At 42.1% G+C, this 57,671-nt stretch carries 51 protein-coding genes, 1 other RNA gene and 1 pseudogene (1 of these 53 running past the window's edge); 29 read left to right on the top strand and 24 right to left on the bottom strand.

Features of this window, described 5'->3' with window-relative positions:
• Positions 1-77 carry the 5' end (the start) of an alanine dehydrogenase gene (gene ald / locus BUB99_RS04415; RefSeq protein WP_073119737.1) on the bottom strand. It extends 1,033 nt beyond the left edge of the window, so 77 of the gene's 1,110 nt are visible here — the first part of the coding sequence; its start codon is at positions 75-77; its stop codon lies beyond the left edge, outside the window.
• Positions 78-403: 326 nt separating this feature from the next.
• Here ald and BUB99_RS04410 point away from each other — a divergent pair, with 326 nt between their 5' ends.
• Complete coding sequence (locus BUB99_RS04410; protein WP_073120598.1) at positions 404-2,779, top strand: alpha-ketoacid dehydrogenase subunit alpha/beta; 2,376 nt, start codon at positions 404-406, stop codon at positions 2,777-2,779.
• On the opposite strand, the gene BUB99_RS04405 is transcribed toward BUB99_RS04410, so the two are convergent.
• A complete protein-coding gene (locus tag BUB99_RS04405; protein ID WP_073119735.1) occupies positions 2,776-3,615 on the bottom strand; it encodes a hypothetical protein in 840 nt (279 codons plus the stop codon). The genes BUB99_RS04410 and BUB99_RS04405 overlap by 4 nt on opposite strands.
• A gap of 74 nt (positions 3,616-3,689) precedes the next feature.
• Here BUB99_RS04405 and BUB99_RS04400 point away from each other — a divergent pair, with 74 nt between their 5' ends.
• Positions 3,690-4,679 carry a long-chain-fatty-acid--protein ligase gene (locus BUB99_RS04400; protein ID WP_073119733.1) on the top strand — a complete coding sequence of 330 codons (990 nt, stop codon included), beginning with the start codon at positions 3,690-3,692 and terminating at the stop codon, positions 4,677-4,679.
• Positions 4,680-4,944: 265 nt separating this feature from the next.
• On the opposite strand, the gene BUB99_RS04395 is transcribed toward BUB99_RS04400, so the two are convergent.
• The 3 genes from BUB99_RS04395 to BUB99_RS04385 form a co-directional block, all read right to left on the bottom strand.
• The gene (locus BUB99_RS04395; protein ID WP_073119732.1) at positions 4,945-6,108 is read right to left on the bottom strand and encodes a sigma-54-dependent transcriptional regulator; all 1,164 of its coding nucleotides are present in this window, start codon (positions 6,106-6,108) and stop codon (positions 4,945-4,947) included.
• A 10-nt stretch (positions 6,109-6,118) separates the two neighbouring features.
• An RNA gene (rnpB, locus tag BUB99_RS04390) (RNase P RNA component class A) lies at positions 6,119-6,521 on the bottom strand.
• 96 nt (positions 6,522-6,617) lie between these two features.
• On the bottom strand, positions 6,618-11,222 hold the full coding sequence (locus BUB99_RS04385; RefSeq protein ID WP_073119730.1) for a translocation/assembly module TamB domain-containing protein: 4,605 nt from the start codon (positions 11,220-11,222) through the stop codon (positions 6,618-6,620).
• Positions 11,223-11,377: 155 nt separating this feature from the next.
• Between BUB99_RS04385 and tsaD the strand changes: the two genes are divergently transcribed.
• The 4 genes from tsaD to BUB99_RS04365 all read left to right on the top strand — a co-directional run bounded on the left by tsaD (position 11,378) and on the right by BUB99_RS04365 (position 14,279).
• Positions 11,378-12,382: a tRNA (adenosine(37)-N6)-threonylcarbamoyltransferase complex transferase subunit TsaD gene (gene tsaD / locus BUB99_RS04380; RefSeq protein ID WP_073119728.1), complete on the top strand. Its 1,005-nt coding sequence runs from the start codon at positions 11,378-11,380 to the stop codon at positions 12,380-12,382.
• Positions 12,383-12,456: 74 nt separating this feature from the next.
• On the top strand, positions 12,457-12,918 hold the full coding sequence (gene smpB / locus BUB99_RS04375; protein ID WP_073119726.1) for an SsrA-binding protein SmpB: 462 nt from the start codon (positions 12,457-12,459) through the stop codon (positions 12,916-12,918).
• A gap of 2 nt (positions 12,919-12,920) precedes the next feature.
• The gene (locus tag BUB99_RS04370; protein WP_073119721.1) at positions 12,921-13,670 is read left to right on the top strand and encodes a C40 family peptidase; all 750 of its coding nucleotides are present in this window, start codon (positions 12,921-12,923) and stop codon (positions 13,668-13,670) included.
• Between the two features lie 99 nt (positions 13,671-13,769).
• Entirely contained in the window at positions 13,770-14,279 is a 510-nt protein-coding gene (locus tag BUB99_RS04365) for an HNH endonuclease (protein ID WP_073119719.1), read from the top strand.
• Here BUB99_RS04365 and BUB99_RS04360 read toward each other — a convergent pair.
• The 9 genes from BUB99_RS04360 to BUB99_RS04320 form a co-directional block, all read right to left on the bottom strand.
• Positions 14,276-14,767 (bottom strand): pathogenesis-related family 1 protein, encoded by a 492-nt coding sequence (locus BUB99_RS04360; protein ID WP_073119717.1) that lies wholly within the window; start codon positions 14,765-14,767, stop codon positions 14,276-14,278. The two genes, BUB99_RS04365 and BUB99_RS04360, sit on opposite strands and share 4 nt — an antisense overlap.
• A 63-nt stretch (positions 14,768-14,830) precedes the next feature.
• The gene (locus BUB99_RS04355; protein ID WP_084190340.1) at positions 14,831-15,586 is read right to left on the bottom strand and encodes an enoyl-CoA hydratase/isomerase family protein; all 756 of its coding nucleotides are present in this window, start codon (positions 15,584-15,586) and stop codon (positions 14,831-14,833) included.
• The gene (locus BUB99_RS04350; RefSeq protein ID WP_255416079.1) at positions 15,570-16,133 is read right to left on the bottom strand and encodes a TetR/AcrR family transcriptional regulator; all 564 of its coding nucleotides are present in this window, start codon (positions 16,131-16,133) and stop codon (positions 15,570-15,572) included. Before BUB99_RS04350 ends, BUB99_RS04355 begins: the two co-directional genes overlap by 17 nt.
• Positions 16,134-16,301: 168 nt before the next feature.
• The gene (locus BUB99_RS04345) at positions 16,302-16,598 is read right to left on the bottom strand and encodes an SCP2 sterol-binding domain-containing protein (protein WP_073119715.1); all 297 of its coding nucleotides are present in this window, start codon (positions 16,596-16,598) and stop codon (positions 16,302-16,304) included.
• Positions 16,595-17,689: a glutaminyl-peptide cyclotransferase gene (locus tag BUB99_RS04340; RefSeq protein ID WP_073119713.1), complete on the bottom strand. Its 1,095-nt coding sequence runs from the start codon at positions 17,687-17,689 to the stop codon at positions 16,595-16,597. The genes BUB99_RS04345 and BUB99_RS04340 overlap by 4 nt, the downstream gene beginning before the upstream one ends.
• 130 nt (positions 17,690-17,819) lie before the next feature.
• Complete coding sequence (locus BUB99_RS04335; RefSeq protein ID WP_073119712.1) at positions 17,820-19,076, bottom strand: cation:proton antiporter; 1,257 nt, start codon at positions 19,074-19,076, stop codon at positions 17,820-17,822.
• Between the two features lie 445 nt (positions 19,077-19,521).
• On the bottom strand, positions 19,522-19,947 hold the full coding sequence (locus tag BUB99_RS04330; protein WP_073119709.1) for a c-type cytochrome: 426 nt from the start codon (positions 19,945-19,947) through the stop codon (positions 19,522-19,524).
• Positions 19,925-20,584, bottom strand: a complete 660-nt coding sequence (locus BUB99_RS04325; RefSeq protein ID WP_073119707.1) for an SCO family protein — start codon at positions 20,582-20,584, stop codon at positions 19,925-19,927. Before BUB99_RS04325 ends, BUB99_RS04330 begins: the two co-directional genes overlap by 23 nt.
• Positions 20,577-21,110: a CopD family protein gene (locus tag BUB99_RS04320; protein ID WP_073119706.1), complete on the bottom strand. Its 534-nt coding sequence runs from the start codon at positions 21,108-21,110 to the stop codon at positions 20,577-20,579. The genes BUB99_RS04325 and BUB99_RS04320 overlap by 8 nt, the downstream gene beginning before the upstream one ends.
• A gap of 128 nt (positions 21,111-21,238) precedes the next feature.
• On the opposite strand from BUB99_RS04320, the gene BUB99_RS04315 reads away from it, so the two are divergent.
• Entirely contained in the window at positions 21,239-21,928 is a 690-nt protein-coding gene (locus BUB99_RS04315; protein ID WP_084190338.1) for a Crp/Fnr family transcriptional regulator, read from the top strand.
• 8 nt (positions 21,929-21,936) lie between these two features.
• On the opposite strand, the gene topA is transcribed toward BUB99_RS04315, so the two are convergent.
• Entirely contained in the window at positions 21,937-24,261 is a 2,325-nt protein-coding gene (gene topA / locus BUB99_RS04310) for a type I DNA topoisomerase (RefSeq protein WP_073119704.1), read from the bottom strand.
• 118 nt (positions 24,262-24,379) lie between these two features.
• On the opposite strand from topA, the gene BUB99_RS04305 reads away from it, so the two are divergent.
• From BUB99_RS04305 to BUB99_RS04295, 3 genes are read left to right on the top strand one after another with little or no spacing between them, the layout of a single operon-like run.
• Positions 24,380-24,874 carry a SixA phosphatase family protein gene (locus BUB99_RS04305; RefSeq protein WP_170863729.1) on the top strand — a complete coding sequence of 165 codons (495 nt, stop codon included), beginning with the start codon at positions 24,380-24,382 and terminating at the stop codon, positions 24,872-24,874.
• Positions 24,875-25,900: an agmatinase family protein gene (locus BUB99_RS04300; RefSeq protein ID WP_073119700.1), complete on the top strand. Its 1,026-nt coding sequence runs from the start codon at positions 24,875-24,877 to the stop codon at positions 25,898-25,900.
• Positions 25,901-25,904: 4 nt separating this feature from the next.
• On the top strand, positions 25,905-29,123 hold the full coding sequence (locus BUB99_RS04295; RefSeq protein ID WP_084190337.1) for a caspase family protein: 3,219 nt from the start codon (positions 25,905-25,907) through the stop codon (positions 29,121-29,123).
• Between the two features lie 26 nt (positions 29,124-29,149).
• Here BUB99_RS04295 and BUB99_RS04290 read toward each other — a convergent pair whose 3' ends face one another.
• Entirely contained in the window at positions 29,150-29,947 is a 798-nt protein-coding gene (locus BUB99_RS04290; protein ID WP_084190336.1) for an MBL fold metallo-hydrolase, read from the bottom strand.
• A 96-nt stretch (positions 29,948-30,043) separates the two neighbouring features.
• Here BUB99_RS04290 and BUB99_RS04285 point away from each other — a divergent pair, with 96 nt between their 5' ends.
• From BUB99_RS04285 to BUB99_RS04245, 10 genes and pseudogenes are all read left to right on the top strand, one after another.
• Positions 30,044-30,379, top strand: coding sequence for a hypothetical protein (locus tag BUB99_RS04285; RefSeq protein ID WP_073119695.1), 336 nt, complete (start codon positions 30,044-30,046; stop codon positions 30,377-30,379).
• Positions 30,380-30,534: 155 nt separating this feature from the next.
• On the top strand, positions 30,535-31,125 hold the full coding sequence (locus tag BUB99_RS04280; protein ID WP_073119693.1) for a TlpA family protein disulfide reductase: 591 nt from the start codon (positions 30,535-30,537) through the stop codon (positions 31,123-31,125).
• A gap of 36 nt (positions 31,126-31,161) precedes the next feature.
• A complete protein-coding gene (locus BUB99_RS04275; protein WP_073119691.1) occupies positions 31,162-33,084 on the top strand; it encodes a methyl-accepting chemotaxis protein in 1,923 nt (640 codons plus the stop codon).
• 130 nt (positions 33,085-33,214) lie between these two features.
• Positions 33,215-33,739 (top strand): ferritin, encoded by a 525-nt coding sequence (locus BUB99_RS04270; RefSeq protein WP_073119689.1) that lies wholly within the window; start codon positions 33,215-33,217, stop codon positions 33,737-33,739.
• Between the two features lie 855 nt (positions 33,740-34,594).
• Positions 34,595-34,768, top strand: a pseudogene (locus BUB99_RS20735) (type II toxin-antitoxin system RelE/ParE family toxin); the annotation flags it as partial.
• Between the two features lie 109 nt (positions 34,769-34,877).
• Entirely contained in the window at positions 34,878-35,057 is a 180-nt protein-coding gene (locus BUB99_RS20200) for a hypothetical protein (protein WP_139280891.1), read from the top strand.
• A 248-nt stretch (positions 35,058-35,305) separates the two neighbouring features.
• The gene (locus BUB99_RS04260; RefSeq protein ID WP_073119687.1) at positions 35,306-36,730 is read left to right on the top strand and encodes an SIR2 family protein; all 1,425 of its coding nucleotides are present in this window, start codon (positions 35,306-35,308) and stop codon (positions 36,728-36,730) included.
• Positions 36,727-38,853 (top strand): ATP-binding protein, encoded by a 2,127-nt coding sequence (locus BUB99_RS04255; RefSeq protein WP_073119686.1) that lies wholly within the window; start codon positions 36,727-36,729, stop codon positions 38,851-38,853. The genes BUB99_RS04260 and BUB99_RS04255 overlap by 4 nt, the downstream gene beginning before the upstream one ends.
• 510 nt (positions 38,854-39,363) lie before the next feature.
• On the top strand, positions 39,364-39,930 hold the full coding sequence (locus BUB99_RS04250) for a Crp/Fnr family transcriptional regulator (RefSeq protein WP_073119684.1): 567 nt from the start codon (positions 39,364-39,366) through the stop codon (positions 39,928-39,930).
• 77 nt (positions 39,931-40,007) lie between these two features.
• Positions 40,008-40,748: an SDR family oxidoreductase gene (locus tag BUB99_RS04245; RefSeq protein WP_073119682.1), complete on the top strand. Its 741-nt coding sequence runs from the start codon at positions 40,008-40,010 to the stop codon at positions 40,746-40,748.
• Between the two features lie 795 nt (positions 40,749-41,543).
• On the opposite strand, the gene BUB99_RS04240 is transcribed toward BUB99_RS04245, so the two are convergent.
• The 3 genes from BUB99_RS04240 to BUB99_RS04230 form a co-directional block, all read right to left on the bottom strand.
• Complete coding sequence (locus BUB99_RS04240) at positions 41,544-42,326, bottom strand: hypothetical protein (protein ID WP_073119680.1); 783 nt, start codon at positions 42,324-42,326, stop codon at positions 41,544-41,546.
• 119 nt (positions 42,327-42,445) lie between these two features.
• Complete coding sequence (locus tag BUB99_RS04235; RefSeq protein WP_073119678.1) at positions 42,446-43,408, bottom strand: helix-turn-helix transcriptional regulator; 963 nt, start codon at positions 43,406-43,408, stop codon at positions 42,446-42,448.
• A gap of 105 nt (positions 43,409-43,513) precedes the next feature.
• Positions 43,514-45,100 (bottom strand): SDR family NAD(P)-dependent oxidoreductase, encoded by a 1,587-nt coding sequence (locus tag BUB99_RS04230; RefSeq protein WP_073119677.1) that lies wholly within the window; start codon positions 45,098-45,100, stop codon positions 43,514-43,516.
• 284 nt (positions 45,101-45,384) lie between these two features.
• Here BUB99_RS04230 and BUB99_RS04225 point away from each other — a divergent pair, with 284 nt between their 5' ends.
• Both BUB99_RS04225 and BUB99_RS04220 read left to right on the top strand, forming a co-directional pair.
• Positions 45,385-46,407, top strand: coding sequence for an alkaline phosphatase D family protein (locus BUB99_RS04225; protein ID WP_073119675.1), 1,023 nt, complete (start codon positions 45,385-45,387; stop codon positions 46,405-46,407).
• Positions 46,408-46,520: 113 nt separating this feature from the next.
• Positions 46,521-47,096, top strand: a complete 576-nt coding sequence (locus tag BUB99_RS04220; RefSeq protein WP_073119673.1) for a DJ-1/PfpI family protein — start codon at positions 46,521-46,523, stop codon at positions 47,094-47,096.
• A gap of 187 nt (positions 47,097-47,283) precedes the next feature.
• Here the strand turns inward: BUB99_RS04220 and BUB99_RS04215 are convergent, their stop codons facing one another.
• Positions 47,284-49,281 (bottom strand): tetratricopeptide repeat-containing sensor histidine kinase, encoded by a 1,998-nt coding sequence (locus tag BUB99_RS04215; protein WP_170863728.1) that lies wholly within the window; start codon positions 49,279-49,281, stop codon positions 47,284-47,286.
• A 162-nt stretch (positions 49,282-49,443) separates the two neighbouring features.
• Here BUB99_RS04215 and BUB99_RS04210 point away from each other — a divergent pair, with 162 nt between their 5' ends.
• Together BUB99_RS04210 and BUB99_RS04205 are read left to right on the top strand one after the other, a co-directional pair.
• Positions 49,444-50,055: an FKBP-type peptidyl-prolyl cis-trans isomerase gene (locus BUB99_RS04210; protein WP_245816791.1), complete on the top strand. Its 612-nt coding sequence runs from the start codon at positions 49,444-49,446 to the stop codon at positions 50,053-50,055.
• A gap of 175 nt (positions 50,056-50,230) precedes the next feature.
• Positions 50,231-51,064 (top strand): energy transducer TonB, encoded by an 834-nt coding sequence (locus BUB99_RS04205; protein ID WP_245816790.1) that lies wholly within the window; start codon positions 50,231-50,233, stop codon positions 51,062-51,064.
• A gap of 6 nt (positions 51,065-51,070) precedes the next feature.
• Here BUB99_RS04205 and BUB99_RS04200 read toward each other — a convergent pair whose 3' ends face one another.
• Positions 51,071-51,505 carry a hypothetical protein gene (locus tag BUB99_RS04200; RefSeq protein ID WP_073119667.1) on the bottom strand — a complete coding sequence of 145 codons (435 nt, stop codon included), beginning with the start codon at positions 51,503-51,505 and terminating at the stop codon, positions 51,071-51,073.
• 227 nt (positions 51,506-51,732) lie between these two features.
• Between BUB99_RS04200 and BUB99_RS04195 the strand changes: the two genes are divergently transcribed.
• On the top strand, positions 51,733-52,191 hold the full coding sequence (locus BUB99_RS04195) for a sll1863 family stress response protein (RefSeq protein ID WP_139280890.1): 459 nt from the start codon (positions 51,733-51,735) through the stop codon (positions 52,189-52,191).
• A 117-nt stretch (positions 52,192-52,308) separates the two neighbouring features.
• A complete protein-coding gene (locus BUB99_RS04190) occupies positions 52,309-53,196 on the top strand; it encodes a 3-keto-disaccharide hydrolase (RefSeq protein ID WP_073120589.1) in 888 nt (295 codons plus the stop codon).
• 68 nt (positions 53,197-53,264) lie between these two features.
• On the opposite strand, the gene BUB99_RS04185 is transcribed toward BUB99_RS04190, so the two are convergent.
• Complete coding sequence (locus BUB99_RS04185; protein ID WP_073119663.1) at positions 53,265-53,951, bottom strand: SET domain-containing protein; 687 nt, start codon at positions 53,949-53,951, stop codon at positions 53,265-53,267.
• Between the two features lie 207 nt (positions 53,952-54,158).
• On the opposite strand from BUB99_RS04185, the gene gloA2 reads away from it, so the two are divergent.
• Positions 54,159-54,539 (top strand): SMU1112c/YaeR family gloxylase I-like metalloprotein, encoded by a 381-nt coding sequence (gene gloA2 / locus BUB99_RS04180; RefSeq protein WP_073119661.1) that lies wholly within the window; start codon positions 54,159-54,161, stop codon positions 54,537-54,539.
• Positions 54,540-54,568: 29 nt separating this feature from the next.
• Complete coding sequence (locus BUB99_RS04175; protein ID WP_073119659.1) at positions 54,569-54,940, top strand: hypothetical protein; 372 nt, start codon at positions 54,569-54,571, stop codon at positions 54,938-54,940.
• 89 nt (positions 54,941-55,029) lie between these two features.
• Here the strand turns inward: BUB99_RS04175 and BUB99_RS04170 are convergent, their stop codons facing one another.
• Entirely contained in the window at positions 55,030-55,950 is a 921-nt protein-coding gene (locus tag BUB99_RS04170) for an acyl-CoA desaturase (protein ID WP_073119658.1), read from the bottom strand.
• A gap of 104 nt (positions 55,951-56,054) precedes the next feature.
• On the opposite strand from BUB99_RS04170, the gene BUB99_RS04165 reads away from it, so the two are divergent.
• Positions 56,055-56,525, top strand: coding sequence for a hypothetical protein (locus BUB99_RS04165; protein ID WP_073119656.1), 471 nt, complete (start codon positions 56,055-56,057; stop codon positions 56,523-56,525).
• Here the strand turns inward: BUB99_RS04165 and BUB99_RS04160 are convergent.
• Positions 56,522-57,538, bottom strand: a complete 1,017-nt coding sequence (locus tag BUB99_RS04160) for a potassium channel family protein (RefSeq protein ID WP_073119655.1) — start codon at positions 57,536-57,538, stop codon at positions 56,522-56,524. The two genes, BUB99_RS04165 and BUB99_RS04160, sit on opposite strands and share 4 nt — an antisense overlap.
• Positions 57,539-57,671: the final 133 nt, after the last annotated feature.

The raw sequence follows: 57,671 nt of genomic DNA, 5'->3' as shown, positions 1-57,671 counted from the left end.
AGTTCTTTGGCTCCAGCAGGAGTCAGTGCAATGCGATTTTCGTTGTTCTTAATCTCTTTGGGTACTCCGATTATCATTTTCGTAGTTTTATGAGTTGTTGCTTAATTTTTGGTCTTTTTATTGCTTCAGTTAATCAGAATTTTATTCTAGAATTATTTTTTTAAACCAGTATTATTTGATCTAATCTTTCAATAAGGTATTATATTATTAATAAATAATTTATAAAGCGAAATAATATTCTGTTATGTTGATTTTGTTGTTGATAAATATAATATTATTTTGTTTCAAAGTAAAAGGAATTTGAAAGCTGACCCTGTTTATTTATTTTTGCCAGTTCCAGTGCTAAACGAATATTTGGACCAAAAGTGTTAAAGTGAAAGTAGCCGTCAAAACATCATACCGAATGCCCACTAAAAAAGAGATATTAGAAGATTATCGCCTAGCGATGGAGAGTAGGGAGATAAGTTATATCGGACGAAAGGAAGTGTTCATGGGTAAGGCGAAATTTGGGATTTTCGGTGATGGTAAAGAACTAGCACAGATCGCATTGGCCAAGGTGTTTAGAAATGGAGATTTTAGATCTGGCTATTACAGAGATCAGACTTTCATGATGGCGATAGGCCAACTGACCTCTCAGCAATTCTTTGCTCAGCTATACGCCCATACTGATGTAGATGCAGAGCCTGCTTCGGCAGGACGTATGATGAATGGCCATTTTGGAACACGAATTATTCGCGAAGACGGGGAGTGGAACGACTTGACGAAGATGAAGAATTCTGCGTCGGATGTTTCTTGTACTGCTGCTCAAGTACCTCGACTGCTAGGTTTTGCTTATGCTTCTAAGTTGTATAGAGAAAACCCTGCTTTGCATACTGCGACCAAATTTTCTGTGAAGGGTAATGAAGTGGCTTATGGTACCATAGGTAATGCTTCTACTGCAGAGGGGCATTTTTTTGAAACTATGAATGCGGCGGGAGTACTTCAGGTGCCGTTAGTCATGGCTGTATGGGATGATGAATATGGTATCTCAGTACCTAATAAATATCAAACGACTAAAAGCAGTATTTCTAAAGCCATGGCAGGCTTTCAGCGTGATGCTGAAAACAAGGGGATAGAAATACTAACTGTTAACGGGTGGGATTATGTGTCACTGGTAGAAACTTTTGAGAAGGCTGAAAAAATAGCAAGAGAGGATCATGTGCCAGTATTGGTGCATGTGTTGGAGATGACCCAGCCACAAGGGCATTCGACATCAGGATCACACGAAAGATACAAATCTAAAGAAAGGCTGGACTGGGAAAACCAATATGACTGTAACAAGCAGTTTCGTCAGTGGATATTAGATCAAAATATAGCAACGGATCAAGAGTTAGATGTTATAGAGGATGAGTGTCGTGAATTAGCTAAGAATGCTAGAAACGCGGCATGGAACGAATACAGAGATTCTTTGCAAAAGGATATTGATACGGCAGTGAGTGTGATAGATTCGATGGCTGACCGTAGTAGATCAAGAAACAAACTACTCTCCATAGCCAAAAGCCTCAGAGAGGGACTCAATATCAATAAACTCGACGTTACACGTGCTAGCAAAAAAGCACTGAGACTAGTGCGTGAAGAGCCCTCAAAAAGTCGTGACATGTTGATTTTTTGGCTCAAAGAATTAGAGCAAAAAAGACACGACGAGTATAGTTCAGTACTTTATAGTGAAACCAAATACTCAGCGCTCAAAGTGCCAACGGTAGCGCCAGAATATAGCGAGCAATCCAAAATGGTAGACGGTCGTGAGGTGATGCAAGCATGTTTTGATGCAGCATTAGAGAATGATCCTCGTGTGTTTGCTATCGGTGAAGATGTAGGAAAGATAGGGGATGTCAACCAAGGTTTTGCAGGGTTGCAGGAGAAGCATGGTGAAATCCGTGTAACGGATACTGGTATTCGAGAAACGTCTATTATTGGGCAAGGAATCGGTGCAGCACTAAGAGGTTTGCGCCCTATTGTCGAGATACAATACCTTGATTATTTGTTGTACACGATACAGACACTTTCTGATGATTTAGCGTCACTAAGCTACCGAACTAAAGGCGGACAGCGTGCACCATTGATTATTAGAACTCGTGGGCATAGATTAGAGGGTATTTGGCACTCTGGTTCGCCGATGGGGATGATTATCAATGCTATTCGTGGGGTCTATGTATTGGTACCGCGTAATATGACGCAGGCTGCGGGTATGTATAACACGATGTTGAAATCAGACGATGCGGCGTTAATTGTCGAGAGCCTCAATGGTTACCGTTTGAAGGAGCGACTTCCTGATAATGTCGGTGAATACTGTGTGTCAATCGGACAGCCTGACGTGCTACGAGAAGGTAGAGATATCACCGTGGTGACCTATGGATCGATGTGTCGAATCGTAATGGAGGCCGCCAGTCAGCTTGCAGAGTATGGTGTGGAGTTAGAGGTAATAGATGCACAGACGCTTTTGCCTTTTGATGTTAATCACTCAATAGTAGAGTCAGTCAAGAAAACCAATCGTCTCATAGTGGCAGATGAAGATGTGCCAGGTGGAGCTTCTGCGTATATTTTGCAACAAGTACTTGAAGAGCAAAAGGCATATCAGTATATCGATAATCTTCCGCTTACCATCACGGCTAAAGACCATAGACCAGCCTATGGTTCAGACGGAGATTATTTCTCTAAACCCAATGCAGAGTCAATCTTTGATAAGGCGTATTCAGTGATGAATGAGTTTGATCCAGTTAACTATCCTTCGATATATTAATCTGAAGATCTGGAAATTAGTTCAGGAATCGTAAAAACGGGAGATTCTACCACATTGCTTTTGTTTAGCTTTCTGTCTAGTACGTAAAATTTCAATTTGAAAGGATAGTTTCTTAAAGATATAATGAAGCCATTTGATATCATGGCGTATTTGATTGTACCCTGTAGGGATGTGCCAATGTTGTCTTCGTCTAAGACAGGAAACCTACCATTGAAACTTTCTCCACAGCCAAATTCGTTAACAATATAAGCCCAGTCCAGCAGTTCGAAACCATTGCCACGATCCCAGTAGTAGCTGACATGCATGTTGTATCGGTTTTCGTTCTTGACTATAAAAAGTGTATCCAAATGGTAATCATCACTACCTGGAAAATTAGAGGGAGCTCCTTGTTCTATATAGGTATCTCGATCCATGTTGATCCTGAGTGTATCGTAATCATCACAGCTATAGCTAGGCCTGCTGTCATCTTCACTGTAGAGAGTGGTATTGGATGAACCAGGGACTTGCTGGTAGAATGGGGGGTTGACATCTGTTGCATTCAGTGTAACAGCTCTACCACTGTCATCTACAATAAAATCGAAATCATGAAAAGGGGCATTGGTCTCAAAATCTCTGATACCTAAATCACCATCACCATCTTCAAAATTGAATGAAAGAATAAGAGAATCTGGAAACCCTTCACGTTCTACCTCGACAAATTGAAGCCCCTCGAACGAAATATGAGGTGTGGTTGGGAAAGGATCGGGTTTTTCACAGGCTACCATCAGCCCTATAATGATGACTATTATTAGACCAAAAGTCCCTTTTATCTTCCCTATAACTTCCACTCTGATCATTTAATCTTTTACTTTGGATAAAAATAGCAATGCATCACTAATTCTAGCTGCATAATCCATACTTTTTTAAACCTATGAGACTGATAAATAGTTTCAAACAAGAATTTTTAAAACGAATAGCAGGTGATTTCGAAGAGTTTTCTTTGGCATTGTTTCGTGCACAAGGCGCAGAGAACGCTGTGTATGCTCAGTATCTAAAAGGTATTGGTCGAACAGTTGATTCTGTAACGAAAGTTGAAGAAATACCCTTTATGCCCATAGAGTTTTTTAAGTACCATGAAGTGAAAATGGGGCAGTGGAATGCCGAAAAGTACTTTCATAGTAGTGGTACTACTGGGATGAGAAAAAGTAGGCATTTGATTGAAAACCTATCGTTTTATGAGCAGAATGCCCGGCGCATATTTACAGCCTTTTATGGTGATCCTAGTGAGTACACAGTATTTGCACTACTGCCTTCGTATCAAGAGCAGGGGCATTCTTCGTTGATTGCTATGGTGGATTATTTGATGAAGGAGTCTGGGTCTTCTGCTGGAGGGTATTATTTGAATAACTATGATCAGTTAGTTCAAGATATAGTTAACGCCATGAATTCTTCACGTAAAGTGATTTTGTTTGGGGTTGGATATGCCTTGTTGGATTTGTGCGAGGCGTGTAAAGAGCCTTTAGATGGACTAACGATCATAGAGACAGGTGGTATGAAAGGACGGAGAGAAGAATTGACTAAGGAGGAGTTTTATAGCATCATGAAAGATCAGCTGGGTGAAATTTGTATCGATTCTGAATATGGAATGACAGAGTTGTTATCACAAGCTTATTCCAGAGGAGGGAGTCGGTATTATCCAGCGGATAGTATGCGCGTCATGGTGAGAGATATCAATGACCCATTTTCAATTGTTAGAACTGGTGGTACAGGAGGGTTGAATATTATAGATTTAGCCAATATTCATAGTTGTGCATTCATAGAGACGAAGGATTTAGGTAGATGTTATGCCGATGGTAGTTTTGAAGTTTTGGGGCGTATTGACAATTCAGAAATACGTGGGTGCAATTTGCTAGTGGTCTAGCCGTTTATTATCAAAAGAAGTGTCGAATAGCAATTTGGCTTTTGACTAAAATGTATTTTTTTATATATATTTAAGCTTTAAAATGTCGCAGGTAATTGATAAAGAATAAAATATGAAAATCAAAGCACTAATACTGGCCTTAGCAATTTTTGCAATGAGTGCATGCACGCAAAGAACATGTCCTACATATGCAAAAGTAGATACGGAAAATTCGGAATTGTCTAAATAATATTATCAGACCTTGAAGATATATATGCGGATATACTTATTGTATATCCGCATATTTTTTTACGTGCATTGCTGTGATTTCTTGATCACTCATAATGACTAGGCGCTCTACTACATTTCTTAATTCTCTAATATTGCCTGTCCATTCTCCTTTTTGAAGCAATACTATAGCTTCATCAGTCATGCTTTTGGGGCTAGTACCGTGGCTATCGGCGATATCTACTAAGAATTTGTCCACCAATAACGGGATATCATCTGTGCGGTCTTTTAGTGCTGGTACTTTTATAACTATAACACTTAGGCGATGATATAGGTCTTCTCTAAACCTGTTTTCGGCTATTTCTTTTTTGAGGTCTTTGTTGGTAGCTGCAAGAATTCTTACGTTGACCTTAATCTCCTTTTCTCCCCCTACACGTGTGATTTTATTCTCTTGTAAGGCGCGAAGTACTTTTGCCTGAGCAGATAGACTCATGTCCCCAATTTCATCGAGAAATAAAGTGCCCTTGTCTGCTTGCTCGAACTTGCCAATGCGTTGTTTCACAGCAGAGGTGAACGATCCCTTTTCATGTCCGAATAATTCACTCTCAATTAGTTCTGATGGAATAGCGGCACAGTTGACTTCTATGAGAGGATTTTTAGATCTTCCACTTAACTTGTGTAGTGCATTGGCTACTAGTTCTTTACCTGTCCCGTTTGCTCCGGTAATAAGCACGCGAGCCTCGGTTGGAGCTACTTTTTGGATTGTCTCTTTGATCTCATCTAGAGCGGTAGACTGCCCTACAATCTGCATGGAGCTGGAGACTTTTTTGCGTAGGGTTTTGGTCTCTTGTATTAGATTAGATTTATCTAGGGCGTTTTTGATGGTCACCAAAAGACGGTTGAGATCTGGTGGTTTTTGGATGAAATCGTAGGCTCCTTTTTTGGTCGCTTCGACGGCTGTCTCTATAGTGCCGTGCGCGGATATCATGATGAACTGAGGGGAATGATCAAGTTCTTTGGCTTTTTCAAGGAGTTCTAGACCGTCCATTTCTGGCATTTTGATGTCGCATAGTGCTGCATCATATTCGGCACTTTCCAGCATCTTGAGAGCTTCTAGACCATTTTCAGCTTCATCGATTTCATAGTTTTCATATTCTAAGATTTCTTTGAGCGTGTGACGGATGCTTTTTTCATCGTCAATAATCAAAATTCTTTTTGCCATAAGTGTTTAAGTTAATAATAGGTCTATAAGCCGGGTTCTGTATCTCGACGAATCGAGACCCTTATCATTTATCTAGCCTTGACATTACTGCCAAAATCTATCAATCTACCCATCCTGTTTTCTCCGAAGAGAGTGGAGCGAGCAGCTCCTGACAGGACCTATTTGATCTTTCAACTCGTAAGGTTTACCATGCGATCTGCATCACTGCAGAACCGGTGAGCTCTTACCTCACCCTTTCACCCTTACCCTTCGACTAGTCTGCCTGACGACAGCTTAGCTCAAGGCGGTATACTCTCTGTTGCACTTTCTTCCCAGATTTTCATCTAAGACTTCCCGTTAGGAAGTACGATGCTCTACGTTGCCCGGACTTTCCTCTCCTGCCATACGGCAGCAGCGATAAGGCGACCTATGGAAACAAAAATAGTCATAACCATAGATTATGTGTCATGTTATCAACGAGAAAAGTATGTAGGGGTGGATTATTTAAAGCAAGCTAAGACTATGCTGGATCAAAGGATGATTTCATCTTCCTTAGTTCCTTCAGACTTAGGTTTTACTTTGGGAGCAGGCTCTGGCTTTTTGTTTTTATCCCGACTATCTCTGAGTATTTGACTTAACTCGTCAAAGCTTCTTACATACTGTAGACTAAACCCTGTTTCGATACCATTTTGACCTGTTTGTTGGTTGATGTCATTGAGGTCTGATCGACTGTACATTTTGACTCTAAGTCTACCATCGTCAGTGAGTAGGTATTCTACCGTCCAGTCTCCAATGATCGTAGACATGTCATTTTTGGTCTGTTCATTAGGTAGGCTACCACCTCTGGTCACGCGTAATCGTCCGTCCAAAAATGTATAGGATAGCCGTAGTTGGAATGTGTTGAATGCGTCATCACCTAGACCTGCTAAGTCTACATCGATCTCTAGATTTTCATCTACCTGTGTAGCCCAGTAGCTAAGCTGGTTTGAGACGAACTCACTTAAACTACTACCGATGGTTGCTGAATTAACCTCAAAACTGTTTTCTGGAGAGAATTTTCGAAGGATTAGTAGACTAAAAACCTGACGGTTCATTTCTTGTTCGTTACTAGCTATTTTGGTTTTAAAGGCACTGATGATACTTTCTAGATTATACCGAGTCGTGATACCTTCACTGACTACTGCAATATGTTCTGGGTAGTCTTCTATGTCGATTCCGAATTTGATTTGAGGAGACATGAGATCACCTTTGAGATTTAGCTTTACTATCGAGGGGTACTTGCGTCGTGCTTCGGGTGAGTTAATCTGTTCATCGTCTAGGAAGGGCTGTAGAAGCGGTGTGATCGAGGTGATTTGTCGATACCTGGCTCGTATGCCTAGTTGTGCCTCGTAGGGGTTGCCATACCAAGATATGGTACTTCCTTTTTGGATGTTAAACTCTTTGTTGATGATGTTGTAGAGCGTAAAATTGTAGCCCCCTTCTTCAATTTCGTAATCCCCAAACATATTGAAATCTCCGTCCGAATTGATTTGCAGTTTGATGTTTCCATTGCCACGTCCTCTGATAATGTCCCCTGATTTGACATCAAAGATGAGTTCTATGTAGGCGTCTGGTGTCATCTCTATGTCAAACTGCAGTTGTATCCCTTTGATCTTGTTGATCGTCTCAGTGATTGCTTTTTCGACAACCTCTTGGGTGTCTTCTTGGGATAAATCCACAAACTCGATGTATTCCTGTTGTTCGATATCGTATTGGCCGAGACTACCTATTGGAATGGCTATTTTGGTCCCGTGTTCGGATTTAGCCTGAGCGACAATGACGATATTGTCAGGCGTACCGCTAAAATTGATTTGTCCCGTCGCGTATGCTGTTCCATAGTAGGCATCGTTATCCAAGATGCTAGTATTGAGTAGTTTGAATCGTTTGAAGTTTGCGGAAATATTCATACGAATATCTCTGAGTCCGGTATGGAGGAGGTAGCCTGAGAGTTGAGCTGTATTTCTCTCACTGTCTTTGAGCTCAAAGTTGCGTGGTACAATCTGATTGTTGTCAAAGACAATTTCACCATTGAACCCGTATCGGGTTTGCAGATAGTCAATAGTTGTTTCTCCGTCATTAATCTTAGCGATACCATTGATGTCGGGTTTGTTGAGGAGACCTTTTAGGGTGAGTTTTGCATCAGCATATCCAGTCAGGTCGCTGATGTTATTCTTGAAGAATGTTTCGAATATTTTCAATTCAGTGTTTCTGAATTGTGCGATTAGATCGAGTTGTTCTGTTTTGCTATAGGGATAGATGTGTCCACCAATCTCTATCTTTTTTTGTTCCTCACGAATAAGGTCTAAGCTAACCGATAATCGGTTTTCTGCATTTTCCCAGTGAGAGAGTGCATAGATATCTCCGATGAGAAAATCTTCTACAGCCACTGATTGGGCTAATAGGTCGCTCTCTATGAGGTCTTCTTCTATCCCTTTTTGGATTTGAATAGAGCCGTCCAGCGTGCCAGTGATTTGTGTATCGAATAGCGATTGTATGTTTTCGAAACTGAACTCATGAATATTGATATCGAGTTGATTGCCTGGTAAGGTGGAGTAGTTACCATTGATACTAATGTATTCTTCATCACTATATAGTTTGAGGTTCGAGAATTGCCACGTATCGTCTTTGTAGATCACATAGTTGTCGTCATCCCATTTCCATTTTTCATTTAAGATTTTGATACTCGAGGGGGCTAATTCAAATTTTACTTCATCAGATTCGAAACTGACCAAGGAGTTAATGCCGAGGTAGTTTGCATATTTTTCTTGTTCTAAATTCATGAACAACTCCATTTGGTCTTGAAACCAAACTGCGTCTACTGTGAGGTTTTCTGAACTGTAGTCACTGGGCCAGAGTTGGTTGTCGCTGTGTATATACATTGACGCCAAAACTTCACGGTTATGCGTTTCTTTAGAAAGATTGAAGTCCAATTCATTATCGGTAAATGTTGATTTGCCAAAGGCCAATGTGTCGAATGTAGTGTATAGGCTCAGCTGTGTCGTAGCGTTCTGTTGGTAACGTCCTTCGATTTTGACGTTAGGGGATAAGTTGAAACTAGGATAAAATGGAGTGATGAATTTGTTCAAATCCCAAAGATTGAGCGTGATCTCCGCTTCGAAAGGATCGAGTGGAACTTCGAGTAGTTTATGTCTATAATAATTGTTCATCTCGACGCTATCAGGATTCAGATACATCATGAGTTCTTGGGCGAAGTTGGACAGGCTTGAAAATAGCTTGCTGTTCTTATACTCTCCCTTGATCTCTCCGGTGAGACCTTCCGTCTCGATATGCATGAGTCTCTGGGAGCCGATGGTAGTCGAGAGGAACTTGATGGAGTCGATTTCAAGTGGTTTGTTCTCGAAGGTGATTTGGTTGTCATAGAGGTTAATATATCCTTTGAGTTCGTCGGTTTTTAGCCCCTTCATGTTGATGTCAATTTTGGAAGAGAGTGATAGAGGCTTTTCAATGAACCCCAGCTTGTGTACATGAACAGAATCAAGTTGCGCAGTGATGTCTATTTTGTTGACATTGTCATGGAGGTCTATATCCAGATGCCCTGAAAAGGCTAAATTAGGATCAGCGATCGTGAGATCTCCGTCGAACATTTCTTTTGCAAAATGACCTTGAGTTGTGATGTTTTTGTAGTTGTAGTTGTACACAGCAATAGAGTCCATGAAGGCATTCAGCGTAAATTTTGCATTCTTTTTATCAAGTCCAGAGCCAGTTATGCTGCCGTGCATGGTGATGTCGCCGAGGTAGTTGCTTTCTGGATCCAGTGTTTTGAGATCAAACTGAGTAAAAGCCAGCTGACCTGTGTAGGCCGGGATGTCTTGGTCATTGGTTTTGAAATTGAGATCAGTGGTGATATTGCCTGCATCTGTGTAGAACTCACCGTCAGCCACAAAATCAGATAAAAACCCCAAAAAACTCGCATCGAATTGGGTAGTGCCTAGGTTGTGAATTTGATTTCGGTAAGTTTCTTTGACGAAGGGAGATATGTCCTCTGGTAAGACGACAGAGTGTTTCATCTTGAGATCGATAAAGGTCTCTTTGATATTCGGTAGACCATAGAAGCTGGCCGACCCTCTTAGTTGGGATTTGGTGCCAAAGCGGACGTTTAGGTCTTGGCCTTTGAGGCGCTTGACTTTACCTGATATTTCACCAGACAGACTGATGGTTTTGTGGATAGGACTGATGTTTGGATTGAAAAGAGCCAACTCATGTAATGAAATGATGCTGCGTTTTAAATGGCTATGGAATTTGATTTTGTCGACAAACTGGGAGAAATCAGAAGGGTGGCTGTAGTTAAATACTATTGAATCACCTATCTGACTGTCCTTCGTATTCAGTAGGAAGTTGTAGATCGACAGGCTATTTGGGGTATAGGCTATTTTGCCAAAGAACGACTGCACGGAAAGTTGACCAGTAGGATCATTCGTTTTCATGCGGTCTACCTCCATGGCTATACTATCACTCGACAAGGTGAAATTACTGATGGTTGAGAGTAGTTGTTTATACTGAAAGTGATAGTAGTCTTTACCAGTTTGGATGCTGTCTCTGCGCTGGTCGTTGAAAGAGAAGGTCCCATTACTTATCTCGACACGTTCTATAGATGCAGATAGCTTTTTTTGTTGGGGGTAGTCTTTCTTTAGGAGCGTCTTGAGCTGGTTGATGAAAACGTTAATATTAACATCTGTAGAGTCATTTTTTTTGATCAAATGAACAAATGGAGATTCTAATTCTAGAATATCGGCATTGAGCTGCTTTCTGAATAGGAGATCGAATATTTTAAGATCGATTTGGGCAGATTTTGCACTGATCAACGTGCTGTCAGTAGCTTTTTCGAAGATTCGGATGTCTTCCAAATGCATCTTGTCAAAAGAGGTTAGGTTAGTGTGTCCCACAGTGATTTTATAGTCTGTACGGAGGGATACTTGGTCGAACAGTGAGTTGATGAATTTGGTCTGGACTGTAGGGACTTGGAAAAAAGCAAATGACACCAAAAGTACTGATAGGATTACAATGGGAATCCACAGCAACACATTCGTGATTCTGTGGAATATAACCCCGCGTTGTACATTGTGTTTTTTTGCCATTTCGAATCTGCTGCAAATGTACTTTGATTTAGCAAAACAATAACAGTACCTATTTTAAAGTCTAGTCCTTGATTAGATAGATTTTATGGACAACTTTGCTTCTTAGTTTTTCTGTCTTGCCTAGTAGGGTTTGATAAATCGAATTTTGAATAAATATGAGTGAAGTTATATTGGCGATAGAGTCGTCTTGTGATGAGACTTCTGCCGCAGTTTGTATAGGTGACGTGATCAAGAGCAATGTGATCGCTACGCAGCAGATTCATAGCAAATATGGCGGAGTGGTGCCAGAATTGGCCTCACGTGCGCATCAGCAGGCGATAGCGCCTGTTGTGATGGAAGCTCTGGAGAGAGCAGGAGTGACTAAGGCAGACCTAACAGCAGTTGCGTTCACTCAGGGGCCTGGTCTGCTCGGTGCATTGTTGGTAGGGGCTTCTTTTGCTAAATCGCTGGCGTTAGGGTTGAAAGTGCCATTGATAGCGGTTAATCACATGAAGGCACATATTTTGGCTCATTTTATCGAAAATCCAAAACCTGCCTTTCCGTTTTTGTGTCTCACAGTCAGTGGTGGGCATACGCAGATTGTAAGAGTGGACGACTATCTCGATATGACTGTACTGGGACAGACCAAAGATGATGCGGTAGGTGAGGCATTTGACAAATGCGCTAAAATCATGGGGATACCGTACCCAGGAGGGCCTATTATTGATAAGTTAGCGAAGGAGGGGGATGCGGATCGGTTTGAGTTTTCGAAGACTGATATGCCTGATCTGGATTATTCATTTAGCGGGATCAAAACTTCCTTTCTATATTTTACCCAAAATCAGTCACAGAAGAATACTGGTTTCGTAGAAGAAAATAAGCATGATCTGGCGGCTAGTATTCAGAAACATCTCATCGGGATGCTGACCGATAAGTTGGTGTTAGCAGCACAGCGGGAAGGGATTAGTAATATCGCGATAGCTGGGGGAGTGTCTGCCAACAGTGAACTGAGACAGACCTTGATAGCGATGGGCGAACAGAACGGGTGGCAGGTCTTCATCCCTAAGTTCGAGTATTGTACAGACAATGCTGCGATGATAGCCATGACGGCTTACTATCAGAGTCAGCAAAATGACACGGCAACTATGAATGTGTCACCGATGCCTAGACTAAAATTTTAGTCTACTTATTAATAGGTATTTATTCTGCATTTGATTGCATAAGATTTCAAATCTCATAACTTTAATATTACAAGATGAGCAAAAAAAGATTTTCCAATGATGTCAATATTCGAAACAAGAAAGCGCGATACGAATATGAATTTATAGACACCTATGTGGCGGGTCTGGTGCTCAAGGGGACTGAAATTAAGTCCATCAAAGAGGGGAAGGCTAGTTTGCAAGAGGCTTATTGTTATGTGGGAAAGGGAGAGATGTTCATCAAAGGGATGCATGTCTCGGTATATGAGCAGGGGACGGTTTACAATCATGATCCCCTCAGAGAAAAGAAACTGTTGCTCAATAAAAGTGAAATAGAGAAAATAGAAACAAAGTCCCAAGAAAAGGGATTGACGTTGATCCCATTGCGGCTGTTCGTCAATGCCAGAGGCTATGCTAAAATCGAGATAGCATTGGCAAAGGGTAAAAAAATACATGATAAGCGAGGCAGCATTAAGGAGAAGGATGTTAAAAGAGAGCTGGAACGTAACAATTATTAACAATGGATCAATATCCGAAAGGCATTTGTCGATTGGCAGTGGTGCCTATGAGAGCCAATGCTTCGCATGAAGCCATCATGCTGTCCCAACTCCTGTTTGGTGAGCACTATCAGGTACTCAGACAAGAAGGGGAGTGGTTAGAAATAGAGGTGCATTTTGATCATTCCAAAGGCTGGATTCATCAGGATCAACATTCGGCTATTAGTCAAGAGTATTTTAAGCAAATCAATCTATCAGACTACAAAGTATGTACTGATCTGAGTGCGACGATTTTTTTTCAGAAGAAAAAAGTTCATATTGTTCTGGGTAGTATACTGCCCATTTCCACCAACGAGCTATTCAAACTCGAAGAGCAAATCGCCTATAATGGTTCATCAAAAAGCCTGTCTCAGCGTCGTGATTTTGATTTTCTGAAAGAAGAGATCAAGAAGTACGATAACGCACCTTATTTGCCAGGAGGCAAAACTCCTTTTGGTATCGACTCAGCTGGATTTGTACAGCAGGTATTCAAGCTGTGTGGATTTAAGCTCCCTCGTAAGGCTGTAGAACAAAAGAGTGTAGGAAAGAAGGTGGATGGTGTTGATTCCTTGTTGCCAGGAGATATAGCAGTGGATGAGCTACAAGATCGAGTATATATCCTACTGGAGAAGAACGTTTGGGTGGGAGTCAATGAAGGAGCTGTGAGACGTTTGTCAAATCATGAAAATATTGACGCTTCTGCTGTATTTAGAAGAATCCTAAGAGAAGCATAGAAGCCTTGAGCTTTGAACTGATCTATTGGTATTAGAGGAGAAAGCTCCTTATATTACAATTAATGTATTGCAAATCAATTAATTGTAAATGATTCCGATATGAATGGTAAGGTTCTTATACTCAATCAAGATTATACTCCGATGGCTATCTGCTCAGTCCATCGTGCTTTTCTATTGGTATTCTTAGACAAGGCTGAGTTGGTAGAGTCGGATCAGGAGTTTAAACTGAGAACGGTGAATCAATCATTTGAGCGACCTACTGTCATCAAGATCAACCGCTATATCAACGTGCCATTTAGAGGCGTGGTGCTTAGTAGACAGAATCTGTTTAGAAGAGATAACAACCAGTGCCAATATTGTGGATCGGAACAGGATCTTACTTTAGACCATCTGATACCTCGCTCTAAGGGTGGGAGATCGATGTGGAACAATCTCGTGACGGCATGCAAAAAGTGTAATGCTAAGAAAGGAGACAAGAGTTTGGATCAGGTAGGGATGTCTCTGAAAAAAGCTCCCTATAGGCCTACTTATGTTATGTTTCTCAGAAATTCTATGGGAGAGATGCGTAAAGAGTGGCAAGCCTACTTGAAGACCAATAAAGTTGCCTAGTAGGGTTTTTCTCCTACGAAATTCCCAGGAGGGTTGTAGTTACATACCCATGTGACATTGCCATTGCAGATTACTTTAGCACATCCGACTTCAGTGGTGTTCTTCCAGACTATCTGTGTATAGTGGCCACAGACTTTGTTCGCATCGCAGGTGTTTTTGCTATAGTTGTAGTTTGCTTTTTCGTTTCCCCATGCGTCTATGGCATCTCCTGCAGTATAATAGCCTACAGTCCCTTTGAAGAGGTTTTCTCCAAATGAATTTCTGCTGTGTTTGAAAGCACAATCTTGCTTTTTGAGCTCTGTAGCCCACTTATTGGCGACTTCTGCTAGTTCTTCTGAATATTTGATCTCACCAACACCTACATCAGCTCGCCAAAAATTATGTCTTTCCAATATCAGTTCGATTTCATCAGCTGTCGCTTTTTGCCCTACAGATTGAAAAGAATAGGTGTAGATTATTATAAGAAGAATGATGGGGAGACGTGACATGATAGGTCATTTAAGGAATCAAAAATGATTCATCTAATATCGAAAAAATTAGAGTAATGAGATTTATGTGGATTTAAATTTTTTGAGTGCACGTTGTGTTTGTGGGGATAGTGCTAAACGCCCACTGATTTCAGCCCTGGATGAGAGTAACTCATCCCAGTTTTCGGTGTTTTTCCAGAGCGTTTGTTTAATTGCAAGGAGAGCTTCTGGGTTGTAGTTGGATAGGTTAGTAGCGAATGCATCTATTTTTTGATCCATCTCGTCTATACTGGTGGATAGGTCGTGGTATAACCCTGCATTCATCGCCCATTGGGCATCTTTCCAGATAGTTGGGTTTAGGGCAAGAGCAGAAAAAGATGAAATTCCGATTTTCCGAGTTACCGCAGGCTCAATGACAAACGGACCAATACCTATAGCGAGCTCGCTTAACTTGATGGCTGCCGCTTCTGTAGCAAAGGCGTAGTCTGCTGAACTCACGAGTCCAACACCACCCCCTATGGTTTTTCCTTGTATACGAGCAAGGATAATTTTGGGACTCTTTCGCATGGCATTGATCACTTGCGCAAATCCTTGGAAAAATACTTTTCCTTCCGTTTCATTGGTAAGTGACAAAAGCTCGTCAAAACTGGCGCCAGCGCAGAAAGTGCCGCCTCCTTCACTACGGATCACAATGACGGATACATCCTTATTGTCATCGATGGCTTGGATTACTATAGCCAGTTTTGCTAATAGTGTGCCAGGGAGAGCATTTGCTTTAGGATGATGAAAAGTAATGGTGGCTACTTTGTCGTTGATGGTATGTTTAAGGCTTCCATTCATATTGATCTGCAACTAGTCCAGTCAAAAACATTTCCATAATGTTTTCTTTGATGTCGTTTACGTCTAGGTCTCGGTTGGCATGATACCAGTGTTGAAGCCATCGAACGGATGATAGTAGTGTGTAGAGAGCAATTCTAGGGTCTACTGCCTTGATTTCACCTCGTTTTACACCTTGTTGGATGATTTCTGTAAATAGGTATTCGTACCTTTTTCTCATATCTAAGAATTGCGATTTGCAGGGTTCTGTTAGGTGACGCCATTCATCATTCATTACAGTTGCTAGAGGAGAACTCATGGAGTTGATTTGGATATGGAGAGCGATGAGTTTCTTGACTTTTTCTATGGGAGTGTTGTCCGAAGGATACACTTCATCCATTTTGTCACTATAAGTATTCGCTAGCGAAAAGCATATTTCGTTGAGAATTTCTTCTTTTGATTTGATATGATTGTATAGGCTAGCTGCCTCCATGCCGACTTCTGATGCTAGGTCTCGCATGGTGGTCGCCACGTATCCTTTCTCTCGAAATAGGCGTGCGGCCTCTTCAATGATGATCTGTTTTTTTGACTTCTTGATAATCTCTAAGCTTTAGATAATACAGAATTCATTTAAAACTAACGAATGTTAGTTTTAAATGAAACACTAATTTCATCAAACGTTTTAATGTTGCTTAATTAGTCAATGAGCGTCAGAGATAGTTAAAGAGAGAGAGCTTGTTTAAAACAAGTTAGATAGCTTAGTGGCTATACTAATGTCTCCTTCTACTTTAATCTTCCCCATCATAAATGCCCCCATGGCATTCATTTCTCCATTCATTAACTTATTGAAGTTTTCAAGAGTTAATTTGACTGTGCAGTCAGCATAGTCATCATTGTTGGTAACCTGTGTCGGATTGGAACTATCATCAAGAAAAATCACCCCCTCATCAAACCTAAATTTGATTTTTTTACCAATACTCCCACTTTTTTTATCTGCTAAAGAAGCTACTTTTTGGGTTGTCTCTTCTAAGTTCATATGGGTTCTTGCTGTTGATTAATGATTTTAATTTCAAATAGTTTTGGCCACCATTTGCCAGTAATATAATACGTTTTGTTTAAAGGATTGAAAGCAATTCCGTTTAATACATCAATCTCTTGATTAATGTCTTGGTTCTGTAATATGCCAGATAGGTTAAGTACAGCTTCTGCTTTTCCAGAATGAGGATCAATGATGTAGATATTGTCAGTTTGGTATCTATTGGCATAGATTTTTCCATTGATATATTCTAATTCATTTAAGTAATCGATTTTACCTTTATGATCATATACTTCCAGTATTTTGAGATCTGAAAACCCATTGGGGTCTTTGAAGTATATCCGGTGCGAGCCATCGCTCATCAGTAAAGTATCGGAGTTCAGCGTAGCAAGACCCCAACCTTCAGTATTGTAATGGAATGTGCCGAGCATTTCGAAATCCTTTTTGTTAAAGATGAATCCTTGTTTAGCTTGCCAGGTTAGCATGTACATGCTGTCTCCTTTTATAGTAATCCCCTCTCCAAAATACTGGTATTCCAGTTCTTTGTTTTGAAGTGTCTTTCCTGTTTTTAAATCAACCTTTCGGAGACTAGAGGCTCCTTTTTGTCCTGTACTTTCATAAAGTGCGCCTTCTTCCTGTGTTAGTCCCTGAGTGTATGCTTTCGGGTCATGTGGGTAGCTATTGATTACGTGGTAAGAGAGTTGTTCTGGTGCGGAATCTGCTAAGAATGTCAGGTTGACAATTTGACGTTCAATAGTTTGGTTACTTAGGTGTAGCGTAAGTATGATGGAGTGTGTTCCAGTCTTGAAGTTGTCTGATCCCCATGTCGCTCTACTTTTGTTTTTGGATGTAAACAAGGTTTTTCGATCCGAGGTGGCTATAATAGAGTCAATCGAAATACTCGTATCCTCCATCGAAAAATCAAAAGTAACAGTGTCTTTTAGATGAAAACGGCTGTTGTTTTTGGGGGAGGTTATTTTGCTGATTTGCTTTTTGCGCGGAGAGGTGGCTGTTTGTTTCTTCTCTGGTGATTCGCATGAGAAGATCACTACTAGGAATGCAATAAGGGTAAGAGACTGATGAATTTTCATTTCTACTGTTTGTGCAATGATAGTAGCTAATGGATATATTTAGAACTTATGTTTATTCAGATTTTTATTAAAACAAAAGAAAATCTCACCAGCGACAGTTGGTGAGATTGTATATTTTGTGTAAAAACGCTTAACCTTCCTTTTTGTTGAATGTTAGTCTCATCAAATAAGGTACAGTCAATCCTTGATAAAGCACAGAACAGACGACTACGGTATAGGTCATGGTAATCAGCACTTCTTTTCCTTCGAATTCTGGTAGCGACAGTGATAGAGCGATGGGGATCCCGCCTCGCAATCCGCCCCACGCCAGTACATTGATAGAATTGCCTTCCATCTTTCTAAAAGTACTCATAGCAGAGATAGGAATACCGACGCTAACATACCTAGCAAATAGAACGATGATGAAAGCAAATAGCCCCGCAGCGAAGTAGTCAAATCTTAGAGGTATGATCAACATCTCCAAACCAATAAGTACAAAGAGCATAGCATTGAGTGTCTCCTCTATTAGATACCAAAATTTGAATACGTAATCGCCTGCAGCACTCGTGACATGACCACTTTTTCCTTCATTTCCAATCACTAAACCCATGATTACGACCGCTTGCTTAGCCGATACATGCGTGAATTCGGCGAGTTGAGTTCCTGCCATGACCAAGGCAAGCGTCATCAATACCTCTACTTCTACTTCGTCATTGTCGATGTATTTGAGTAATCGGTAACCTAAGTAGCCTAAGAACAAACCAATCACGATTCCTCCAACGATATCAGTACCAAATACCCATAGTATGTCAACGATTCCAATATAGTGATCCTCTGTAGAGTGTGCTAAATCTAACAGGGTCAAAGCGACAACTACCGCAATACCGTCATTGAATAAGGATTCGCCTGCGATACGGGTTTCTAGATTTTTGGATAAGTTATATTTTCTGATCGTAGATGTAACGGCGATTGGATCGGTAGGAGAGATAAGTGCCCCAAATACCAAGCAGTACATGATGTCTAGGTCAAGACCTATCCATTGTAGTAAATAAAATACACCTATACCAACGACTGTAGTGGAAATGATGACACCAACTAGTGCCAGAATGAGTACTGGGGTGCGTTCTTCGGCAAGTTTTTTGAAATCAATCTGTAGTGCTCCGGCGAAAAGCATAAAGCTAAGAACCAGTTGATAGAGGACTTCATGATAGTCATAGTCCTTCAGAATTCGCTCCGTTCCTAGTTTGAATTCAGGGATTAATTCGTTGAGTACCAACATTGCAAGCGACAATCCCAAAGCCAAAATCATTAGCCCAACAGAAGATGGGAGCTTGAGGTAGTAGGTGTTGATGTAGATAAAAACCCCTGCGAGGAATATGAACAGGGCAAGAATATCTAATATTTGCATAATGTTGTTTTAAGAATTTTCGTAATAGTGGTGGTCAAAATTCTTCTGCTACAATATTAATACAATTCAACTATAAAATTACGTACGGTGTGGAGTAAAAAACTGTAAATATATCAATGCGATCTTGAATCAGTATCATTTGATAAGAGGTACGTATACTACCATTAAAAGTAGATTTTATTCTGTGCTATGATGCTTAGTTAAGATGGCTTTATACCTGAGGTATGAAATAGTAACAATGGTAAGAGAAAAAATCAGGAATACAGTTAACATGGTTTTTGGTTTTAGGTGAATATAGATCAGGAGTTGCTTCCTTTTCTTGGGTTAAAACTAAACCGAGAGCCATTCAATGGTAAATTAATTCGATCAAGGGAGAGTCCAAATAGATGAATCGATCGATGAAGGATTACAAAAGATCAATGATAGATTTTCAGAGATGAAACGACTATTGACAGTCTCTTAAGGCTTTCGAAACTACTTTAGGCCTGATTATGCCTCTTCTTTTTCCCCATTTTTGATCGATATAAGTGACAATCTCTGCAATTTCTAGTGCGGTTAGTCTGGTATTACCAGGCATGTCCTTATCGAAATGGATGTTTTGTATAGTCATTGCACCCGTCAATCCATATTTGATCCCACAGATTACCTGCGTTAGATTTGTACTTAGGTAGGTAGAGTCAATAGGAGGGATAAGTTTCCCTAGACCACTGCCGTCGGCCTGATGGCAGTTGGTGCAGTGGGCCTTGTATAGTTCACTTCCCTGATAGGTGTACTGCTGCAGCTTGATTTCTTCTTTTCTGTTTTCACTGCAGGATAGTATGAATAGGCCAAGGCAGATGATAAATGAGCTATTTTTTACCAAATTCTTCATCTAATAGTATATCAATATCAATAATCAGTTGGTCTACCTGTTCTTTCATGGTTCCATCATATACTCCTCTGATTTGACGATTGGTATCGACGAGTAAGAATGCACCGCTATGAATATAGCCACCAGGAGCATCTTCGTCTGCACCTGCAGTGACCATATAGCTTTTTTCACCTAGTTGATAGATTTCGTCTTGATCACCTGTTAGAAAATGCCACTTGTCACTGATCACGCCTAGCGCATCGCTGTAGTCAGACAAGACGTTTACATTGTCATAAGTAGGGTCAATGCTATGTGATACGATCATAATTCTATCATCCTCTAGATACCTCTCATACACACGCAATAGTTGTTTCTTCATTACAGGGCATATTGTCGGGCAGGATGTGAAGAAAAAGTCCGCGACATAAATTTTACCAGCGAGAGATGAATTGGTAATCTGTAGACTGTCTTGATTGAGTAGTGAAAAGTCTGCGATTTTGTGTGAAATGGTATCTATTACGGTTTGGTTCTCTATTACTTGGGTAGTGATTGTAGGTCTACCTAGGATAGGCAGTTCTTTTTTTTTGGTCTCACATGAGAAAAACAAAAGCCAAGCAGCCAAAAAGCTGTATCGAGAGAAGGGCAACAGGTTAATCATCTTTTTTTACGGTTTTATATAATTTGATTCCGAGCATTAGTATTACACTAAGACCGATTAGCCCAACTACGCCCCAGATCCAGTTTAATGAGTTTTTTAAGATTACCACGTACACGATCGAGAATAAAAATAAAGTGGCTATTTCATTCCATATTCGGTATTGTTTAGAGCTGTATTTAAAGACGCCCTTGGTCATTTGGTTATGTAATCGCCCACAAATGATGTGATATGTATAGAGACCGACTAGTAGCGTGAGCTTAACATGAAACCAAGGTTGTTGCCAGTAATTCATTAAATAAGCCAACCATCCACCCAGAAAAAGCGTTATGACAGCAGATGGCATAGTGATGATATACCATAGCCGTGACTGCATAAGTAGTAGCTGTTTGGTAAGGATAGATTTTTCTGGCTCAGCTTTTGCATTCGCTTCTGTCGAATAGATGAAGAGTCTGACCATATAAAATAGTCCAGCAAACCATGTAACTACAAAAATAATGTGTGTGGCTTTGAGATATAGGTATATCATGGCGAAGTAATCTTTGGCAAATATAGAGTTCAAAGGAAGTTTTACTTGCTAGTAAGGATGGCAAATGTAGGACAAAAGGGGGATTCGACTAGAATAAATTTTGTTAAGGACATTTAACCGAAAAAAATATGATTATCGAGAAAAACATAGGAAACAGCAATGATTTGCTTACAGGATTTAGAAACACAGCAGAAATGGTAACGGAAGACGCTTTGTCAAATGTAGCATCCATCACAAAGGAGTTTTCAAAGGATGAGCTGGTTTATGAGAACGGTCATGTATCTGATAAGATATACTTGATCGAGGAGGGAAGTGTGAAGATCGCAAAGACGGATTCTTCTGGTAAGGAAGTAGTCAAGGCGATATTAAATACTGGAAATGTATTTGGAGAAAAGGCATTGTCAGGCGATCGTGTCAGAGCGGAGTATGCTCAAGTAGTCACCGCAGACACCCGTGTGAAAGTATTTATGGTCGAGGATGTACTTCAAGCCTCTCGTCAAAATGCTCAACTCAACCAAAAGGTGATTGATATATTGGCGAAGAAATTAGAGGGGTTAGAAAAGCGTTTGGAATCCATCACCTCTAAAGATTCAAGAACCAGAGTGGTAGATTTCTTAAGAGACTTGGCACTGGAGAATGGTCAGAAAGTAGGTTTTGAAACCTTGATCAAAAATAATTTTACTCACAAAGATATCGCTAGCCTGACGGGTACTTCTCGCCAGACGGTAACGACTACTTTGAATCATCTCAAAGAGAAAAATATCATCAACTTCGATAGAAGAAGGATATTGATTAGAGATATGGATTTATTGGTGTAAAGAAGAAGTTATTTCTTCTTCTTTACTGTTCCACGTTTCTTTTCAGGAGCTTTTTTCTCGAGTTCTACACAGTCTTCATAAGTCAAAGCCTGAGGATCGGTATCCTTAGGTATTTTGACGTTTTTCTTACCAAACTTGATGTAGGGACCCCATCGTCCATTTAGTACTTGTACATCAGGGTTTTCATCAAATGACTTAATGTGCTTTTCTGCGTCTGCCTTTCTTTTGGCCAAGATGAGTTCTATAGACTCGTCAGCAGTGATTTGCAAGGGGTCTACTTCTTTAGGAATAGAAACGAACTTGCCATCATGCCTGATGTATGGTCCAAATCGACCAATTGCAGCAGTCATCACTTTATCTTCAAACTCACCGACTTGTCTAGGGAGTTTAAATAGTTCAAGCGCATCTTCTAGCGTCAAACTTTCCAAGAATTGACCTTTTCGTAGACTGGCATATTTTGGTTTTTCTGCATCCTCGTCATCGCTCATGTCGCCGAGCTGAACCATAGCGCCAAACCGACCCAATCTAGCGTAGATAGGTAGTCCAGTTTTAGGGTCATTTCCTAGCTCTCTGGTAGTGCCAATTTCCGAACGTTCTATTTTTTCGGTTGTTTCTACTTTGCTATGGAAGTCACCATAGAATGCAGCGATCATACTGTTCCATGTCTTGGTTCCGTTCGAAATCTCATCAAATTCCTTTTCTACATTCGCAGTAAAAGAGAAGTCGATGACGTTTGGAAAATGTTCTACTAGGAAGTCATTGACCACCATGGCAGTGTTGGTAGGGAAAAGTTTGTTTTTCTCTGCACCAGTGATCTCCGTGTTTTCTGTGGTTTTGACTTTGTCACTCTTTAGGATGATTTCCTTGTATTTTCTTTCATGTCCATCACGAGCTTCTTTGATGACATAGTTTCTTTTTTGAACAGTAGAGATCGTCGGTGCATAAGTAGACGGTCTGCCAATGCCCATTTCTTCTAGTTTTTTCACTAAACTAGCCTCTGTATATCTAGCGGGGTGACGTGTAAATCCTTCTTTGGCGATGAGTTGCTGTAGTGCTAAGTCTTGACCGACGGTTAGTGGAGGTAGCATTCCTTTTTGTTCAGTCTCAGTAGTTTCATCATCATCGTCTGACTCGACGTAGACTTTTAGGAAACCTTCGAATTTAATCACTTCTCCAGAGGCTTTTAATAACTCTGGTCTAGATGAAACCGTGATGCTAGCGACGGTTTTTTCTATCTGAGCATCTGACATTTGGGAAGCGATTGCGCGCTTCCAAATCAGATCGTACAGTCTCTTTTCGCTATCATCAGCCCCTGTACTATGAAGTGCGAAGCTAGTAGGACGGATAGCTTCGTGAGCTTCCTGTGCGGAAGAGTTTTTGGTTTTATATTTTCTGGGATTGGAAAAGCTATCGCCATAACTCGATTTGATCTCCTCTTTGGCGGCTGTCATCGCCTCATCTGATAGGTTTAGGGAGTCTGTTCTCATGTAGGAGATTTTACCTCCTTCGTATAGTTTTTGTGCTACACTCATGGTTCTAGAGACCGAAAAACCTAGTTTTCTACTGGCTTCTTGCTGTAGTGTAGAAGTCGTAAAGGGAGGAGCAGGTGATTTCTTTCCTGGTTTTTTTTCTAGGTTTTCGATTTTGAAATCTGCACCGACACAGTCGTCTACAAATTGTTTGGCTTCTGCTTCGGTTTTGAACTTGCTAGGCAGCTCTGCTACTAATGTTTTGCCTTGGTCTAGGTCGAAGAATGCACTGATTTTATAGGACGAAACGGCGGTGAATTTATCGATTTCACGTTCTCTGTCGACCACTAACCTAACAGCGACTGACTGCACGCGACCTGCCGATAGACCTGTTTTGATTTTCTTCCAAAGGATAGGGGATAGCTCGAAACCTACCAGCCTGTCCAGCACTCTACGTGCTTGCTGTGCGTGTACGAGATCGATATCTATACCGCGAGGATGATCTATCGCTTGTGTAATCGCATTCTTGGTGATCTCTCGGAATACAATTCGTTTGGTGTTGTCGTCCTTGAGCTTCAGAGCCTCTTTCAAGTGCCATGATATTGCTTCTCCCTCACGGTCATCATCACTCGCTAGGTAGACTATGTCAGCCTCCTTACTCAGCTTCTTTAAATCCCGAATGACGTCTTTTTTGTCTTTGGATACTTCGTAGGTGGGCGCAAAACCGTTTTCTACATCTATGGCATTGTTGCCTTTTTGTAAATCTCGAACATGACCATAGCTAGAAGTTACTTTGTAATCCTTACCCAAATATCCTTCGATTGTTTTTGCCTTTGCAGGTGACTCTACTATTACTAGGTTCATTCGAAATGAAAGGTTTAAATGTGAAAGCGTCAAAGTTCAATAAAAAAAATTGATTTAAGCAAATACAAAAAATAGATTTCTGAATAAATTACCCCCCACCTAAAAATCGATGATTCACATGAGTAAGGAACTATTTTTGATTAGACATGCAGAGGCTGATGCCAACAATTTTGACATAAAGGATATCGATCGACCGCTTACGGCTGATGGAGAAATCGTTGCATCCAAAGTGGGAAGGTTCCTGAAAGGACAAGCAAAATCGCCAGATGCTATTCTAGCGAGTAGCGCATTGAGAACACGGCAGACAAGTGGATTTTTGGTGGAGCAAATAGATTTTGACCCTAGTAAAATTCAGGTATTAGATGATCTATACGAAGCGTCTACGCGGATCTTGCTCAAGGCAATCAATGAACTAGGTAATCACCTCCACACCGTAGTGATGGTCGCGCACAATCCTGCCATCAGTTTTTTGGCAGAATATCTCACGGGTGATATCATTGGTAATGTCTCACCAGCTGGAATCGTACATTTAAAGTATGACGGGGGATGGGATGAATTCTCGAAAGGCAATGTTGAGCTGGTCGAATACACAAGTGCAAAGGAATTAGAATAAATGTCAGAAAAGTTAGGGAGTTACGACCCAAGTGCCCCGGGTAAACAGGGTACTTTGTTTGGGTTGCCATTTGATCAATCGTCAGCAGAAGTAGTAGTCTATCCTGTGCCTTGGGAAGTCACAGTATCATACAATCGTGGGACAGCATATGGTCCATTGTCTATTCTCGAAGCATCAGCTCAGCTAGATCTCGAAGTGCCCAACCAAGAAGCGCCTTGGAAGCGTGGCATATGGATGCGTCCGATCGAAGGAAAAGTCAAAGCAAAGAGCGATATGTTGCGGTCGAAAATCGAACCTTACATTGCTTTTCTCGAAGGGGAAGCGGAGTCTTTCGATGGTGAAGAATTGTTAGCAAAGGTCAATAAGGCGACAGAGTCACTTCGCCTAAAGATAAAATCAGAGACTCTAGAACTACTGTCTGAGGGGAAATCCATAGGTTTATTGGGGGGGGACCATAGTTGCCCTTTAGGATACATGGATGCGTTAGCAGAGCGGTACGATGATTTTGGGATACTGCAGATCGATGCACACATGGATTTGCGGGATGCTTATGAAGGGTTTATCCATTCTCATGCTTCGATCATGTACAATGCACTGAAAAATCCCCAAATATCCAAATTGGTGCAGGTAGGGATTCGGGACTACTGTGAAGAGGAGTATGAACTAGTGCAGGAGAGTTCTGATCGGATAGTTGTTTTCTTTGATCAGGATATAAAAAATAAACTTTATGAAGGGGAAAGCTGGAAGATGCTCTGTGACGCTATGATAGCACAACTGCCTGATCATGTCTATGTCAGCTTTGATATAGATGGACTGAGACCTGAGCTATGTCCAGGAACAGGGACGCCAGTACCAGGCGGAATAGCTTATGAACAAGCCATTTATTTGCTCCAGTCATTGAAGAATAGTGGACGGAAGATAATAGGATTTGATCTATGTGAAGTAGCTCCTCAAAAGTTCGATCAGCAGTGGAATGCCAATGTAGGAGCTCGATTGCTGTATCAACTCTGTGGTCTGATCGATTGATCTTATGAAATCAAGAATACTCGTCTTATTATTTATACTCGTGTCAATTGTATGCAGTCTAAGAGCACAAGACTTAGCACTTCGTACTGTGGTTCAGCGAGGACACGAAGGAACCATACTTTGTGCGGCATTCAGTCCAGATGACCAGTGGGTGGTGACAGGCAGTGCTGACCAAACAGCCATTATCTGGGATAGTCAAACAGGGCGTCAGTTGCGTACGTTATCGGGGCATACGAAAGGAGTCACCGCTGTATCATTTCATCCGACAGATCAAGTCGTCGCAACAGCTGGTAATGATGGTCGAGTCATACTCTGGGATATGATCACTGGAGAAAATATACAGGAGATTGATTGGCAGAAGTGGATTAGCTCTATTGCTTTCTCGCCAGATGGGAAATCTATCCTCATTGGAGGGGGGCAGTATGTAGTGCAGTTGATCCAGCTAGACGATCCGAAGCAAATCACACCTTATAAAGTAGACAAGACACAGTATGGAGTGCAGGTCGCTTTTGACCCGCTGTCTGGTCACGTACTGACGGGCAATGATGACGGAAAACTAATCAAGTATGAGCTAGAGACAGGAGCACCGCTGGATACGCTGCGCAATATTACTGCAAGTAGCTGTGGAGGTTGTTTGACCTATTTTGATCAGAATGAACAGAATCAGGAGCTCGTCTCAGTTGCTCGGTCTGGGGCCTTGTCGCTGTGGGATATGAAAGGAATGCGACTCATCAAAACCTATGGGGAGTCTGACAATGATTATCTGTCTGTTGCTTTGAGCTCTAACAGCGTGTATGCATGTGACGAACACCAAATTGTGGCTTGGGACAAGGAGAAGGGAACGAAAAAGGTACTGAGTGAGAGTGGTGAAAAATTAGTAGGGATTGTATTGAGTAGTGATGAGACTAGGCTCATGTCCTTTGGAGAGGACCGTGTAGCAGGAATATGGGAGGCGACTTCTGGTCGTCAGATCGCTACGCTGAGCGGCTATCTCAATGCCGAGAATGATCGTGGTTTGGCTTTCAGCCGAAACTCCTACTGGCACTCAAATGTTAATAAATTTATTTCCATCCAGAATCGTGTAAAAATTAGTCCTGATGGGAAAACCATGATCAAGGGACATAATAACCATGAAGCATATCTTTGGGATACCGAAGGCGGTCGTGTCAAGTTGGAACTCAAAGGGCATGATAAAGTGGTCGTTGACTATGCTTTCACTCCCGATAGCAAGTATGTCTATACAGCAGGTGGAGACCGAGTGATTCGACTGTGGGATGTTACGACTGGCAAGGAGTTGCGGAGTTTTGAGGGACATATGGATCTCATTTTTACGCTGGTACTGAGTGACGATGGTAGATACCTGGTGTCGGGGAGCTGGGATGGGTCAGCGATCTTATGGGACACGGCTACTGGCGAGCGCATCAACCAATATCGTTTTTCGAATAGTTCACCATTCTCTTTGGCATTTGCGTATCGCGATCAGTACTTGTTGGTAGGGGGGCTTGGTCAGCAGCTTCAACTCATAGAGATAGATACAGGTACGCCCGTGATGGATTACATAGGACATCAGGATGTAGTGACTGATATAGAGGTCAAAGGGGAAGAGTTTTTGACGGCCAGTTTAGATGGTCGGATCAAAAGATGGGAGCTCAAGACAGGTTTTCAGTCCCAAAAGTACATCGGTCATGAGGGAGCAGTATATGATGTGTGCTATGATAGTCATGGTCAGTACTTGTTGTCGGGAGGTACGGATCGCATAGTTAGGCTGTGGGATTTGAAATCTGGAAAGGAGTTGAAGCAATTGATCGGCCACAAGGGAGCGATTACTGGTGTGGCATTTATTCATGATGATCGTGTGATTGTCAGTAGTAGTTTGGATGGCACGACACGATATTGGGATGTGGAAAGTGGGAACGAAATTGCTTCACACGTGTTTTTGGGACCAAACGACTGGTTGACGAAATCGGTAAACGGCTATTTTGATGCGACTGAGGGGGCAAAGCAAAACATCTTTTTTGTCAGAGGATTGGAGAGTTTTACTTTGGATCAGTTCTTCGAAGATTTTTATCGTCCAGATATTCTAGGAGAGTCCTTAAGGCTGGGTGCTTCATTTCATTATGATTCGGATCTAAAAAAGAAATTACAAGACTCGCCGCCTCCCAAGGTGGAGCTGGTGTCTCCCAAAGCAGGTGAGAAGATGACTGATCGAGATATCGATGTAGTCGTGAAGGTAACGAATGGAGGTGGAGGGATGGACGAAATTCGAGTGCTACACAATGGCAAGCGCATCATGGGCAAGGAGCGTGGGTTGAGTATGGAAGAAAAGTCTAAAAAGACGATTTACAAGCATGTTCCTGTTCGCTTGGTCTCTGGTAAGAATGTTCTGTCTGTCTCTGCATTTAGTGAGGAGAGGATAGAGTCGAGTGTGGTAGAGCAAGAGGTTTACTATGAAGGAGAGACGGAGAAGATTACGTGTCATGTGGTGACGATTGGCATCAATACCTACAAAAACCCGATTCTAAACCTCAACTATGCCAAGGAGGATGCAGAAGGTTTTCAAGATTTGATCAAGAAAAAGGGAAAAGAGCTGTATGATGAGCTCGTATATTATCCGCTCTATGATGAGGACGCTTCCAAAGAGAATATTCTCAGTCTACTGGATCAAGTGGCTGACCGTGCCAAGCCAGAAGATGTTCTGCTATTTTATTATGCAGGGCATGGGAGTACGGTAGAGGGTGATTTCTATTTTATTCCTACAGAAAATGTTCGTCTGTATGATCAGAAAAAGCTGAAGTCCCACGCCATTTATGCTGGAGAAATCCAACAGAAACTGGCCAATATCGCAGCACTAAAGCAGATGGTCGTATTGGATGCCTGTCAGTCGGGGAGTTCTACACAGCTGCTGGCGTCTCGTGGAGCGGAGGAGGAAAAAGCACTCGCCCAGCTGTCTAGGAGTACCGGAGTGCATATACTCGCAGCATCTGGGAGTGAGCAATATGCGACTGAGTTTGCAGAGCTAGGTCACGGACTGTTTACCTATGTGTTGCTGGAGGCATTGCAGGGCAAGGCTGATGGTGCACCACATGACGGTAAGGTTACCATCTATGAGCTCAAATCCTACCTAGATGATCAGGTGCCAGAGTATTCCATACAATTCAAGGGAAAACCGCAGTTTCCGGTGACTTACTCCAGAGGACAGGATTTCCCTATTGTAGTAGACTAATCATAGTATGATAGACAATCATTAAGTTAGAATGTAATTTCTTGTCCAGGATCGGTGAACAGGATCGCAGAAGGAAAGGCCTCATGCACTTTGTCCTCTGTTTTTTCGTCGTGTCCCATTGGGAGGTGCATACCGACTACTTTTTTAGCACCGATGTGTTTTTCTACAATCTCGGTACCAAATAGGTTTGTCAAAAACCAGAAGGGGACAATGGCCAAGTCTACCTCTTCATACACGAGACGAAGGTCATCAAAGTAGCGGACATCCATCTGAGTATCGGCAACATGGAGGACTTTTTTATTCCCGATTGTGATTAGAAATATTTGATTTTGGACTTTCCCGTATGCTCTGCCTGCGTGACGCGTATAGGCACTAGCGATCGTTATGTCGTCAATCATAGTTGTTTTCCAGCCCTTGGTCCATGGATAGGTAGCGATACGATCTGATACTTCGTCGTAAAACTGCGATTTGAGTTTCATACTGTCCACGGCTTGTGGGGTGGCGATCATTTTTGCGGACTTGTTTTCTCTCAAAAATGAGACATTGTTGACCGCATCAAAATGATCTCCGTGTGCATGGGTAATCAAATTTGCATTGATTTTGTCATACGGAGCTTTTCCCATTACGATCTTTTCCATGAGGTCATAATCAGGCGTATGGAACTTGCCCGTAGGGTCGTCAAACAATGCGTCTACGATAACTTTTTTGCCTTGATACTCGACGAGGATACCTTCATTACCGAGGTAAGTGACTTTTTGTGCATGGGCATACCCAATGGTAACCGTCAGCAATACAATAAACAGGGAGGATTTAATTGATAACATGCGGCTAATTTATTGGAGTTTGGTGATAGATGTAATACAACAAATCGTATTTTTTTATTTGTAATAGGTCTAAATAAAGACTACTTTTGCTGAACCATGCATTTGATACATCAGACAGAGAACGGACAGATCGTACAGGCAGACAAAGAAAACTGCTTTTACATGACCTATAAAGGTATGGAATACAAGATGAATGTCTGTTCTTTTATCGCTTTCAAGAGTAAAATAGATACCTATAATCTTGAGCTGATGCTAATGTCTGATGTCACTAAGAATGATTTAGAAATCATCCCACTATGCAACAAAGACCGCTTCTTGGTCTTGACACTCGAAGAAATGATCGAAGTGAAACATCTCGTACAGGGTGCTCTCGTCATGCTAGAGCTCAATAGCATCGTCCACCAGCGAATCAATAGAGCTAACCTAGTTTAAGCACTGCTATTCTTTGTCATTTCGATCTTATTTATAAAATAAGTCATATTTTATCTAGTAATATTATTATCCTCATCGTTTAGTATTTTTCTTTGCATCATGAAATCCAACAGGCAATTCAATGTCGTATGTGCATGGTAGATATTTGATATTTGATGAAAAAAGGTATTGTACTAGTAATCATGGTTGGTGTATTGTCATTGATCATCTATTTATTCTGGATAGAAGAATACCGTCATTTAATTCAAAATAAAAATAGTATGCCTGCATACTATTTGGAAAAATCCCCAGTTATTAGGCAGTATGGCATATCTATTAATGATAGACCCATATTCATTCATTTTTACAATCCCTCCTGTAAGTATTCTAAAGTTAATATTGAGCATTTGAAAGGCGTATTTCAATCATACACTGAGCAGATAGATTTCTACTTGGTGGTGACTGGCCAACAGGTGACTAACGGTAATTATTTGAAAGAAAAGTATCAATTACCATCGTCCATGAAAGTAATCATGGATCCTGATGGACAGTTGTCAAGGCTTTGTGGAGTGAACTCGACACCTCGTGCCGTGTTATTCGATACAGACTCGACACGCTATTTTGATGGTAATTACACCAGTGGGTTTACTTTTTGTGGTCCCGCTAATATTAAAAATTCAGCTCCAGCTGTGGCACTAGAATTTAAGTCAAAGGGTTATCAAGCCCCTCTTGTTCCAGTTGTTTCGGGTTTCGGGTGTGAGTTATGATCTGATGATAGTTGACAGTATTTAAATAAAGAAAGTATGAATTCTGAAATGTCTGTAGCTTTTGAAAAAGTAATTCAAAAGTCTGAAAACACGGTTTTATACCTTGTGTTTGGTTTGTTTTTGTTTGGTGTAGGGATCGCCTTTCAATATGATACCTGGTTGTTTGGGTTAGGTGTTGGTGGTTTGAACCTTCTGTTATGCTTGATGGTTCGGTTCTTTTTTTCTGGGACCTTTTTATTTAGAGCTACCACTGCTTCTGTGATGGCTATTTTTATGCTTCAATTCGTGGCACAGCTACACGGGCTGTTTGAGATGCACTTTTGGTTTTTTATTTTCCCAATCATATTGATTCACTTTAGAGATTGGCGAATTTATATTCCATTTGGACTGATCGTAACGGTACATCATGTGTTAATCTTTGGGTTGTATCTCGATGGGCAGCCTGAGTACATGAATTATCTATATGAGAGCTCAGATGTTGCAGTTTCTACTTTTTTGTACCACATGGGCTTGGCGGTATTGGGGTTGGTAGCGAGTGCTATATCTTCCTATAGATTGAAAAAGGAGACACTCAATAATATACAATCCAATATGGAGTTGAGTGCTCGCTTGGAAGAGATGGATAGAATGACACTGGATGTAAAGAAAATTGCGGCAGATATCACTACAAAACAGAACGATAGAGAGGAAAACCAGTCAACCAGCCAAATGTTGGCCTCATTGGGAGATGATTTTTCGAATGCTATTCATGGGCTTATTGATGAAACCAATTCAGTGGTTAATACGGTTGGCGTCAATGGAGATTTGAAATCACGAATGGCTATAGAAGGCAAAGCAGGTAACTGGAAGAAAATGGCGGAATCTATCAATCAGATGTTGGTATCTATCTCTGTCCCAGTTCTGAAGGTAACTGACATAGCTCAGTCTATGGCAAGTGGTGACTTGACGCAGCGCTACGATGTGGCATCACAGGGAGATGTGAAAATGCTTGCGGATCACTTGAATCAAGCCTTGGATAACTTGTCTGATCTATTGGTGCAGATCTCCAAGGATATCGCTTCTTTGGAGGAGAGATCAGAGATGATGCTACTTTCTGGTCAGGAAATGGAAGGCTCTACACACGAGATCGTAGGGGCTATAACACAAATGAGTAGTGGAGCGCAGCGCCAGTTGTCGAGTATAGAGAATATTTCTCAGGTATTGGAGCACACGCTGGATACCGCACGTGGCTTGGAAGGAAGAACCATGGAGGTGATGGAGTCTGCTAAACAGGGAACAGAAAATAGTGAACGAGGAAAAGAGATCGTACAGGCGGTTGTATCGGATATGGAAAAGATATCAGGCTACTCCCAAAACACCAAGGAGTCTATCGCGGTTCTCAATGACAGATCTACCGAAATATCCAGAGTACTAGGAGTCATCACAGATATATCCTCTCAGACGAACTTGCTCGCACTGAATGCTGCGATAGAGGCGGCTCAGGCTGGAGAGTCGGGTAGAGGGTTTGCGGTGGTAGCAGAGGAGATTAGAAAACTCGCTGAAGGATCGAGAAAGTCCGCTCAGGAGATCGAAAAGCTAGTCAGTGATGTGAAGCGAGATACTGAGAACGCGACCAAGGTGATCGACGAGATGAATATCAGCGTGACGAGTGGCGTGAGTTCATCACAGAAGACCGCAGAGGTATTTAATGTCATCACGGAGAGTTATCAGGCCTCATACAACTTATCTAAGCAGATCTTGGATGATTCGAAACTACAAGTCCAGAGTATGTCAGGAGCTGTCACTGATGTGGAGTCTGTGGTCGTGGTGGCTGAGCAAACTGCAGCGGGCACCGAAGAGGTGAATAGCTCTGCCACAGAACTATCGAACGGGATGGCTAATTACATGAACATTTCGAGACAGCTCAACAATATGGCGACAGAGTTGAAGAGGGGAATTGGTCGTTTCAAACTGAACTAATCGGGGCATAAACCCCTCTCTAACGTAGCTTTAACGAAACTTAGACTAGTTCTAAATATGTTTTGAATGAAACTATTACGGATTTATTTAGTTTCATTTGTTAAAGAAGTCGCACTAAAACGATAGAACGATGAAAGATTTATTAAGACAAAGAGTAGCCGTACAGGATAGCATCATAAAAAAACTAAACAATCAAGTAAAACTAGAAGCGCAGGCATCTGCCGCGTATCTAGCGATGGCGGCTTGGTGTGATCAGAATGCGTATGATCACAGTGCTAAGTTCTTCTATGAGCAAAGCAGCGAAGAGAGAGAGCACATGATGAAACTGTTTCACTATATCAGTGATATGGGAGGAATCGCAGTGTCTCCTGCTGTAGCGGGTTCGCAGAGCGAATTTTCTTCTTTGAAGGAAGTATTCGAAACTGCACTAGAGAATGAGATCAACGTGACTGAGTCTATCAACCAGATCGTCTCAGACTGTCGCAAGAACAATGACTTTGCTACCGAGAATTTCATGCAGTGGTTCGTCAAAGAACAGGTAGAGGAAGAGTTCGTAATCAGACGAATCTTGGATTACTTCGAGATGTTAGGCGAAGACCCTAAATCTCTACTCATGATCGACGAGCGTGTCGGTGGTGTGAGCTACGGCGAGTAACCAATTGCAAAATCAAGGAATAAAAAAAGGGACTCATTTGAGTCCCTTTTTTTATTCCTTGATGTACGCTCTTGCAACCCGTAGGTATGAGAATCGCACTGTCCAGTCTTAATTTTTCAACCCAACTATGAAGCATCAAAAAGCGCTAAATTAGGACATCTGTGTTTGACATGTCAAACACAGGTGTCCTGAAAGCCCACTCAGTTGCTGTTTAATGCATATTATTAGATAATAAATGATGCTAAAGAAGAGTGCAGAGACAAGGGCTTATGAAGGGTAGTTTTCATGTTTGATAAGAAGGAGAATCTTTTCAAAGTGCTATCTTTTATGTCTTGAAAAGTCCAATTCGTTTGAGGTAGCTATTCGATTGTTTCATCGTCAGGCAGTAACCAGATTACTTGGTTTTTCGACTCGCTGATTTCTGGTTTTATACCCCGATGAGCGTATGGTTTAGGGTGTATATTGTACTGATGGGAGCATACCCAAAAAGGTAAGCTTACTAGGAGCATAAGGTAAGGCAACACACACCTCAACTAAAGCTTACTTGGAGCCAATGGTAAGGCAACATAGACCTCAACTAAAGCTTACTTGGAACCAATGGTAAGGCAAGCTTTGGGTTGTGTCAGTAGCCCATCGAGAAGAGTTACATTATTAGCGTATTAATAAAACGGATACAGCCCGGGTAACAATTGTGTAAAGACCACTAGGGAAGTGGGATTTGGGTGGTTGTTATCATCAATTTTGTGTCAAATATTTCATTTATCTTTGAATATGGCAACAGTAGGAGCCAAATACAAAACAAGATTAATTGATGAACGGCTCTCAAAGTAAACTGGTCTCCTCTGGCTCAAGGAAGCTACAAAGCAACTTGCCAAATTCCCTTACATTGGACGAACTACTGATATTGAAGGGGTTCGAATCAAAATCATAAGAGATTATCTTCTATTCTACGAGGTTACAGAATTCTCTATCGAAATACTTACCGTTTGGGACAGTAGACAAACCCCTAGTGAACTAAAAATAAGATGATAACATAGCTGTATAGATGCATGTGCGAACTGAGCATTTAGCCCGCTTCGGTGGAACGAACACCTGCATCTGCCGCGGACATGACCGCTCTACTCATAGCAAGATCAGTTTGCCACATCGGAAGATCGGCGGAATGCAGCTCTCATCCCGGAAGGACGAAAAAGAATATGACTCTGCCAAATGGATGAAAGACCTCATCCTGAAAGGCTGTAGGGAGAACCTGAGAATTTTGATTTTTAGAACTTCCGTGCTGTACAGCGCGTCACAGGTCTCTACAGCCCACCGCTAGTTTCTTTTGATACTTTGCCGACTTTGGACTATTTTGCTAGACCTAGACCGACGCAGCAACTAAGGTCTACTCTACTGAACCTATTAGGTGTCAGTAGCCCATCGAGAAGAATTACATTATTAGCGTATTAATAAAACGGACACAGTCCGGGTAACAATTGTGTAAAGACCACTAGGGAAGTGGGATTTGTGTGGTTGTTGTGCTTTTGCCATAAAAAGCTGATAATCAATTGAAAATAATAAACTCGAATGACACATTTTGACCCAGCAAAAAATAAAGTACTCTTTGGAAGTACAGATAAGTTAGCCGATTGGATAGCTGAAGATACAGACCAAAGTAAAATCATTGATAAAATCAAGTTAATGCTCAAAAATTACCTTGAATTGGATAATGTTAGTTTTCTATTTGGGTCAGGAACTTCAATTCATTTGGGAGCAGTAGCGATACGTAATTTTCCCATTGAAATTGAAAAATACATCATAGGTCAAAACCTTGAGAGAGAGTTCTTTTCAATAATTGAAGAATTACAATCTGACTTAGTTGGTGATAAGGCTGATAAAACGGTCTTTAAAGACGGAAGAGGTTGGGACTGTATAGTCGATGAGAGCATTTATAGAGATAACGTATCTAAAGAAATAGCTATTGAATTTGAAAAGGTGTTGAATTATTTAATAGCTAAAGATTTTGTCTTAAATGAGGATAAAAGCCAAGAGAGGACAGACAAAATAAATGAATTAATCACTACAATTAAAGAGGGGCTTTTCGAAGTTTGTGATTTAGAAAGAAGATCCGTTTCTAAGGAGATAATTAAAAGAAAAAAAGAAAGTGCTTTTACCAAAGAACAAGCACAAGGCGAGCTACTGGAATCAAGAAGCAAGTATATCTTTCATGAAAAATTCTTAAAGGCTCTCCTCCAAAGACCTTTGAATTTGAGGCGAGCCAATATTTTTACTGCCAATTACGACTTGGCTTTTGAATATGCCTTTGATAAGTTGGGTGTTCATTACATTGATGGCTTTTCAGGATTTCACAAGAGGTTCTTTAAACCAGAAACATTTGAATACGACATTTTTTACCCAGGCTCTACTACTTCTGGTAAAGTCCAGAGAATAGAGAAAGTAGTCAGATATTATAAGTTACATGGTTCATTATCATGGGTCAATTCCGAATCAAGGGATGCAAACAATTTATATGGGATTGAAGAGAAGCCTCTAGAGCTAATAGCATCACTAGAGAAAAAGGGGGAGATCATCATTTATCCCTCCGCAGTGAAAAAGTCTTACACTCTTGACCTTCCATACTCTGAGCTATTTAGACAATTTGCTTCAACCATTACTCAATCTCAATCAGTGCTCGTTACCGTTGGATATTCATTTGGTGACGATCATTTTAACGATATTATTTACCAAGCATTATCAAACCCTACTTTCACCCTTATTGTAATCGACTTTCAAGGCACACAGAACGAATACATCAATAATCTGAAAGAGCTTAATGACCCTAGAATCATAATACTTGAAGGAGAATTTTTTGGTGACTTCCTGACCTTTGCAGATACGCTAATGCCCAATTTTAACAATGTTGACAATAACGAAAACGTTGCAAATACTTTGAATGAGCTATTAAGTACCAAAGCTTCTAACAATGAACCTACTAAAGACGCAGAAGCATGAGTGAAAGAAGCATTGGTAAAGTAATTTCTGTTGACAGTTTTAGAGCTTATATAAGACTTGATGATGATTTAAAAAGTCTTTATAAAAGCGGCTATGAAGATATCTTTGAAGTTGCCAGAATTAACTCTTACGTTATTATTCCAATTGGGTCAGATAAAATTGTAGCCATGGTTACAAGTGTCAGAGCAATTGATGAGACAGAAATTGGAAAAAATAAAGAAGCCATATTTTTAACTAAATCCGCAAGATATTTAGTGGCAACCATGATTGGGACTATTGAGAATAGTGGGAAATATGTACAAGGAGTATACAATTATCCTATCCTCGACAATCCTGTTTGGTACGTAACAAGCCAAGACTTGGACAATATTTTTGATCAAAAGAAAAAGGAAGACTCGGAGAAAATAAATTTTGAAGATGATTACTATTTACCTATTGGAACATCTCCTTCCTTTTCTGATTATAAAATCAAGATAAACCCAGATAAATTTTTCGGTAAACATGCGGCAATATTAGGTAACACAGGTTCTGGGAAATCCTGCACGTTTGCATCTATTATTCAGAGCATGTTCGATTTTGATTACAATGGGAAAAAGTTGCAAAATGCTCATGTCATCATATTTGACACAAATGGAGAATACAAACAGGCTTTTCAAGGAACGAAAGAAGCTCCATATAAGAATCTAGAATTAGTAAATCCATTTCACATAGATAAGGATGGTATGAAAGTTCCTTTTTGGTTTATGAATTTTGACGATTTTGATTTTTTGTTTAGACCAAGTGAACTCACGCAAGCACCGATTTTGAAAACTGCAATTGGCTATTCTAAAAGCGAATCTGATAGTACCAACCCAAATATAGTATCCAAACATTACGAGAGATTTATTACTACAATTTTAGAGAGTGATGATCTGTTTATGAAAAAATATCATAAACCTTCAAGTTCTTGGGTAATTAACCCTAACAATGAAATTGTAGAATTATCCAATGAAATACCAGCCCAATTCACTGACATTAAGAACCAATTGAGATTACTTGGCTTAGAAGTTAATAAAATCAAGGAGATTAAGATTAAGGAATCGTTAGAGAGTTACTATTTAGAATACTTAACTCAAAAAGAACAAAGCAAGAAAACAATATCTGAATCAATTGACCATCCAAAATATTTTGATTTTAGTGAATTAATTGCGAATAGCATAAATCAAGCAATTGATGATAGTGAAGGTAGTTCTCAAAAGATACGAGAACATTTGTCTACCTTAAAAATGCGATTGCATTCCTATTTATCAGACGAGCGAATATCTAATCCATTGTTGTTGAGTCAAAAAGAAGATATAGGAAATGGATTAGCAAAATTCATAGCATTTATTGTGGGGGATTTTTGTAAAGTATTTAAAACAACTGACGCTGATATACTCTCTGATTATCATAAAAAACAACTTACTAAAGTAGATTGTGAGAAACTCGAGTCAAACAAACCAAGCCAAGTAACAATTATTGACATGTCTTTATTGCCTTATGAAGTTTTAGAAACGATTACGGGGTTAATTGGTAGACTTATTTTAGACTTTGCATCTCGTTTCCCCGAAAGTGACAGAGGTAAACTTCCAATGGTTATAGCGTTGGAAGAAGCTCAAAATTACATTCCAGAGAAAAATAGAGGTGATAGAGAGTCAATAGCTAAAAAGGTGTTTGAGCGGATTGCGAGAGAAGGACGTAAATATGGTATTTCTTTACTTGTTTCTAGTCAGCGTCCATCTGAATTATCTAAGACTGTATTATCTCAATGCAACTCTTTTATTATTCACAGGCTTCAAAATCCAGAAGACCAGAAATATGTAAGGCAATTAGTTTCAGCTGCAAATGAGGATATTCTGCAACAGTTACCAATTTTACCGCAACAACATGTTGTAATTATGGGTGATGCAGTGAGAACGCCTGTTCAAGCAAGAATGAACAATGCAAATCCAAGACCTAATAGTAATAATCCGAAATTCGTACAAAACTGGACTATGGACTTGCCTGTAGACTTCCCGAATTATGAAAAAATAGCTGAAGCTTGGGAGAAAGGGGAGAAGTACAAGCCTATTAAAGGTGACTCTGATGTTCAAAAAGAAGAATAAACGCGAAAGCACAATCGAGTAGACGTCAGTGAGCGATAAGCCCACGGTGCACTTTCCTCTACTCTTAACCTCCGCTAAGGCCTAGAATAAAGAAGGGCGTTCGCCCGTTGTTGGGATTCTCTTCCTGTCGTGCGTGTAGTCTTTTTTGGTGCACTGTGAGACTGGTTTGCAGTGGCTGATTCTTATAAACCACTTTTTAAAGAAAACGAACTCATTGATGAGCCAGATCCAAAGTTAAAACTCATAAAATCTGTAAACAGCACATTACATTTAATTGAATATCTTAAAGATACGGTTTCTAGACTCAGGCCTGTTGTAACACCAATTCACTTTTGAATACAATTAAGATTATCGAGAAACATGGACTGTGCTATTTGATATGTCATTGCAGAAAAGATACTTCGGTGCTTCTAGCAACTGGGGCGCATATTTATTTTAGTTGGACGTATCGCCCCATACTTTTTACCATATGTTAAATCATTAAAATTCAAGTTTTATCAACTTGCTATTATGGAAGAACTGATAAAATACATCTTGCAAATTGGCAACCTCAATCAACAACAATTAAACCTTGTAACCCAAAGCGCAATTGAAATTGCTCTTCAAAAAGACAAGTATTTCTCAGAGGCAGGTAAGATCCCAAGGCAAGTTGGTTTTGTAGTAGAGGGTGTCATAAGAGGTTGTTATTACAACAAAGAAGGAGAGGAAATCACGCGATGTTTTATTAGCGAGAATAGCCTGGTAGTAGATTATGTCAATTTTGAAGCAAACACTATCTCCGCTGAATATTTGCAAGCATGTACCGACTGTAAGCTCATTGTTTTTTCTAAGCAACACTGGGAAGATCTGTCACAGATTATTGTAGGGTGGGACAACATTAAAAACAAAATGGTACAATTGTGTATGTACCAAAAATCCAGAAAAGGTCCAGTTGTGTCACAAGATGCTACTACTCGCTATTTAGAATTTATGGAAAACTATCCTTCCCTTATTAATCGTATTCCATTGACTTACATTGCTTCTTACTTAGGCGTCACACAACAGTCCTTAAGTAGAATAAGAAAAAACATCCGCTGATTGCTTTTTACCATATGGTAAAACAGTTTGTTTTTCATCCAGCGAATTTTGTTTCAGAAATTTAAACTGGAAACAAAATGAAAAAAGCACTTATTACAGGAGCGAACAAAGGAATAGGTTTTGGAACAGCAAGACTACTATTACAAAGCGGATATTATGTCTACATGGGTAGCCGAAATCTACAAAATGGAGTAAAGGCTGTTGAAGAGTTAAAAGCTGAAGGGTGGAGCAACGTCGAAGTGATCCAGATGGATATAACGGATGAATCTTCAGTGCAAAAAGGCCGTGAAGCTATTGGGAAAAGGACGGATGTTTTGGATGTCTTAATAAACAATGCGGGCATCAACGGAGGAAACAGTCCCTATACGGCTCTTGAAGCCAAACCTGATGAGTATCGAGCGGCATTTGATACCAATGTGATCGGAACAGCAAGAGTGACAAATGCATTTGTTGATTTACTAAGAAAGTCGGACGAACCAAGGATTGTAAACTTGAGTACGAGTGTAGGCTCTCTTACCTTGCAAAGTGACCCCAACTGGCCAGCTTACGATTATGCCAAATATGCAGTCTATGCTGCCTCAAAAGCAGCACTGAATATGTATACCATTCATTTAGCGTATGAACTTCGTGATACCAATTTCAAAGTCAATGCTGTTTGTCCTGGGTTAACTGCAACTGATTTTACTTTTGGCAATGGTGGTGATGTAGAAACTGCTGCCAAAAGAATCGTTAAGTATGCAACCATAGGTGAAGACGGTCCAACGGGTAAATTCTTTAGTGAAGAAACCAATCCTGAAACAGGGGAAGTTGCTTGGTAAAAGAAATAACAAACCGCTAATCGAGTAGACGTCCGTGAGCGATAAGCTCACGGCGTGCTTCTCACACCACCGCTCCCGCCATATTCTCTTTCTCAATCACCAAAAAACCAACCGAATATTAGCCTGTTGCCTTGCCTAAATTCTTGGATTTTCAGCTCAAATATGACCTGCTAAAAAGAGCCCGTTTTAGACCACCTGTGTTTGCGGTTTGAACCACGTGTGTTTGACGCGCCAACCACACGTGGTTGAGCTTTCAAAGACGTGTGTTTGAAGCTCCGATCACACGTGGTCTGAAAAATCGCCCTCAGATCCGTCTAAACGTGCATTTTTGAGACTGAAAAAGATGCTAAAGCCGCGGCGCATCGCATCAGTTTTACTTTTGGGAATCCCTCTGCTCTTGATCTCCGCTAAGACCTACAATAGAGGAGGGTGTCCGCTCGTTTTTGGTATTCTCTCTCTGTCGTACGTGCAGTTTTTTTGGGTGCACTGCGAGACTTGACTCGAGCCTGCCATTGCCAAAATACACACCGACCGTCACTGTCCGACGAGGACGAGGGCGCAGATCGGCGCAATCCCCGCCATGAGCAGTACAGTTGTCCTACAACTACGGCGTTCACTCCCCGCGGATTCCCTTGCCGAGCAAAGGGAATGACGCGTAGCATAGAGTGGTCGAAAGGACAAAAAATGGTTCCGTAATGTCTAAGTGATTGGAATACTGAATGCTCCATGTCGAACATTGATTTTTGCCCTCAAACATACCGACCGAACTGCGGGGCAGGTCTGTGGGTGGGGGCGTTATTTCCCGAAAGGGTCGTATAGGAAGTACCTAAACCCTACATGGAGTTGGTTGATGACTAGGCCGTTGGCGAAGTAGTTGTCGGGGTTGCTGACCGAGCGGAGGCCGTACTCGACGTGTTTCATGGGGATGTATTCGACATTGACTGTCCACTTGGGGTGTACGGGTACTTCGATCCCGAATCCACCGATGAAGCTGAACACCTCGGTGCTAAAACTGTCTCCTTTGGTTTTGAGGGTGGTGTCGAGGATGGTGCCATCGTCATCCACGTCGTAGATGATGCCGTCATTGTCGATGCTGCTGTTGTAGGGGGAGATGTTTTGGTAGATGCCCTGGATGATGAGGTAGGGGTGGATCATCCCAAAGTGGTGTCCCAGAGCAAGGCGATAGCCGTGGTTGTAGTGGGCTGTGGTCTTGATGCGGAAGGCATCAAAATCATTGTCTAGGGTGACGTTTTGGTAGTTGTAGTAGTATTGGGCATCCAGTGTGAGGATGTTTTTCCCACTGGGAGCGTTGATGTTTTTTCGAAAGCCCAAGGAGAGACCGACTCCATAGTCTCCGAGGGATTGTGAGAGAAAACCGTCGTTTTTGGATTGGGTGCTGTGCGAAAAGTCATACTGCCCGTCACTGCTTCGGACTTCTTCGTGGGTCATGTAGGTGTTGAAGCCCGTCCCGAAATAAAAGCCTTGTTGTGCTACGCTCACCAGCGGTATGGCCAGTGTGAGTACAAAAGTGAGGAACAATGACGTAGGTGTCAGGAGGTTTTTGATTGTTGCTTGCATGTTTTGGTTTTTGATTGTGTGCACAAATAAACCACCCTCCGTCGCATCATACTATCCCCAAAAGCCAGAGCCCTGCCCCAATCGGTCAATCATGCGATGACCGCAGCGATGGGGTGGGTTTAGGCACCGAGGATCTCCCGTGGCAACTGGCCGTGGTATTTTTTGAAGGCCTTCGAAAACTGGCTCAGGTTGCTGTAGCCGATGAGGTACCCCACTTCGGAGATGCTGTGTTGTTGTTGGAGGAGCATTTCTTTGGCTTTGTCGAGTTTGTACTGGAGGTGGTATTGGTAGGGTGTGATGCCAAAGACTTGTTTGAATAGCCCTTTGAATTTGGAGAGACTCATTCCTGCCGAGGAGGCCAGGGTCTCGTTGGACTGTGGGGTGTCCCAGTTTTGTTCTAGCGCGTGTCGTACGGCCATCAGTGCTTTGAGGTCTGTGGGGGCTATGGATTTGGACTGTGTATGGGCTCGGTTTTCGACTTTGTCAAAGAAGTGAGAGAGGATCTGTAGTACGCGGGCAAACAAATTGATCTTGCTGAATTGCTCCGGCTGGGCGCGGAAGCCTGCGATGGTCTGACTCAGGGTATAGTCGAGGTTTTCGAAGAGGTAGATCCCGACCTCTTGGGAGAGCAGGTGGCTCAGCGTACTGTTGTTTTCTTGGAGGTTGGTCTCAAACCAGGCTTTCGAAAACGTAATGTTGAATACATGGATGGGCTGGTGCGTAGGGAGGCTCAGTTTGGCCTGTGTCATAGCGGAAGAGAGCAAAACACTCTGGTTGCTCAGTCCGAGTTGGTAGGAGTTGTGTTCGGTTTCTTTGAGGATGGAGGTTTGTGAGATATGAAAATTGACGATGAAGTGATCGTTGGATGAGGCAGGGACGCGATGGAGCTGGACGGGTTGGTTGAGCTGCACATCGATGTAGGTGACATAGAGGCCTGGTTGGATCTCAAATACCCTGATCGTACCAGTGCCTACCTCAGGGAGCAGCGTGAGGGTATTGTCGGCCAAGGTAGAGGGCAACTGGCGATGGAGTGTTTCGATCCATTGTGTCGATTGGGTGAGTGTGTAGGTGATTGGGAGCACGAGTTAGGGGATTGATGGTATGATTCTGTTGTCGTATTGGCTTGGTTTTTCTTTGGGTGTATGTGTCTTGGTTTTGGAGCGATACGCTTTTCTGTAGGGGTTTCTTTACCAAGAGGTCGGTTTGTAGTCCTTGAGGAACTTGCCGCACCAGTGTTTGCCAGTGTTGATCCCATCGAATAGCGGATCGAGTACCCGCGCAGCACCGTCCACGATATCGAGTGGCGGCTGGAAGTCGTGCTCCTCTTCTTTCTTGCGGGCCAGTTCGGCGGGATCCTCGTCGGTCACCCAGCCTGTATCCACGGCGTTGGTATAGATGCCGTACTTGGCAAAGTCCGAGGCGCAAGTCAGCGTCATCATGTTGAGGGCAGCCTTGGCCATGTTGGTATGGGGGTGACGGTCCTCTTTGTGAAACTGGTGAAACTTGCCCTCCATCGCCGAGACGTTGATGATGTGCTTCATGCCTGTGTCGTCTTTTTTCATCAGGTTGACGAGGCGGTTGCAGAGCACGAAAGGCGCGACGGAGTTGACCAGCTGCACTTCTAGCATTTCGTTGGTGTGGATTTCGCCGAGTTTGAGTCGCCAGCTGTTGGTTTTGCGCAGATCGACCTGCTGGAGGTCTGCGTCCAGTTTCCCGTCAGGGAATACCTCTTCGGCAGTCAGTGAATTGTCGATGCTGTAGGGGATCTGCGACAGTTGTGCCGAGGCACTGAGTCCGATCCCGAGTTGTTTGCCGTGCCAAGTGACGGGTAGGTTTTTGCCTTGCCCTTCGGCAAAGCCTGCACTCAGTTGGCGCAGTTCGTCAAGGCACGCATCGTGATCATGCAGCAGCTCCTGAGCAAATGGAGGGAGCTCAGTCGTGCTGCGGCCTTCGTTGGGCATGAGGTGTTTGTAGAAGCCCGAGGGACGTCTCACCGTCTGAGCGGCATTGTTGATGAGGACATCCAGGCGGTCGTACTGTTGCTCGATGAAGTTGCAGAAGATCTCCACACTAGGAATGTGGCGCAGGTCTAGGCCGTGTATTTTGAGGCGGTGTCCCCACTGCTCAAAGTCGGGTTCTTTGGCATAGCGGAGTGCCGAGTCGACGGGAAATCTCGTCGTGGCGATCACCGTAGCACCTGCTCTGAGCATGAGCAGCGTGATGTGGTAGCCGATTTTGAGGCGTGAACCAGTCACGAGTGCGACCTGCCCAGTCATGTCCGCCGTCTGAAAACGCTTGGCATAGTTGAAATCTCCACAGCTCTTGCACATCGTGTCGTAGAAGTGGTGCAGTCGGTGGTACTCTTCCTTGCAGACGTAGCACTGGCGAGGAGAAGCGAGGAGGACTTCTTTTTCTGCTTCGGCCCCTGTGAGTGCGATCATGGTCGGTGCGACGAAGACGGATGCTTCACGTGCCGAGCGTATGCCTGTGGCATTGCGAGACTGTTTGTCCTGCGCAGCGATTTTCTTTTTGATGCGTTTCTTCGCTTCCTTCTTGCGTTGAGCGAGTTCTTCTTTGCTGGGGCGGGAGAGTAGGCCAGCGGCTTTGAGCAGAGAGAGGCGTTTGTCTTTGGGGATGTCAAAGATCTGGCTGGTGTCGCTGTTGAGTGATTCCAAAGCAGCGATGCACTGATCGATCTGTTCAGGACTTAATTTAGGAGTAGCTCCGTCTTCATTGGGAGGTGTGTTCCCCGTCTCACTTTGCGCTTTGGCCATGGTATGTCTCTTTAGCCCGCAAAACTAGTGATTTGGCAATCAAGATGCGCTACGCCCTTTCTGAAATCAATGCGAGCGTCCGAATGAGGCAGTAGCGTCAGGGCTTTACGGTTTCTTGCATTAGGTCTTTGTTGCTCATCCCTCTTGCTCATTGTTAGCACCGAATGCAGGCTTTTTATGATTCATATTTTAATGTTTGACTCCTATATCAACATAGGCTTCATGGTTTCTTCACATATACTTTTTATTCGAATGGTATCATTGTGGGATACAAAACGCAACACATGAAAAAGTACCTATCGATGATTCTCTTGGGAATCATGGCGGCCTGTACGGCACCTACGTCTCACGAGTCTCAGGAGGTTTCGACTGAAGAAGCCACTCCTAAAACAAGCATAAAAATCGCGTTTGGCTCGTGCAGCAACCAAAACAAACCTCAGCCTTTATGGGATGATATCCTAGCAGAGTCTCCCGATGTCTGGATATGGCTCGGTGACAATATCTATGGCGATACCGACAACATGGACACCATGCGCGCCAAGTACCAAAAGCAAAAGATGAACCCTGGCTATCAGGCGCTGAGAGCTGCCACGACCGTGATCGGGACGTGGGACGACCATGATTTTGGCAAAAACAATGCAGGCAAGGAGTATGAAGCCAAAGTGGGGAGTCAGCAGGAATTGCTTGACTTTTTGGATGTGCCGGTCGATGACGTACGCAGAACCCGTGAAGGCGTCTATGGGACGTATACGCTAGGGGATTCGGCTATGCAGGTAAAAGTGCTGCTGTTGGATACGCGCTACTTCAGAGACGAGATGTCCTTGGTCAACGACACCATCGTGCCCAACCCCGAAGGAGCTATCCTCGGTGAGGCACAGTGGGCGTGGCTCGAAAATGAACTGGCTCAGTCCACTGCAGATGTGCATTTGTTTGCCTCGGGGATACAGTTCTTGCCCGAGGAGCACATCTTCGAGAAGTGGGCCAATTTTCCTCAGGACAGAACCAAGATGCTCGAAATGCTCGTGAAGTATGAGGTGAAGAAGCCGATATTCCTCACCGGTGACCGACACATCGGGGAGATGTCCAAACTGGACTACAACGGACGCAAGGTTTATGACATCACCTCTAGCTCGCTGACGCATGGCTGGAGTGACGAGCGTCAGGAACCCAACCGGCACAGAGAGGGGGATATCGTCTATGCACTCAACTACGGACTAATCGAAATCAATGCAGATGACTCTGTCAGGGGCTACTTGAAATCCGACTCGTCAGCCGTGATGGAAAAGCTAGACATTGTCTTCGAATAGGAGGGCAAAAGTTCATCTTCCCTTGCTTTTGATTCGTAAGGAAATGTAGCGTCCGTTCTCTCTATTAAGGGTCGACGGATGCACAAATATTTATTCACTAAAAAACCAATGACATGAAGAAGTTACTATTCCTAACAGGAGATTTTACAGAGGATTACGAAACGATGGTACCCTTTCAAATGCTCGAAATGGTCGGGTACGAGGTGCACACCGTGTGTCCTGACAAGAAGAAAGGCGATATCGTCAAGACGGCCATCCATGATTTCGAAGGAGATCAGACCTATACCGAGAAGCCTGGACACAACTTCGCACTGAACTATGATTTTGATGCAGTCAGTACGTCGGACTATGAGGGACTGGTGATAGCGGGAGGCAGAGCACCAGAGTACCTCCGGCTCAACGACCGTGTGATCGAGATCGTCCAAGAGTTTTTCGAAGCGGACAAGCCCGTGGCGGCCATCTGTCACGGGATACAAATACTCACTGCCGCAGGAGTGGTCTCGGGACGCAAGCTGACTGCCTATCCAGCGGTGGGGCCAGAGGTGACACTAGCAGGAGGGGAGTTTCAGGACATCCCTGTCGATGGTGCCTATGTCGATGGCAACCTCGTGACCTCACCTGCATGGCCCGCGCACCCTGCTTTCATCCGAGAGTTTCTGAAAGTGCTCGGTGCGAAGATCGAGATTTAACTAAAAGGTGTTAAATCTCGTTTAAAAATACGGTCTCAATAATTGTCATAGCGAGATGCATCTGCCTAATGGCAGGAATCCCCTTCGGGCTATTGGTCTGAGGGGGATTTTTTATGTAGTAGTTTTTGCTCTATCCTTAGGGAGCATATGAGGAGGCTGCTAGAGCAGTACTCGGAGGAGCGTTTTCTTATCCTGAGATGGGGATAGCAATATTGAGGATGGTTCCCCGTCCGAGATAGGAGTCAATATCAATCTCACCATGGAGTAATTCTACTCTGGATACAATGTTTCTCAGTCCTATTCCAGTGGTAGTGGTCTGGGTGTTGAACCCAACGCCGTTGTCCTCGACTAACAAGCTGAGTCGTCCATCTGTAATGGTGAAGTTGATCTCAATGTGTTTGGCTTGGGAGTGCTTGATTATATTGGTGATGAGCTCTTGGAGGATTCGGTAGATCTCTGATTTAATATGCTCTGGTAGCTGGTCTATTTTGTCTTTTGGATAGTAGTGTGTCCCTATGTGTATCTTGCACAAAGCAGATAGTTCTTTGAGATAGTTGTCTATCAGTTCAATGAACGACGTATTGGTAATACGAGGGGGTGTTAGATGGTGCGAGATCGTACGTACTTCTTCATAGGTGTCGTTTAGGTTTGTGATGATTTTCTTCAATGGTTTACTCGCACCGTACTTGTCTGTCAGTTGTGAAAGGCTCAGCTTAATGCTAGCTAATGAGCCAGCGATCCCATCATGGAGTTCTTTTGCGATTCTTTGCCGTTCGTGTTCTTGACCCTCTATGCTCGCTTGGATAGTTTTGATCTCATGTGTACGAATCAGCTCTAGCTTTTTTTGTTTTGCGACTTCTTTTGCTTGTTGAGCGAGTAGTTCTTTGTCCTTTGTTTTCTGTCTGTAGAATACGAACATTACGAACATCACCGTAATGATGAGGATGGAGCTCGCTATGGAGGTGTTTCTGATCAATGCCTGTTTGTGTAGTTCTGCTTTGTTGTTGGCGAGCTTAGCCTCTTGCAACTCTTTGTCTTTTTTGAGAAGCATGATTTCTTTTTCTTTTTTTTCGACTTGAAATTTAGTGAGATACTCTTCCACTAGTTTACTTTTTTCCACTGATAGCAAGCTGTCTTTAAATTGCCAGTAGGTGGTGATGTGCTCCAGTGCGAGTTTGTACTGCTTGGTGTCTTCGTAGGCAAAGGAGAGGTTGGCATGTATGATATATCTGTTTCCTTGGTGGGTTTCTTTGGACAGGGCTAGCGCTTTCTTTAAATAGAAGATGGTTTGATCATACTTGAGTTGATCCATATATATGGCTCCTAGGTTATTGTATACTGATACGAGTATTTCTTTATTTCTTTTTACGTTTTCTAATTGGTCTATGATCTTGTGTGCATACTGAATTGCTTTGGGTTGATCTATTTCTCTGTATAGAGATACTAGGCTATTGTATGCATATACTTCGCACATATCAGTTTGTGTTTCGACACATATTCGCGCACTTTCTAGATAGTACTCTTCAGCTTTTTTGAAATCTCCAGTGTGTTTTATAGAGATGCCGAGGCTGTTGAGAATCTTATGTTTTATGGACAAAGGAGGGTTTTTTGATAGAGCTGTTTCTAAGTAGGAGATGGCTTGATCATACTTTCTTTGGTAGTTTAGTGCAGTGCCTATGTGCCCGTATATTTCAGCTGTAGTATCCTTGCCTAATAGTTGCTCTGCTATTTTCATAGCGATCAGATATCGCTTTATTGCTTCGTCATAGTTGCCCATTTTCATGTAGACGGAGCCCATTGATTTTTGACAATTCATGACTCCTTTGGTATCCTTTAGCGAATCATAGATTTTTATACCTGCTTCGAGATTGATTAGAGCACGATCAAATTGATCTTCTAAAAACTGAGCATTGCCTAGATATTGATAGCTAATAGCTGATCCAATTATATAATGATTTTTTAAACTGATTTCAAGTGCTCTCTTTGCTAAAACAATGGCTCCTGGCAAAGAATCGGATACTGGTAGAAGACTTGTGCTAAGAAGGGTATCAATTTGAATTTGATAGGGGAGACTTTCGATTCTTTCTTCGAAAGCCTTCATTAATACGGACTGTTGCGAGTAGCTACTTTGCAATCCGGTTGCGATGAATAGTATGAATATGGGTAGAAGGCGTTGTAATCTCATAGACATATGAAAGCCAAGGTAACAAAACTAGAGTTAAGAAATTATATAGGACATGAAATGAAGGTTGAGTCTTAAAGTTATAGCCACTTTATGTCATATCATTAGATAATCAAAAAAGGTCTGGTAATAATTTTTACCTTTGCGAGCTAAATAATTATGACAATGGTAGAATTAAATAGCGAAGACCAAAAGTTCAGTTACGGACTAGGTCAGAGTGTAGGACAAAACTTTGCGAGTGAAGGTTTTGATAAGGCATTTGATATAGATGCATTCATGAGTGGACTGTCGGATTCTTTCGCGGGACAGAGTGCCATCTCTCCAGAAGAGATCAACGAAGTACTCCAGAAGAAAATCGGCGAACTCAAGGCAAATGCACACGCTGGTGTGAAAGATGAAGGAGAGGCGTTTCTCAAAGAAAATAGTGCAAAAGAGGGTGTAGTGACTTTAGCGAGTGGTCTACAGTACGAGATCATCGAGTCTGGAGACGCAGCGGGTACTAAGCCTACGGCGGCTAGCCAAGTGACGACACATTATACAGGTCAGTTGATCAACGGACAAGTATTCGATAGTTCGGTGCAGCGTGGACAGCCTGCAACTTTCCCAGTAGGGGGAGTGATTGCAGGGTGGACCGAAGCGCTACAGCTAATGGTACCAGGGGACAAGTGGAAACTTTATATTCCTTATAACCTGGCTTATGGAGACAGAGGAGCGGGACAGGATATTCCTCCTTTCGCAGCGTTGATATTCGATATTGAGTTGATCTCGGTGAGTTAATTATCGCTAAGCGATCAAGATACAAAAGCTGACTTTCGGGTCGGCTTTTTTTGTTTGTGGGTGTGCATTTAGATGATGTAAATCATGATTTGATGGGGATAGCGTCATTCTTTTTGGAAGAGATAATGGCCAATTTAGGTGTCTAAAAGAAAAACAGAACGCAACCCACAAAGTCATGAAAGCAATAGAAAATAATGCGACAGTCACTCAGCTCTGGAAAGCTGAATTGATGGCTGCTAATACGAATAGACCTAAAGAAAACAATCCGAAACCAATAGCAGCACAGCCTTTGGTGCTTAAGCAGCAAGATTATGATGAACTCATCCAATGGAAGCAAGAACGGGCCGATAAGCTAAGAGGGCAGAGTCGCATGTTCTTTTTTATCGGGTTGGCTGTGGCGCTGTTTGCTGTGAACTTGGCCTTTCAGTGGAAGTTTGAAGACACAGCTATTGTTGATGAGTTGGTGATGGAAAAGGCGGATTTTGAAGAGGTGTTAGAAATACCACAGACGCAGCAAGCCCCACCTCCACCTCCAGAGCAAGTGGTGCAACAACCAGTCATAGTGGAGGTTCCAGATGAAGTCATACTAGAAGAGGTCAAGGTCAACATGGACGTGGAAACGACAGAAGATATGGTAGTTGAGGAGATAGAGTTCGTTGAAGAAGAGCCAGAGGAAGAGGTCGCGGAGGAGATATTTTTGATCGTAGAGGACAAGCCCGAGCCAGTGGGTGGTATGGCAGCATTTTATCAATACGTAGGAGAAAATGTCAAGTACCCTAGAACTGCCAGTCTAAACAATGTACAGGGTAGAGTCTTTGTGCAGTTTGTCGTCAATAGCACGGGGCAGATCAGTGACGTCAAAGTAGTTAAAGGCATAGGCGGAGGATGTGATGAAGAAGCGGCTAGAATAGTCCAAGAGGCACCCGACTGGAACCCTGGCAAGCAACGTGGGAAAGCAGTAAGTGTCAGAATGGTACTACCGATCACATTTAAACTAGCCAATAGATAATGGAGGTTAGGCCTTGATGACCACCTCTGGTTTTAAGAACTTTCTGAGCAGGATGCGTTCTGCCTGATCAGGGAGTTCTATCCAGTTAACATGCATGTCTTTCATGTATTCCTGTCCAGCCAGTAGGGTACTGTAGCCATACTTTTGCGATAGTTTTTTGAGATATTTTCTGTCTTTGACTCTACGTCCGCGGACGAGATTTTGAATATCCTGAATTACATGTTTGGATTCGCTAGCCAGTATGGGCGTGTTTCTATAATCTACGATGAAGAATACGCCTTTGAAATCTGTAAACCGACCCGTGTGGTTCAATATGGTTTTGATGCCATTCCCTTTTTTATAAAACGCTGTGAGTGGAAATCCCTTATCCAGTTTCGCACGAAACAGTCTTAGGTTTGCTTCTACAAATGATCTGTTAAAGTATTTTTTCGTTGCTCTCATGGTGCATGGGTTTCGTGGAGGTGTTGATTTTGATGTATATCATGAAAAAACCGTACCTATTCTTAACAATAGATCAGAAGTGAGTTGTAGACTACATATTGTAGAGATGAGTCTACAGTATGTAGCTCGGTAGCCTCAGCAGCTGGTATGAAAAGCCGTTTGAATGACGTTTGGGATGGTTGGCACGTTTTTTCGAACTACAGTAGACAAATCAAAAAATAACAAACATGAAAACTTTAAAAATCAATCATACCCCAGTATCACTTTTGTCACTTGTATTAGTTGCTATGCTTGCTCTTGCTTCATGTACAGGCAAGACGCAGAAAGAGAATAGCAACGACATGACAGAAAATGACCTGTCAGATGACTTTGAACAACAGAGAGAGGAACTAGTCGAAAAGTTAGAGTCTATGGAGGAAGATATCGACGACTCAATAGATGATCTAAAAGATAAAATGAATATCGATGAAGGTCCTGTAGAAAGAAACTTCGAAGAAGCGGTTGACAACTTAGAAGCCAAGAAAAAGGATGTGTCTGATGCTTTGGCTGAAGTTAAAAGTTCTTCAAAGGACAACTGGAATGAAGTCAAATCTGATGTCAATAGAGCCTATGATAATATGGCCAGTGAACTGAAAGAAACTAAAGAAGATATCAAGCAAAAGTTTGATGAAATGAGTAACTCATAAGTTAGATTAGCAGTAAGTTTAGAAGGGTTCGGTACTACCGAACCCTTTTTTTTTGTGCAGGGGTTTCTCTCCTTTATGCTTCTCGGTTATGTTTACAGGAACAGAAAACGCAAGACCATGAACCGAGTACTCTTTTTGAACACTTCATTTAAAATATCATGTTTGATCATAGCATGTTTGACCTTATCATGCCAAGAACCAAAATGGGAGTCTCTCCTGGATACAGAGATGAGCCAGTGGGACACCTATCTTAGCTACAAGCACCATTATGGCTATAACGGTTCGATACCGCTAGATGCAGATAGTGTAGAGGTAGCACCCGTGGGATTGAATCCCGAAGGTTATGATGTGTTTCGGGTGATAGAAGAAGAGGGTGAGCCTGTGCTACATGTGAGTGGTGAGTACTATGGCTGTGTGATCACAAAGAATAGCTATGACAACTACCATCTGAAGGTGGAGTTTAGATGGGGCGAGCAAGTCTGGCCTCCGAGAGAACATCTACTGAAGGATGCGGGTATTCTGTATCATTCGGTGGGGCCTATGGGTGCGGAATATTGGCGGTCATGGATGCTGTCTCAGGAGTTTCAAATTATGGAAGGACATATGGGAGACTATTGGAGCCAAGCCAATTCGGCTATAGATATCCGTGCCTATTTGCCCGAGGGAATCATGAGTCCAGTGGCTGACGATAGTCAGCCTTTTTTATCTTTTGGTCAAGATCAATCGATCAAAGGCTATTGTATGCGCAGTGCTAATTTTGAGCGACCGACAGGAGAGTGGAATACATTGGATCTCATCTGCTATGAGGGGAAGAGTCTACACATAGTCAATGGTGAAGTGGTGATGATACTAGATCACTCACGCCAAATGGTGGACGGAAAACCAATCCCTCTTGTCAAAGGAAGAATCCAATTGCAAAGTGAAGCTGCAGAGGTCTTTTACAAAGGAATACAAATCCGATCTCTAGATGCTATGCCGACGGAGTATCAGCATTACTACGAATAGGTGGTTAGACTAAGATGTAGAAAAAGCCCTCTGTAATAATAGAGGGCTTTTCGTTATAGCGAACGGGACTATTTTGTGTTGGCCAATGGTGCATGGGCGATTAAGTCTAGCGGTAGAGTAGCTTTCTTTTTTCGGGGAAGCTTTTTTGTTTTTTGTTTTGCTCCATTTGTTCCGTGGTATTTTAGTGAGTACACCGATTTGTATTGCTGGGGATCGGCAAAGTAGGCATCTAGTTGCGTGCGGGTCTGTGGTGTAACGAACCCCATGAGTGGCTGGTAGACTTCTAACAATTGGGTTAGTGATTTTTGGATTTTGATGTCCCATTGCTGGTAGTAGTTGTCAAAGTCATCCAAGGCGATTTTGCGCCGGCAGGAGTGTTCGTGACAGACCAAATCCATTTCCTCATCGATGTTGAATATCCCGTATTCGTCGGTGATTTGTTCTCCTTTTTTGATATCTCGGATGGCTATCTCAAATCCGTACCCTGTACTCATGGTGTTACAGTTGCAGCAGTGGTTGACATACTTGGCAAAGTCCCAGCTGACGATTTTGTTGCCAGACTCGTCGATGTAGGAGTACTTGTCTATCACTGTTTTCATTTCGGGTGTATGAGTCAGGTAGTCCATAGGCGTGATTTCTAGCTCTAGGCTGTCCTTGACATATACGATCGTCCCTTCTGGGATGAATTGTGTAGCGAATACCCCGTATCCGACTACATCATTGATGTGTTTTAGCTCTGTTTTTGGATGAATCATCGTTCCATCATTCAAAATAAATTGGATGAATTTATCGAAAAGGAAAGAGGATAGTTGTGTTTTGAACTGAAAATATTTTCAGCGCTTTTTTAGCTTGAGAATTACAGAGGGAAATAGTAAATATTGTGGAGATACGTAGTTTGGTTAAGAAAGAAAAACAGTGTGCTATTTTCCTTGTTGACTCTAGCTTGTACTAGTTTTAGGTTTATGAAATCGATACATCACATTGCCATTATCTGCTCTGATTATGAGATGTCTAAGGATTTTTATGTTCGTGTACTCGGACTAGAGATCATCCAAGAAGTCTACCGGGAGGTACGTAATTCTTATAAGCTGGATTTGGCGTTGAACGGGCAGTACATCATCGAATTATTTTCCTTCCCTAATCCACCGGCTCGTCCTTCACGTCCTGAAGCAGCTGGTTTGAGACATTTGGCATTTGTGGTGGAGGATATTGAAGCAGAAGTACAGCGCTTGGTGAATTATGGCTTGATTGTTGAAACTATCCGTGTGGACGAATACACCGTCAAGCGTTTTACTTTCACGAGTGACCCTGACGGCTTGCCTATCGAACTGTATGAGTCCTAAATTTATGTATCATCAAAAGAGGAATAGTTATGAAGAAGTTAGCGTATTTGATGTGGCTCATGGGTGGGTTAGTGTTTTTCAACCCCATTATGGCTGCCGAGTCTAAACAAGAACACAGTCGTGTGGATTTGGATAGGATGAAAAAGGATCTTCGAAAGACAGGAAAGAAGATCGGTGACGAAACCAAAAAGGGCTACAAGAAAGTCGAGAAGGAAGTGAAACCTGTGATGAAAAAGACTGGAAAAGCTGTTAAGAAAGGTGCAAAGAAAGTAGACAAGCAAGCCAAGAAGTTTAGCAAGGCAGCCCACCGAGAGTTTAAAATCTGGGTAACCTCAATTCAAGAAAAGAGAAATAAGGATACTGCGCTTCAACATCAGGAGTCCAAGGAGATTAGTATTTAGATCAAGTTGCTATGTTAAAGCAAAAGCGCCCAATACCGTCATCGGTATTGGGCGCTTTTGTTATTTATAAATTACTTCTGTGGGCACTGCTATTGTTTTGCTTGCTTGGCTAGCTCACGTGCTTCTTCCTTGTTTTTGGAGTATTTGATGTGATCAGGAACCCCTCTCAGATCCCATACAATACCAAAGAATGCTAACGCTCTGAGGATATAGTAGGTAATGTCGATTTCCCACCAGAAGAATCCCTGACGTGCAGCTACTTCGTAGTAGTGGTGGTTGTTGTGCCAGCCCTCACCCAGAGTGACCAAGGCTAAAATCAAATTGTTCTTAGATTCGTCATTGGATTCATAGCGCTGCTTTCCGAATTTGTGCATGATAGAGTTGATGCTAAACGTGCCATGGTACAGTAGTACAGTACTTAAGAAAAATCCAACGAACAGACTAGAAAACCCTGCGGTGGTAAACATTGTCATGATGCTACCACCATTGACGATTCCACCCAGCATCATGACGATCACCGCCAGTACAAAAGGAGGTACGAGATAGTACTTGTTGAGCCAGACGAGCTCAGGGTATTTGGAGTAGTCAGCGATGATTTTGTAATCTGTCTCTTTGTAATCCGGCCCCACGATCCAACCCACGTGCGAATACCAAAACCCATAATGTTTCATTGAATGTGGATCATCATAAGTGTCACTAGTTCTGTGGTGTACACGGTGATGTCCAGCCCACCAGAGGGCGCCTTTTTGGGCAGAAGTCTGGGCCATGAATGCAATGATGAATTGGAAAAAACGTGAGGTTTTGTATGATCGGTGGGCAAAATACCGGTGATACCCTCCCGTGACCCAAAACATACGAAAGAAGTATAGGAAAGCGCAAACGATCCAGTCAAAGGTAGTAGCGCCAGTATATAGCGCACCTAATGGTAGGAGATGCACGATGGCAAAACTGATCTCAGTCTTGAGTTTTGCTTTATTTAAGACACGTGGTGATGTAGAAGCTGCGGCCATAATATCAATTTAATATGCTTGTTCTATAAATGGAATCTTACGACAAAGATAACCATCATTGACTAAGAGAGATCGTAATTTTTAGATACTATCTTTGATCTGATATGAATCATCTTATTAAGATCAAGTCGGACAATTTATTCCCTGCTCATTTTCAAATACTGGGAGGGCTATTGCTTTTTATGGCTGTTTTATTACTCTTCGGTGCTGTGTATTGGTCGCCGATACTATTGCTAATCGGTGGAGTAATTCTGACGACACATAGTGGTGTGGAGTTCGATACAGCATCTCGTCGTTATAGAAATTTTCATTCAGTATTTTATATCAAGTTCGGCGAATGGATAAAATATGATCGCGCAGTGAAAATCTATATCAATAGACTCCAGACTAGCCAGTATATCTATACTCGAGTGAATGTTGGCTCTACAATCAGAAAGGAAAGCTATGCCGCCTACCTGAAGCTATCAGACGATACGAAATTATATCTTTCCTCTAATGAGGATAAGGATAATCTCAAAATAAAAATAGTTCCAGTTGCTGAGATTTTTGGGTTGGATGTTATAGATAATGGCTAAAGTTTGTTTTTGGTCAGTGTATATTCTTTCATGAATTTTTGGAGAGTGGTCTCTGAACCTAGGACGATAAGATGATCATCGTGACCGATGAATGTATCCGCAGAAGGTCCTGGGATCAGTCCTTTGATGTTGTCTTTGACGCCTAAGACAATAGCTCCAGTTATAGCTGGGATGTTTAGTTCTCGGAGTGTTTTGTCTTGATACTGGGATTTGAGTTGGTCATAGCCTACTTCTTCTAGATGGTAGCTGGTACCTGAGACACCGTTGAGTAGGTCTAGAAACTCGATGACGATAGGTTTGGTCACGAGTTGCGCCATGAACATGCCACCTAGCATGTCGGGCATGACGACTTTGTCAGCTCCCGCTCGATAGAGTTTTTGTTCGGTTTCCACGTTGGTCGAACGGACGATAATTTTAATTTTTTCGTTGAGGTGACGAGCTGTTAGTGTGATGAAGACGTTGGAAGCATCGTCGGGGGTAGTGATGATGATCGTGGAGGCCTTTTCTATCCCGATATCTTTCAGGTTGTCATCTTGAGTCGCATCACCGATGTACCATTTCATATTCTCGGGGATGATGTCTTTCATCTCAGGATCTTTTTCGATGATCACGAATTCTCTACCACTTTTTTGAAGCTCTTCACAGGCACGGCCACCATTTCGGCCAAAACCACACACGATTACATGCCCGCTTAGTTTGCTGATTTCCATACTTGATTTATAGCTTTTAAAAATTGTTTTGAGCTTTCCTTCGAAAAAATAACTAGACAAAACGGATACTACATAGGCGAATAGCCCCAGATTTAATAGAATGTAGATAGAAGTAAAGATTCGCCCCTCCTGGCTGAGTTCTTTTACCTCTGTGAAGCCAACAGTCCCCACAGTGATGATGGTCATGTAGAGGGCATTGACAAAGTTGAGGTCTTCGATCCACGAAAATCCCAAAAGGCCAATACCGAGACTGGTTAAAAACAACAGGAATGCGCTGATCAGGTTTTCCAGTTGCTTGTTCATGAGGGGAGGTTTCAATCGATCTATATTTTTAATTAGATTTTGACGAAAAATCAAATCTAATTAAAAAGGGTGGAGGAATGAATGTCTAGAACTGTGATTTGTTTGGTTAGTACAGGTTACTATCCTACCTATA

Origin of the sequence: Reichenbachiella agariperforans (assembly GCF_900142205.1) — a bacterium.
Taxonomy (GTDB): Bacteria; Bacteroidota; Bacteroidia; order Cytophagales; family Cyclobacteriaceae; genus Reichenbachiella; species Reichenbachiella agariperforans.
The sequence above is the reverse complement of the archived record's forward strand: the minus strand, read 5'-3'. Positions and strand labels throughout refer to the sequence as shown.

Bases quoted from the DNA above. Each gene is read 5' to 3' on its own strand.
- BUB99_RS04335 (WP_073119712.1), bottom strand. From the start codon at position 19,076: ATGCAAATATTAGATATTCTTGCCCTGTTCATATTCCTCGCAGGGGTT.
- BUB99_RS04285 (WP_073119695.1), top strand. From the start codon at position 30,044: ATGCATTTGATACATCAGACAGAGAACGGACAGATCGTACAGGCAGAC.
- BUB99_RS04270 (WP_073119689.1), top strand. From the start codon at position 33,215: ATGAAAGATTTATTAAGACAAAGAGTAGCCGTACAGGATAGCATCATA.
- BUB99_RS04330 (WP_073119709.1), bottom strand. From the start codon at position 19,947: ATGAAGAATTTGGTAAAAAATAGCTCATTTATCATCTGCCTTGGCCTA.
- BUB99_RS04210 (WP_245816791.1), top strand. From the start codon at position 49,444: ATGGTAGAATTAAATAGCGAAGACCAAAAGTTCAGTTACGGACTAGGT.
- BUB99_RS04255 (WP_073119686.1), top strand. From the start codon at position 36,727: ATGAGTGAAAGAAGCATTGGTAAAGTAATTTCTGTTGACAGTTTTAGA.
- BUB99_RS04295 (WP_084190337.1), top strand. From the start codon at position 25,905: ATGAAATCAAGAATACTCGTCTTATTATTTATACTCGTGTCAATTGTA.
- BUB99_RS04185 (WP_073119663.1), bottom strand. From the start codon at position 53,951: ATGATTCATCCAAAAACAGAGCTAAAACACATCAATGATGTAGTCGGA.
- smpB (WP_073119726.1), top strand. From the start codon at position 12,457: ATGAGCAAAAAAAGATTTTCCAATGATGTCAATATTCGAAACAAGAAA.
- BUB99_RS04200 (WP_073119667.1), bottom strand. From the start codon at position 51,505: ATGAGAGCAACGAAAAAATACTTTAACAGATCATTTGTAGAAGCAAAC.
- BUB99_RS04410 (WP_073120598.1), top strand. From the start codon at position 404: ATGCCCACTAAAAAAGAGATATTAGAAGATTATCGCCTAGCGATGGAG.
- BUB99_RS04345 (WP_073119715.1), bottom strand. From the start codon at position 16,598: ATGAACTTAGAAGAGACAACCCAAAAAGTAGCTTCTTTAGCAGATAAA.
- BUB99_RS04275 (WP_073119691.1), top strand. From the start codon at position 31,162: ATGAATTCTGAAATGTCTGTAGCTTTTGAAAAAGTAATTCAAAAGTCT.
- BUB99_RS04325 (WP_073119707.1), bottom strand. From the start codon at position 20,584: ATGATTAACCTGTTGCCCTTCTCTCGATACAGCTTTTTGGCTGCTTGG.
- BUB99_RS04190 (WP_073120589.1), top strand. From the start codon at position 52,309: ATGAACCGAGTACTCTTTTTGAACACTTCATTTAAAATATCATGTTTG.
- BUB99_RS04165 (WP_073119656.1), top strand. From the start codon at position 56,055: ATGAATCATCTTATTAAGATCAAGTCGGACAATTTATTCCCTGCTCAT.
- BUB99_RS04365 (WP_073119719.1), top strand. From the start codon at position 13,770: ATGAATGGTAAGGTTCTTATACTCAATCAAGATTATACTCCGATGGCT.
- BUB99_RS04400 (WP_073119733.1), top strand. From the start codon at position 3,690: ATGAGACTGATAAATAGTTTCAAACAAGAATTTTTAAAACGAATAGCA.
- BUB99_RS04340 (WP_073119713.1), bottom strand. From the start codon at position 17,689: ATGAAAATTCATCAGTCTCTTACCCTTATTGCATTCCTAGTAGTGATC.
- BUB99_RS04225 (WP_073119675.1), top strand. From the start codon at position 45,385: ATGAAAAAGTACCTATCGATGATTCTCTTGGGAATCATGGCGGCCTGT.
- BUB99_RS04170 (WP_073119658.1), bottom strand. From the start codon at position 55,950: ATGGCCGCAGCTTCTACATCACCACGTGTCTTAAATAAAGCAAAACTC.
- BUB99_RS04315 (WP_084190338.1), top strand. From the start codon at position 21,239: ATGATTATCGAGAAAAACATAGGAAACAGCAATGATTTGCTTACAGGA.
- BUB99_RS04240 (WP_073119680.1), bottom strand. From the start codon at position 42,326: ATGCAAGCAACAATCAAAAACCTCCTGACACCTACGTCATTGTTCCTC.
- tsaD (WP_073119728.1), top strand. From the start codon at position 11,378: ATGAGTGAAGTTATATTGGCGATAGAGTCGTCTTGTGATGAGACTTCT.
- BUB99_RS04250 (WP_073119684.1), top strand. From the start codon at position 39,364: ATGGAAGAACTGATAAAATACATCTTGCAAATTGGCAACCTCAATCAA.
- BUB99_RS04300 (WP_073119700.1), top strand. From the start codon at position 24,875: ATGTCAGAAAAGTTAGGGAGTTACGACCCAAGTGCCCCGGGTAAACAG.
- BUB99_RS04370 (WP_073119721.1), top strand. From the start codon at position 12,921: ATGGATCAATATCCGAAAGGCATTTGTCGATTGGCAGTGGTGCCTATG.
- BUB99_RS04245 (WP_073119682.1), top strand. From the start codon at position 40,008: ATGAAAAAAGCACTTATTACAGGAGCGAACAAAGGAATAGGTTTTGGA.
- topA (WP_073119704.1), bottom strand. From the start codon at position 24,261: ATGAACCTAGTAATAGTAGAGTCACCTGCAAAGGCAAAAACAATCGAA.
- BUB99_RS04405 (WP_073119735.1), bottom strand. From the start codon at position 3,615: ATGATCAGAGTGGAAGTTATAGGGAAGATAAAAGGGACTTTTGGTCTA.
- BUB99_RS04175 (WP_073119659.1), top strand. From the start codon at position 54,569: ATGAAGAAGTTAGCGTATTTGATGTGGCTCATGGGTGGGTTAGTGTTT.
- BUB99_RS04355 (WP_084190340.1), bottom strand. From the start codon at position 15,586: ATGAATGGAAGCCTTAAACATACCATCAACGACAAAGTAGCCACCATT.
- BUB99_RS04385 (WP_073119730.1), bottom strand. From the start codon at position 11,222: ATGGCAAAAAAACACAATGTACAACGCGGGGTTATATTCCACAGAATC.
- BUB99_RS04280 (WP_073119693.1), top strand. From the start codon at position 30,535: ATGAAAAAAGGTATTGTACTAGTAATCATGGTTGGTGTATTGTCATTG.
- BUB99_RS04395 (WP_073119732.1), bottom strand. From the start codon at position 6,108: ATGGCAAAAAGAATTTTGATTATTGACGATGAAAAAAGCATCCGTCAC.
- BUB99_RS04195 (WP_139280890.1), top strand. From the start codon at position 51,733: ATGAAAACTTTAAAAATCAATCATACCCCAGTATCACTTTTGTCACTT.
- BUB99_RS04320 (WP_073119706.1), bottom strand. From the start codon at position 21,110: ATGATATACCTATATCTCAAAGCCACACACATTATTTTTGTAGTTACA.
- BUB99_RS04230 (WP_073119677.1), bottom strand. From the start codon at position 45,100: ATGGCCAAAGCGCAAAGTGAGACGGGGAACACACCTCCCAATGAAGAC.
- BUB99_RS04360 (WP_073119717.1), bottom strand. From the start codon at position 14,767: ATGTCACGTCTCCCCATCATTCTTCTTATAATAATCTACACCTATTCT.
- BUB99_RS04260 (WP_073119687.1), top strand. From the start codon at position 35,306: ATGACACATTTTGACCCAGCAAAAAATAAAGTACTCTTTGGAAGTACA.
- BUB99_RS04290 (WP_084190336.1), bottom strand. From the start codon at position 29,947: ATGTTATCAATTAAATCCTCCCTGTTTATTGTATTGCTGACGGTTACC.
- BUB99_RS04220 (WP_073119673.1), top strand. From the start codon at position 46,521: ATGAAGAAGTTACTATTCCTAACAGGAGATTTTACAGAGGATTACGAA.
- BUB99_RS04160 (WP_073119655.1), bottom strand. From the start codon at position 57,538: ATGAACAAGCAACTGGAAAACCTGATCAGCGCATTCCTGTTGTTTTTA.
- BUB99_RS04305 (WP_170863729.1), top strand. From the start codon at position 24,380: ATGAGTAAGGAACTATTTTTGATTAGACATGCAGAGGCTGATGCCAAC.
- BUB99_RS04205 (WP_245816790.1), top strand. From the start codon at position 50,231: ATGAAAGCAATAGAAAATAATGCGACAGTCACTCAGCTCTGGAAAGCT.
- gloA2 (WP_073119661.1), top strand. From the start codon at position 54,159: ATGAAATCGATACATCACATTGCCATTATCTGCTCTGATTATGAGATG.
- BUB99_RS04215 (WP_170863728.1), bottom strand. From the start codon at position 49,281: ATGAGATTACAACGCCTTCTACCCATATTCATACTATTCATCGCAACC.